The organism is Nocardioides sp. GCM10027114, from assembly GCF_042659625.1.
GTDB lineage: Bacteria > Actinomycetota > Actinomycetes > Propionibacteriales > Nocardioidaceae > Nocardioides.
The window spans coordinates 112,442-170,112 of sequence record NZ_JBHSSS010000003.1; the positions used below are offsets into that span (position 1 = coordinate 112,442).

Annotated in this window: 47 protein-coding genes and 1 tRNA gene (2 of these 48 running past the window's edge); 35 read left to right on the forward strand and 13 right to left on the reverse strand. The window is 71.6% G+C overall.

From position 1 onward, the window contains the following. Both fabG and ACFP2E_RS02775 read left to right on the forward strand, forming a co-directional pair. On the forward strand, positions 1–496 hold the 3' portion of the coding sequence (fabG, locus tag ACFP2E_RS02770; protein WP_378522336.1) for a 3-oxoacyl-ACP reductase FabG. It extends 242 nt beyond the left edge of the window; only the last 496 of its 738 coding nucleotides appear in the window; its start codon lies off the left edge, out of view; the stop codon is at positions 494–496. Between the two features lie 107 nt (positions 497–603). Further along, positions 604–1,257 carry an RDD family protein gene (locus ACFP2E_RS02775; protein WP_378522337.1) on the forward strand — a complete coding sequence of 218 codons (654 nt, stop codon included), beginning with the start codon at positions 604–606 and terminating at the stop codon, positions 1,255–1,257. Between the two features lie 83 nt (positions 1,258–1,340). Here ACFP2E_RS02775 and ACFP2E_RS02780 read toward each other — a convergent pair whose 3' ends face one another. Next, positions 1,341–2,513 carry an ROK family protein gene (locus tag ACFP2E_RS02780; RefSeq protein ID WP_378522338.1) on the reverse strand — a complete coding sequence of 391 codons (1,173 nt, stop codon included), beginning with the start codon at positions 2,511–2,513 and terminating at the stop codon, positions 1,341–1,343. Positions 2,514–2,658: 145 nt separating this feature from the next. Here ACFP2E_RS02780 and zwf point away from each other — a divergent pair, with 145 nt between their 5' ends. The 4 genes from zwf to ACFP2E_RS02800 all read left to right on the forward strand — a co-directional run bounded on the left by zwf (position 2,659) and on the right by ACFP2E_RS02800 (position 7,021). Beyond that, a complete protein-coding gene (gene zwf / locus ACFP2E_RS02785; protein ID WP_378522339.1) occupies positions 2,659–4,170 on the forward strand; it encodes a glucose-6-phosphate dehydrogenase in 1,512 nt (503 codons plus the stop codon). Beyond that, the gene (gene edd, locus ACFP2E_RS02790; RefSeq protein ID WP_378522340.1) at positions 4,167–6,071 is read left to right on the forward strand and encodes a phosphogluconate dehydratase; all 1,905 of its coding nucleotides are present in this window, start codon (positions 4,167–4,169) and stop codon (positions 6,069–6,071) included. Before zwf ends, edd begins: the two co-directional genes overlap by 4 nt. Continuing rightward, positions 6,055–6,729 carry a bifunctional 4-hydroxy-2-oxoglutarate aldolase/2-dehydro-3-deoxy-phosphogluconate aldolase gene (gene eda, locus ACFP2E_RS02795; protein WP_378522341.1) on the forward strand — a complete coding sequence of 225 codons (675 nt, stop codon included), beginning with the start codon at positions 6,055–6,057 and terminating at the stop codon, positions 6,727–6,729. The genes edd and eda overlap by 17 nt, the downstream gene beginning before the upstream one ends. Positions 6,730–6,847: 118 nt before the next feature. Then, a complete protein-coding gene (locus ACFP2E_RS02800) occupies positions 6,848–7,021 on the forward strand; it encodes a CsbD family protein (protein ID WP_378522342.1) in 174 nt (57 codons plus the stop codon). A gap of 139 nt (positions 7,022–7,160) precedes the next feature. Here the strand turns inward: ACFP2E_RS02800 and ACFP2E_RS02805 are convergent, their stop codons facing one another. Further along, a complete protein-coding gene (locus ACFP2E_RS02805; protein WP_378522343.1) occupies positions 7,161–7,403 on the reverse strand; it encodes a hypothetical protein in 243 nt (80 codons plus the stop codon). A gap of 494 nt (positions 7,404–7,897) precedes the next feature. Between ACFP2E_RS02805 and recC the strand changes: the two genes are divergently transcribed. The 8 genes from recC (at position 7,898) to ACFP2E_RS02845 (ending at position 20,259) form a co-directional block, all read left to right on the forward strand. Beyond that, positions 7,898–11,362: an exodeoxyribonuclease V subunit gamma gene (gene recC, locus ACFP2E_RS02810; protein ID WP_378522344.1), complete on the forward strand. Its 3,465-nt coding sequence runs from the start codon at positions 7,898–7,900 to the stop codon at positions 11,360–11,362. Beyond that, positions 11,359–14,808, forward strand: a complete 3,450-nt coding sequence (locus ACFP2E_RS02815; RefSeq protein WP_378522345.1) for a UvrD-helicase domain-containing protein — start codon at positions 11,359–11,361, stop codon at positions 14,806–14,808. Before recC ends, ACFP2E_RS02815 begins: the two co-directional genes overlap by 4 nt. Then, positions 14,805–16,583, forward strand: a complete 1,779-nt coding sequence (gene recD / locus ACFP2E_RS02820; RefSeq protein WP_378522346.1) for an exodeoxyribonuclease V subunit alpha — start codon at positions 14,805–14,807, stop codon at positions 16,581–16,583. Before ACFP2E_RS02815 ends, recD begins: the two co-directional genes overlap by 4 nt. Before the next feature lie 114 nt (positions 16,584–16,697). Beyond that, complete coding sequence (locus ACFP2E_RS02825) at positions 16,698–17,309, forward strand: ACT domain-containing protein (protein ID WP_378522510.1); 612 nt, start codon at positions 16,698–16,700, stop codon at positions 17,307–17,309. A 46-nt stretch (positions 17,310–17,355) separates the two neighbouring features. Then, the gene (locus ACFP2E_RS02830; RefSeq protein WP_378522347.1) at positions 17,356–18,291 is read left to right on the forward strand and encodes a 1,4-dihydroxy-2-naphthoyl-CoA synthase; all 936 of its coding nucleotides are present in this window, start codon (positions 17,356–17,358) and stop codon (positions 18,289–18,291) included. A gap of 356 nt (positions 18,292–18,647) precedes the next feature. Next, positions 18,648–19,346: an NAD-dependent deacylase gene (locus tag ACFP2E_RS02835; protein WP_378522348.1), complete on the forward strand. Its 699-nt coding sequence runs from the start codon at positions 18,648–18,650 to the stop codon at positions 19,344–19,346. A 68-nt stretch (positions 19,347–19,414) separates the two neighbouring features. Continuing rightward, the gene (locus ACFP2E_RS02840) at positions 19,415–19,723 is read left to right on the forward strand and encodes a DUF4333 domain-containing protein (protein ID WP_378522349.1); all 309 of its coding nucleotides are present in this window, start codon (positions 19,415–19,417) and stop codon (positions 19,721–19,723) included. Next, the gene (locus ACFP2E_RS02845; RefSeq protein WP_378522350.1) at positions 19,720–20,259 is read left to right on the forward strand and encodes a hypothetical protein; all 540 of its coding nucleotides are present in this window, start codon (positions 19,720–19,722) and stop codon (positions 20,257–20,259) included. Before ACFP2E_RS02840 ends, ACFP2E_RS02845 begins: the two co-directional genes overlap by 4 nt. Here ACFP2E_RS02845 and ACFP2E_RS02850 read toward each other — a convergent pair. The 4 genes from ACFP2E_RS02850 to ACFP2E_RS02865 form a co-directional block, all read right to left on the reverse strand. After that, positions 20,256–20,771 (reverse strand): hypothetical protein, encoded by a 516-nt coding sequence (locus ACFP2E_RS02850; RefSeq protein WP_378522351.1) that lies wholly within the window; start codon positions 20,769–20,771, stop codon positions 20,256–20,258. The genes ACFP2E_RS02845 and ACFP2E_RS02850 overlap by 4 nt on opposite strands. Before the next feature lie 31 nt (positions 20,772–20,802). Then, positions 20,803–22,137 carry a putative T7SS-secreted protein gene (locus tag ACFP2E_RS02855; protein ID WP_378522352.1) on the reverse strand — a complete coding sequence of 445 codons (1,335 nt, stop codon included), beginning with the start codon at positions 22,135–22,137 and terminating at the stop codon, positions 20,803–20,805. Beyond that, complete coding sequence (locus ACFP2E_RS02860) at positions 22,134–22,439, reverse strand: hypothetical protein (RefSeq protein ID WP_378522353.1); 306 nt, start codon at positions 22,437–22,439, stop codon at positions 22,134–22,136. Before ACFP2E_RS02860 ends, ACFP2E_RS02855 begins: the two co-directional genes overlap by 4 nt. A 116-nt stretch (positions 22,440–22,555) precedes the next feature. Continuing rightward, on the reverse strand, positions 22,556–23,314 hold the full coding sequence (locus ACFP2E_RS02865; protein ID WP_378522354.1) for a TetR/AcrR family transcriptional regulator: 759 nt from the start codon (positions 23,312–23,314) through the stop codon (positions 22,556–22,558). A gap of 121 nt (positions 23,315–23,435) precedes the next feature. On the opposite strand from ACFP2E_RS02865, the gene ACFP2E_RS02870 reads away from it, so the two are divergent. Together ACFP2E_RS02870 and ACFP2E_RS02875 are read left to right on the forward strand one after the other, a co-directional pair. After that, the gene (locus ACFP2E_RS02870) at positions 23,436–25,613 is read left to right on the forward strand and encodes an MMPL family transporter (RefSeq protein WP_378522355.1); all 2,178 of its coding nucleotides are present in this window, start codon (positions 23,436–23,438) and stop codon (positions 25,611–25,613) included. Between the two features lie 7 nt (positions 25,614–25,620). Next, positions 25,621–26,328 carry a hypothetical protein gene (locus ACFP2E_RS02875; protein ID WP_378522356.1) on the forward strand — a complete coding sequence of 236 codons (708 nt, stop codon included), beginning with the start codon at positions 25,621–25,623 and terminating at the stop codon, positions 26,326–26,328. Positions 26,329–26,377: 49 nt separating this feature from the next. Here ACFP2E_RS02875 and treZ read toward each other — a convergent pair whose 3' ends face one another. Genes treZ through glgX form a run of 3 tightly spaced genes read right to left on the reverse strand, consistent with a single transcriptional unit; the run spans position 26,378 to position 32,704 of the window. Next, entirely contained in the window at positions 26,378–28,123 is a 1,746-nt protein-coding gene (treZ, locus tag ACFP2E_RS02880) for a malto-oligosyltrehalose trehalohydrolase (RefSeq protein ID WP_378522357.1), read from the reverse strand. Next, positions 28,120–30,501: a malto-oligosyltrehalose synthase gene (treY, locus tag ACFP2E_RS02885; protein WP_378522358.1), complete on the reverse strand. Its 2,382-nt coding sequence runs from the start codon at positions 30,499–30,501 to the stop codon at positions 28,120–28,122. Before treY ends, treZ begins: the two co-directional genes overlap by 4 nt. A 7-nt stretch (positions 30,502–30,508) precedes the next feature. Further along, positions 30,509–32,704 (reverse strand): glycogen debranching protein GlgX, encoded by a 2,196-nt coding sequence (glgX, locus tag ACFP2E_RS02890; protein ID WP_378522359.1) that lies wholly within the window; start codon positions 32,702–32,704, stop codon positions 30,509–30,511. A gap of 375 nt (positions 32,705–33,079) precedes the next feature. Here glgX and ACFP2E_RS02895 point away from each other — a divergent pair, with 375 nt between their 5' ends. After that, positions 33,080–34,225, forward strand: coding sequence for an acyl-CoA dehydrogenase family protein (locus ACFP2E_RS02895; RefSeq protein WP_378522360.1), 1,146 nt, complete (start codon positions 33,080–33,082; stop codon positions 34,223–34,225). Between the two features lie 211 nt (positions 34,226–34,436). Further along, positions 34,437–35,177, forward strand: coding sequence for a VIT family protein (locus ACFP2E_RS02900; protein WP_378522361.1), 741 nt, complete (start codon positions 34,437–34,439; stop codon positions 35,175–35,177). A gap of 12 nt (positions 35,178–35,189) precedes the next feature. Here the strand turns inward: ACFP2E_RS02900 and ACFP2E_RS02905 are convergent, their stop codons facing one another. Next, positions 35,190–36,215, reverse strand: a complete 1,026-nt coding sequence (locus ACFP2E_RS02905) for a LacI family DNA-binding transcriptional regulator (RefSeq protein WP_378522362.1) — start codon at positions 36,213–36,215, stop codon at positions 35,190–35,192. 136 nt (positions 36,216–36,351) lie between these two features. Here ACFP2E_RS02905 and ACFP2E_RS02910 point away from each other — a divergent pair, with 136 nt between their 5' ends. From ACFP2E_RS02910 to ACFP2E_RS02940, 7 genes are all read left to right on the forward strand, one after another. Then, complete coding sequence (locus ACFP2E_RS02910) at positions 36,352–37,647, forward strand: extracellular solute-binding protein (protein ID WP_378522363.1); 1,296 nt, start codon at positions 36,352–36,354, stop codon at positions 37,645–37,647. A 71-nt stretch (positions 37,648–37,718) separates the two neighbouring features. Beyond that, positions 37,719–38,666 carry a carbohydrate ABC transporter permease gene (locus tag ACFP2E_RS02915; RefSeq protein ID WP_378522364.1) on the forward strand — a complete coding sequence of 316 codons (948 nt, stop codon included), beginning with the start codon at positions 37,719–37,721 and terminating at the stop codon, positions 38,664–38,666. Continuing rightward, a complete protein-coding gene (locus ACFP2E_RS02920) occupies positions 38,666–39,589 on the forward strand; it encodes a sugar ABC transporter permease (protein ID WP_378522365.1) in 924 nt (307 codons plus the stop codon). The genes ACFP2E_RS02915 and ACFP2E_RS02920 overlap by 1 nt, the downstream gene beginning before the upstream one ends. Before the next feature lie 49 nt (positions 39,590–39,638). Continuing rightward, on the forward strand, positions 39,639–40,211 hold the full coding sequence (gene thpR / locus ACFP2E_RS02925; RefSeq protein WP_378522366.1) for an RNA 2',3'-cyclic phosphodiesterase: 573 nt from the start codon (positions 39,639–39,641) through the stop codon (positions 40,209–40,211). A gap of 82 nt (positions 40,212–40,293) precedes the next feature. Continuing rightward, a complete protein-coding gene (locus ACFP2E_RS02930) occupies positions 40,294–41,442 on the forward strand; it encodes an NAD(P) transhydrogenase subunit alpha (RefSeq protein WP_378522367.1) in 1,149 nt (382 codons plus the stop codon). After that, on the forward strand, positions 41,435–41,767 hold the full coding sequence (locus ACFP2E_RS02935; RefSeq protein WP_378522368.1) for an NAD(P) transhydrogenase subunit alpha: 333 nt from the start codon (positions 41,435–41,437) through the stop codon (positions 41,765–41,767). The genes ACFP2E_RS02930 and ACFP2E_RS02935 overlap by 8 nt, the downstream gene beginning before the upstream one ends. After that, the gene (locus ACFP2E_RS02940; protein WP_378522369.1) at positions 41,764–43,140 is read left to right on the forward strand and encodes an NAD(P)(+) transhydrogenase (Re/Si-specific) subunit beta; all 1,377 of its coding nucleotides are present in this window, start codon (positions 41,764–41,766) and stop codon (positions 43,138–43,140) included. Before ACFP2E_RS02935 ends, ACFP2E_RS02940 begins: the two co-directional genes overlap by 4 nt. 18 nt (positions 43,141–43,158) lie before the next feature. Here ACFP2E_RS02940 and upp read toward each other — a convergent pair whose 3' ends face one another. Further along, a complete protein-coding gene (upp, locus tag ACFP2E_RS02945; RefSeq protein WP_378522370.1) occupies positions 43,159–43,803 on the reverse strand; it encodes a uracil phosphoribosyltransferase in 645 nt (214 codons plus the stop codon). A 130-nt stretch (positions 43,804–43,933) separates the two neighbouring features. On the opposite strand from upp, the gene ACFP2E_RS02950 reads away from it, so the two are divergent. From ACFP2E_RS02950 to ACFP2E_RS02960, 3 genes are all read left to right on the forward strand, one after another. After that, on the forward strand, positions 43,934–44,419 hold the full coding sequence (locus tag ACFP2E_RS02950) for a tRNA adenosine deaminase-associated protein (protein ID WP_378522371.1): 486 nt from the start codon (positions 43,934–43,936) through the stop codon (positions 44,417–44,419). 34 nt (positions 44,420–44,453) lie between these two features. Continuing rightward, positions 44,454–44,885, forward strand: a complete 432-nt coding sequence (gene tadA / locus ACFP2E_RS02955) for a tRNA adenosine(34) deaminase TadA (RefSeq protein WP_378522511.1) — start codon at positions 44,454–44,456, stop codon at positions 44,883–44,885. A gap of 83 nt (positions 44,886–44,968) precedes the next feature. Continuing rightward, positions 44,969–45,058, forward strand: a tRNA-Ser gene (locus ACFP2E_RS02960). Positions 45,059–45,293: 235 nt separating this feature from the next. Here the strand turns inward: ACFP2E_RS02960 and ACFP2E_RS02965 are convergent. Together ACFP2E_RS02965 and ACFP2E_RS02970 are read right to left on the reverse strand one after the other, a co-directional pair. Continuing rightward, positions 45,294–47,312 (reverse strand): hypothetical protein, encoded by a 2,019-nt coding sequence (locus ACFP2E_RS02965; RefSeq protein WP_378522372.1) that lies wholly within the window; start codon positions 47,310–47,312, stop codon positions 45,294–45,296. Next, positions 47,309–48,283 (reverse strand): hypothetical protein, encoded by a 975-nt coding sequence (locus ACFP2E_RS02970; RefSeq protein ID WP_378522373.1) that lies wholly within the window; start codon positions 48,281–48,283, stop codon positions 47,309–47,311. The genes ACFP2E_RS02965 and ACFP2E_RS02970 overlap by 4 nt, the downstream gene beginning before the upstream one ends. 676 nt (positions 48,284–48,959) lie before the next feature. Between ACFP2E_RS02970 and ACFP2E_RS02975 the strand changes: the two genes are divergently transcribed. From ACFP2E_RS02975 to ACFP2E_RS03005, 7 genes are all read left to right on the forward strand, one after another. Next, positions 48,960–49,289, forward strand: a complete 330-nt coding sequence (locus tag ACFP2E_RS02975) for a helix-turn-helix domain-containing protein (protein ID WP_378522374.1) — start codon at positions 48,960–48,962, stop codon at positions 49,287–49,289. After that, the gene (locus ACFP2E_RS02980) at positions 49,286–49,624 is read left to right on the forward strand and encodes a hypothetical protein (RefSeq protein WP_378522375.1); all 339 of its coding nucleotides are present in this window, start codon (positions 49,286–49,288) and stop codon (positions 49,622–49,624) included. Before ACFP2E_RS02975 ends, ACFP2E_RS02980 begins: the two co-directional genes overlap by 4 nt. Positions 49,625–49,770: 146 nt before the next feature. Further along, complete coding sequence (locus ACFP2E_RS02985) at positions 49,771–51,675, forward strand: site-specific DNA-methyltransferase (RefSeq protein WP_378522376.1); 1,905 nt, start codon at positions 49,771–49,773, stop codon at positions 51,673–51,675. 138 nt (positions 51,676–51,813) lie between these two features. Next, positions 51,814–53,637, forward strand: coding sequence for a site-specific DNA-methyltransferase (locus ACFP2E_RS02990; RefSeq protein WP_378522377.1), 1,824 nt, complete (start codon positions 51,814–51,816; stop codon positions 53,635–53,637). A gap of 2 nt (positions 53,638–53,639) precedes the next feature. Then, a complete protein-coding gene (locus ACFP2E_RS02995; protein ID WP_378522378.1) occupies positions 53,640–56,363 on the forward strand; it encodes a DEAD/DEAH box helicase family protein in 2,724 nt (907 codons plus the stop codon). A gap of 4 nt (positions 56,364–56,367) precedes the next feature. Beyond that, positions 56,368–57,213, forward strand: a complete 846-nt coding sequence (locus tag ACFP2E_RS03000) for a hypothetical protein (protein WP_378522379.1) — start codon at positions 56,368–56,370, stop codon at positions 57,211–57,213. A gap of 125 nt (positions 57,214–57,338) precedes the next feature. Further along, positions 57,339–57,671, forward strand: the 5' end (the start) of a protein-coding gene (locus ACFP2E_RS03005; RefSeq protein WP_378522380.1) for a hypothetical protein. It continues 912 nt past the right edge of the window; the window shows 333 of its 1,245 coding nt (coding positions 1–333); the start codon lies at positions 57,339–57,341; the stop codon falls past the right edge of the window.

Below are 57,671 nucleotides of genomic sequence, written 5' to 3' on the forward strand. Positions count from 1 at the left end.
CCTCCACGTCATGGTCAACAACGCCGGTGTCCTGCGCGACGCCACCATGCGGAAGATGTCGCTGGACGACTTCCGGCTGGTGCTCGACACCCACGTCCAGGGCACCTGGCTCGGCACCCGCGCCGCCGCCGCGGTGATGCGCGAGGCGGGCACCGGGTCGATCGTCAACATGTCCTCGATCTCCGGCAAGGTCGGCAACCTCGGCCAGACCAACTACAGCGCCGCCAAGGCCGGCATCGTCGGGCTCACCAAGGCCGCGGCCAAGGAGGTCGCCCATGCGGGAGTCCGGGTCAACGCGATCCAGCCCGGCCTGATCCGGACCCCGATGATCGAGGGGATGCGCGAGGAGATCCTCGAGCAGCGGCTCCGTGACATACCGATGGGCCGGTTCGGGGAGCCCGCCGAGGTGGCGGCGGTGGCGCTCTTCCTCGCGAGCGACCTGTCGTCGTACATGACCGGGACCGTCCTCGAGGTCACCGGCGGCCGCCACATGTGACAGTCGGCGATCGGCGGTACCGTGCTCCCATCGACGCACGGGGGCTGTCGACCTGTCGCGTCCTGCGCACGTTCTCCAGCGAGACCGCCGACCAGACAGGAAGACCGATGAGCGACCAGCAGCCCGGCCAGCCCCAGCACGACCCCTACGCCGCCCAGTCGGCGCCCTACGGCCAGCCGGGCTACCCGTACCCGCCGGCTGGGCCCGCCTACGGCCACCCCGGCGTCCAGACCGGCGTCCAGGGCGGCGCCCAGGTCGGGCACAGCCACGGCCTCCCCCTCGCCCACTGGGGCAAGCGGGTCGCCGGCGCCCTCCTCGACGGGCTGGTGTTCCTCCCGCTCTACATCGTGGGGCTGGTCCTGGTCTTCGCCGCGCTCGGGGAGCCGACCACCGTGTCGGGCACCGACCCGTTCACGGGTGCCGCGACCACCACCACGTCGTACGACGACGTCAACGCCGGCCTGATCCTCGCCGCCGTCGGCTTCTTCCTCGGCGCGATCGCGTTCGCGATCTGGAACCAGTGGATCCGCCAGGGCCGCACCGGCCGCTCCCTCGGCAAGCAGTGGGTCGGGATCCGGCTCGTGCGGGAGGCCACCGGCCAGGCGCCCGGGATCGGCCTCAACATCGGCCGCTCGTTCGCCCACTTCCTCGACTCGGCGGCCTTCTACCTCGGCTGGCTGTGGCCGCTGTGGGACGCGAAGCGCCAGACGTTCGCCGACAAGATCTGCAGCACCGTCGTGGTCGACGAGCCCAAGGCCTGACGAGCTGCCACCAGTTGCCGCGAAGCCAGGGCAACTGGTGGCAGCTCGGCCCCGTGCCCGGGTGAACTGCTGGCAGGTCGCGGTCAGGTGCGGAGCGAGGCGTCGACCGCGACCGGGCTGAGCACGTGGTCGAGGGCGAGGGCGCCGCAGCCGACGACGCCGGCGCGGTCGGCGTACGCCGCGGGCTGGATCCGCAGGTCGCGGGTGGCCAGCGGGCCGGAGCGGGCGTAGAGGGTCTCGCGGACGCCGGAGGCGTAGGTGTCGAACGCCGCGGCCATGTCGCCGCCGATGACGATCGCCTGCGGGTTCAGCAGGTTGACCGCGACCGCGAGCAGCTCGCCGACGTGGCGGCCGCTCTCGCGGAGCAGGCCGCGCGCCTCGGGGTCGCCCTCGAGCGCCAGTCGGACCAGGTCGCGCACGTGCGGCAGCTCGCGGCCGCCCTCGGCCAGCCGGGCGACCAGCGCCCAGCCGCCGGCCACCGTCTCCAGGCAGCCGGTCGCACCGCAGCGGCAGCGCAGGCCCTCGCCGGCGGGCACGGAGGTGTGGCCGATCTCGCCGGCGGCGCCGCGGTGGCCGCTGACGACCTGGCCGCCGGCGATCACGCCGAGGCCCAGGCCGGTCGACGCCTTCACGACGAGCGCGTCGCGCAGTGACGGGTCGGCCAGCAGCTCGGAGCGGGCGAGCACGTCCGCGTCGTTGCCCACGAAGAGCGGGGCGTCGGTGACCGCCTCGAGGTAGGGCGCGAGCTCGACGCCACCCCAGTGACCGATGACGGGGGAGTCGACGCTGAGCCCGCGCTCGGGGTCGACGGTGCCCGGCAGGCTGAGGCCCACGCCCTTGACGGGTGCCTCGATGGCGTCGAGCAGGTCGCGGAGCCGTTCGGCGATCCGCGGCATCACCGCGTCCGGCCCGGTGCCGACCTCGTGGTCCTCGGAGTCGGCGGCGAGCTCCGCGCCGTCGAGGTCGAGGACTGCGAGCTGGCTGCGGGACCGCCCGATCGCGACCGCGAGCACGACGCCCGCGGAGCGGTCGAAGACGAGGGCCCCCGGCGGCCGGCCGCCGGTGGACGCGAGCTCCTGGCCGACGTGCAGCAGGCCGGCGTCGATCAGCGCGTCGACGCGGGCCACGACCGCGGTGCGGGAGAGGCCGGTGAGCCGGCGCAGGTCGGAGCGGGTGCTGGCGCGCCCGGTGCGGATGAGGCGGAGCAGCTCGCCGGCGGTCGCCGGCGCGCCGGTCTCGCGGACGGTGCGGTCCACGGCTGCCTCCTCCTCTGCTGGGCCGGGTCTCGGAGCGGTTCGGCCCGTGCGGGGCCGTGCCCTGCATTGGACCACACCCTACTTAGATCCCAGAAATACCTAAGTCATGCTTGTATCGATCTAAAAAGAGCCTTAGCGTGCTCCTATGTCCCAGACCGCGACGGCGCCGTACGTCGTCCCCGAGCACTGCGACTTCGTCGTCTTCGGGGGCACCGGGGACCTGGCGCTCCGCAAGCTCCTCCCCGCCCTGTACCTCCGCGATCGCGAGGGCCAGCTCCCCGCCGACACCCGCATCGTCGGTGTCTCGCGTGCGGAGCTGGACCACGACGGCTACCGCGACCTCGTCCGCGAGTCGCTCGCCGCCCACGTCGCCACCGCCGACCTCGACGCCACCACCGTCGAGCGGCTGCTGGCGCGACTGCGCCACGTCCCCCTCGACGCCCACCACCCCGAGGACTGGCACCTGCTGCACGGCCTTCTCAAGGACCGGCCGCAGCCCGACGAGACCGTCCGGGTCTTCTACCTCGCCGTGGCGCCGAGCCTCTTCGGCTCCATCTGCGACCGGCTCGACGAGCTCGGCCTCGTCGACGACCTCGCCCGGGTCGTGCTCGAGAAGCCCGTCGGCCACGACCTCGAGTCCGCCCGGGCGATCAACGACGCGGTGGGCCGGGTCTTCGCCGAGGAGCAGATCTTCCGCATCGACCACTACCTCGGCAAGGAGGGCGTGCAGAACCTCCTCGTCACCCGGTTCGCCAACACGTTCCTCGAGCCGCTGTGGAACTCCCGCTGGGTCGACCACGTGCAGATCACGGTCTCCGAGCAGCTCGGCGTCGGCGACCGCGGCGGCTACTACGACCAGTCCGGTGCGCTGCGTGACATGGTGCAGAACCACCTGCTGCAGCTGCTCTGCCTCGTGGCGATGGAGCCCCCGACGTACGTCGGCCGGGAGACCGTGCGCGACGAGAAGCTCAAGGTGCTGCAGGCCCTGAAGCCGATGACGCCCGAGGACGTCGAGCGCGACACCGTGCGTGGCGTCTACACGGCCGGGCTCGTCGACGGCCAGCCGGTCCCGTCGTACGCCGACGACCTGGAGCGTTCCGGCAGTCACGCGACCGGCCGCACCGAGACCTACGTCGCCATGCGCACCGAGGTGCAGAACTGGCGCTGGGCCGGGGTGCCGTTCTACCTGCGCACCGGCAAGCGGCTCGAACGCCGCGTCTCGGAGATCGTCGTGGTCTTCAAGGACACCCCGCACCCGATGTTCCCGCACGCCGAGGGCGTCAGCGAGCCCAACCGGCTCCACATCCGGGTGCAGCCCGACGAGGGGATGCAGCTCCACCTCACCGCGAAGGAGCCCGGCCCGGGCGGCATCCGACTGCGGCCGGTCTCGCTGGACCTCTCCTACGCCACCGCCTTCGACGAGCGCTGCCCCGACGCCTACGAGCGGCTGCTCATGGACGTCGTCAAGGGCAACGCGACCCTCTTCATGCGCCGCGACGAGGTCGAGGCCGCGTGGACCTGGGTCGAGCCGATCCTCCGCCACTGGCAGCAGTCGGGCACCCGCCCGCGGCGCTACCCCGCCGGCACCAGTGGCCCCACCGCCGCCGCCACGCTCCTCGAGCGCGACGGCCGACACTGGCAGGAGCACGATCGATGAGCAGCAACCGACAGGGCCCCCGTCCGGCCGTCCACCCCGTCGTCGCCGAGGTCACCGCCCGCCTCGTCGAGCGCAGCCGGCCCGGCCGCGAGGCCTACCTCGAGAAGATCCGGGCCGCCTCCGGCCGCGGCCCCGCCCGCAAGGGCCTCGGCTGCGCCAACCTCGCCCACGGCTTCGCGGCCGAGGACGAGACCGGCAAGAGCGCGCTGCGCGGCAACATCAAGCCCAACGTGGCGATCGTGTCCGCCTACAACGACCTGCTCTCCGCGCACCAGCCCTACCGCGACGTGCCGGAGAAGCTGAAGAAGTCGGTGATCCGGGCGGGCGGCATCGCCCAGTTCGCCGGTGGCGTGCCCGCCATGTGCGACGGCATCACCCAGGGCCGCGACGGCATGGAGCTCTCGCTCTACAGCCGCGACGTGATCGCCATGTCGGCCGCGATCGCGCTCTCGCACGACATGTTCGACGGCGTGATGATGCTCGGCGTCTGCGACAAGATCGTGCCCGGGCTGCTGATCGGCGCGCTCTCCTTCGGCCACCTGCCGACCGTGTTCGTGCCCGCCGGGCCGATGCCGTCGGGCCTGCCGAACGCCGAGAAGGCCAAGGTCCGCCAGCTCCACGCCGAGGGCAAGGTCGGCCGCGAGGAGCTGCTGGCGGCCGAGTCCGCGTCGTACCACTCCGCCGGCACGTGCACCTTCTACGGCACCGCCAACTCCAACCAGCTGCTGATGGAGGTCATGGGCCTGCACCTGCCGGGCTCGTCCTTCGTCAACCCCGGTACGCCGCTGCGCGCGGCGCTCGACAGGGCAGCCGCGACCCGGGTCACCGAGATCACCCGCCAGGGCGGCGAGCCCACCCCGGTCGGCGAGCTCGTCGACGAGAAGGTGATCGTCAACGCGTGCGTCGCGCTGCTCGCCTCCGGCGGCTCGACCAACCACACGATGCACCTCGTCGCGATGGCCCGCGCCGCCGGCATCGCGCTCACCTGGGACGACTTCTCCGACCTCTCCGCGGTGGTGCCGCTGCTGGCGCGCATCTACCCCAACGGCGAGGCCGACGTGAACCACTTCCACGCCGCGGGCGGCATCGGCTTCCTCGTCCACACGCTGCTCTCCGCGGGGCTGCTCCACGAGGACGTGCAGACCATCGCCGGCCGCGGCCTGTGGCGCTACACCACCGAGCCCAAGCTCGTCGGCTCCGGCGACGAGTCCACGCTGGTGTGGGAGGAGGGCCCCAAGGCCTCCCTCGACCACGACGTGCTGCGCCCGGTGTCCGACCCGTTCGCCCCCGACGGCGGGCTGCGGATGCTCACCGGCCAGCTCGGCCGCGCCGTCATCAAGACCTCGGCAGTCAAGCCGGAGCACCGTGTCGTCAGCGCGCCGGCCATGGTCTTCGAGCACCAGGACGACTTCCTCGTCGCGTTCCGCGAGGGCCGGCTGGACGGTCGCGACCTCGTGGCCGTGGTGCGCTACCAGGGCCCGGCCGCCAACGGAATGCCCGAGCTCCACAAGCTCACCCCCGCGCTGGCGGTGCTCCAGGACCGCGGCCAGAAGGTCGCCCTCGTCACCGACGGCCGGATGTCCGGTGCCTCCGGGAAGGTGCCGGCGGCCATCCACGTGACGCCCGAGGCCGCCGTGGGAGGCCCGCTGTCGCGGATCCAGGACGGCGACCTGGTCACCGTCGACGCCGACCGCGGCGTCCTCGAGGTCGGGGTCGACCGCGAGGAGCTGTCGCGGCGCACCCCGACGGGCGGCGCCCCCGAGGGTGCCGCGTGGACCGGCACCGGACGCGAGCTGTTCGCCGCATTCCGGGCGACCGTGGGCCCGGCCGACGCCGGCGCCAGCATCTTCCCCGACCTGCACGCCCCGGCCCAGGAGGTCCGTGTTGCCCAGCCCGTCTGAGTCCCTGACCACCCCCGACGCCGGCTCCGTCCCGGGCTCCGCGCTCGACTCCGTGCTCGACCTGGCGCCGGTCGTCCCGGTCGTCGTGCTCGAGTCGGTCGACCACGCCGTGCCGGTCGCGCGGGCGCTCGTCGACGGCGGCCTGCCGGTCATCGAGCTGACTCTGCGCACCGCTGCGGCGCTCGACGCGATCCGCGCGATCGCCGACGAGGTGCCGGAGATCCTCGTCGGTGCCGGCACCGTCGTCACGCCCGGCCAGGTCTCCGCGGCGGTCGACGCGGGCGCCCAGTTCCTCGTCTCGCCGGGCACGACCCCCGGCCTGCTCGCCGAGCTCGGCGGCAGCGGCGTGCCGTTCCTGCCCGGGACCGCCACGGTCTCGGAGGTGATGCGGGTGCTGGAGGCCGGCTTCACCGAGATGAAGCTGTTCCCGGCGGTCGCGTCGGGCGGCACGGACTTCCTGAAGTCGGTGGGCGGGCCCGTGCCCGCAGCCCGGTTCTGCCCGACCGGCGGCATCACCCCCGCGACCGCGGCGTCGTACCTCGCGCTGCCCAACGTCGGCTGCGTCGGCGGCTCCTGGCTCACCCCCAGGGACGTGCTCGCGGCCGAGGACTGGGACGCCGTACGCCGACTGGCGGCCGAGGCTGCCGCCCTGCGCTGAGTCCCTGCTCCCGGGGGATGGCCCCGGACGCACCCGAATTCACCCGTTCGGGTGGCGCATGAGTCAGCGGGGTCCGGGATACGGGATGGCCGTCCCAACCACGTAGGAGGAATCTGACATGGGTATCCAGGACAAGGCCGAGAACACCGCCGAGAAGCTCAAGGGCCAGGCCAAGGAGCACGGCGGCCGAGCCACCGGCGACCGCGACCTCGAGGCCGAGGGCAAGGTCGACCAGGGCAAGTCCGACCTGAAGCAGGCGGGCGAGAAGGTCAAGGACGCGTTCAAGGGCTGATCCAGCCCGGCGAACCTTCCGGGGGACCACCGGGCCGCCGGCCGTCGTCCGTCTTCGGGGGCCGAGGCGACCTCACGCAGCGCGTCGGGGCCGCCGAGACGGACGTACGACGACCGGCGGTCCGGTGCCCGTCCGGTGATCAGGCCTGGGGCGCCGAGTGCCCGGCGTCGCGCAGCGCGTCCCGGCGCCGTTCGAGGGTGGCGACCACGGACTGCCGCTCCTCGACCTGCTCGAGGATCGAGGTCCGGTCGACCGAGTCCATCGGACCGGCGTCGACGAGCTCCGCGCGCAGGGAGTCGATCTCGCCCCGCAGCACGGTCAGCTCGGCGTCCAGCCGCTCGAGCTCGGTGGCGGGGTCTCGCTGATGCTCGCTGGTGGGCACGGCGTACCACCTCCGATTTCCGGTGTCCCGCCATGCTGGCACCGCTGGCGGCCGTGGCACCGGGCCAAGAGTCCCTCGTGCGGGGGTCGACCGTCGGAGCCGCGGCGTCGACGGCGGCGAGCCCGGTCATGAATGCCGATCGGTCTGCCGTCGATGACCCCGGCCCCGGCCAGCGAGACTTCCGGCCAGCGAGACTTCCGGCCAGCGAGACTTCCGGCCAGCGAGACGTCCTGCCAGCGAGGCGTGCTGGGAGCCCGCCGGTGGGCCGGGGAGGGGAGCTCGAGGTTCATGCGCGGTGCCCAGGCGTGCTGGTTCACCACGGGGGTCGTGGTGAACCAGCTGGGGGTCACGGCTTCACCATGGTCCCGTGGTGTGACCGCACTTCCCGAGTGCAGTACCCCGGGGGATGTGCGGGTAGAGCGACATACCGTGGTGAAGCCGCAGACCCCGCGTGCCCCGCGCCGACGTCGGTGCGGCGTCGTAGGGTCACGCCCGTGGCCGTCCACCTGCACCGCGCCCCGCGGACCGACCGGCTCGCCGAGGACCTCGGCGGGCTGCTGTCGACGCCGCTGGCGGACCCCTTCGCCGAGGAGGTGGTCGTGGTGCCGGCGCGGGGCGTGGAGCGGTGGCTGACGCAACGGCTCTCCCACCGGCTCGGTGCCGGCCCCCGCGGAGGCGACGGGGTGTGCGCCGGCGTCCGCTTCCTCCAGCCCCGGTCGCTGGTCTCGCTGCTGCTCGGCCGCGACCGCGAGGACCCGTGGGACCCCGAGCGCCTCGTCTGGCCGCTGCTCGCCACGATCGACGCCAGCCTCGACGAGCCCTGGTGCACGACGCTCGCCGCCCACCTCGGCCACGGGCTGACCGGCCCCGACGCCGACCTGCGCAGCGGCCGGCGCTACAGCGTGGCCATCCGGCTCGCCTCGCTGTTCGCCTCGTACGCCGTGCAGCGGCCGCAGCTGGTCGCGGACTGGCGGGAGGGTCGCGACACCGATGGGGCCGGCGGTCAGGTGGCGGACGACCTCGCCTGGCAGCCCGAGCTCTGGCGCCGGCTGCTCGACCGGGTCGACGCCGAGCCGCCCGACGTGCGCCACGCGCGGGTGGTCGCCGCGCTGGAGGCCGACCGTGACCCGCACGGCGACGGGCTCGACCTGCCGCCCCGGCTCTCGCTCTTCGGGCACACCCGCATCCCCGTCACGGAGGTGGCGCTGCTCCGCGCGCTCGGCCGCCACCGCGACGTCCACCTGTTCCTGCCGCAACCGTCACCGGCCCTGTGGGACGCGCTGGCCGGGCTGGACGGGCCGGCCGGTGTGGTGGCCCGCGACGACGACACGTCTGCCGACCTCGTCGGCCACCCGCTGCTGGCCTCGCTGGGCCGCGACGCGCGCGAGCTGCGGCGGACGCTCGACCCGCTGGTGGCCGATCCGGTGGTCGAGGATCCGGTGGTTGAGGTGCGAGGCGCTCCGGCGCCGAGCCTCGAAACCCCCGCACCGGAGCAGGGCGGCGACACCATCAGCACGCCTCAGACCCTCTTGGGCTGGCTCCAGGCCGACCTGCGCGCCAACCACGCCCCGACCGCCGCCGAGCGGGCGGGCCGGACCCTCGCCGACGACGACCGCAGCCTGCAGGTCCACGCCTGCCACGGGTCCGCCCGCCAGGTCGACGTGCTGCGCGAGGTCCTCGTCGGCCTGCTCGAGGACGACCCGACCCTCGAGCCGCGCGACATCCTCGTGATGTGCCCCGACATCGAGACCTACGCGCCGCTGATCTCGGCCGGGTTCGGGCTCGCGCCCGCGGCCGGCGGCTCCGCCGAGGACGTCGGGCACCCCGCCCACCTGCTCCGGGTCCGGCTCGCCGACCGGGCGCTCACCAGCACCAACCCGCTGCTGGCGATCGCCGGCTCCCTGCTCGAGCTCAGTGGCGGCCGGGTCACCGCCTCGGAGGTGCTCGACCTCGCCGCCACCGACGCCTGCCGCCGCCGCTTCGGCTTCAGCGACGACGACCTCGACCGGATCAGCCGGTGGGTCGCCGCCTCCGGGGTCCGGTGGGGGCTCGACGGCCGGTCGCGGGCGTCGTTCCGGATGGACGGCTTCGAGCACAACACCTGGCGGGCCGGCCTCGACCGGGTGCTGCTCGGCGTCGCGATGAGCGGCGACGGCCACCGCCACCTCGGCCGCGGCCTGCCGCTCGACGACGTCGGCAGCAGCGAGATCGACCTCGCCGGCCGGCTGGCCGAGCTGCTCGACCGGCTCGGGGCGTGCCTGGCCGGGCTCCAGGCGGCGACCACGGTGGAGGAGTGGACCGACCGGCTGCGGCGCGGGGTCCGCTCGCTGACCGACGTCGGCCCCGACGACGCCTGGCAGCTGCCCCAGTTCGAGCGGGAGCTGGCCCGGACCGCCGCCTCCGCGGCCGACCGCGAGGTCGCGCTGCGGCTGCCGGACGTGCGGGCCCTGGTCCAGTCGCGGCTGGCGGGCCGCCCCACCCGCGCCAACTTCCGCACCGGCACCCTCACGGTCTGCACCATGGTCCCGATGCGGTCGGTGCCCCACCGGGTGGTCTGCCTGGTCGGCCTCGACGACGGGGTCTTCCCCCGGTCGCGGGCCGTCGACGGCGACGACGTGCTGGGCCGTCGCCCGCTCACCGGTGAGCGCGACGCGCGCAGCGAGGACCGCCAGCTGCTGCTCGACGCCCTGCTCGCCGCGACCGAGCACGTCGTCATCACCTACACCGGCGCCAACGAGCACTCCGGCGCCCGGCGACCGCCCGCGGTGCCGCTGGGGGAGATCCTCGACGCCGCCGACCGCACCACCGCGGCGCCGGTGCGCGACCGGATCCACACCCGCCACCCGCTCCAGCCGTACGACGCCCGCAACCTCAAGGCGGGTGACCCGGCGGCCGACCCGGCCGAGTGGGCCGACCCCGAGCTGCGCGGCCCGCAGCAGCGGCCGTTCAGCTTCGACCGGGCCGCGCTCGCCGGCGCCCGGGCGGCTGTCGGACCACGGCACGAGCCGCCGCCCCTGCTCACCGCGCCGCTGCCGCCGCGGCCCGCCGACGACGTCTCGCTCGCCGACCTCAAGGCGTTCCTGATGCACCCCGTCCGGGCGTTCCTGCGCTCGCGGCTCGACGTCGGGACCCCCTTGGAGCCGGACGAGCTCGGCGACGCCATCCCGGTCGGCCTGGACGCGCTGGAGGTCTGGCAGATCGGCGACCAGCTGCTCCGCGAGGTCCTCGCCGGCGGCGACCCGACGGCGGTGATGACCGCCGTGCAGCTGTCCGGCAGCCTCCCGCCGGGCGGGCTGGGCCAGGCCGCCCTGCACGGTGTCGTCGAGGAGTGCCAGAAGCTGCTGAGCAGCACGGCCGAGATCCGCCGGGGCGAGCGTCGCTCGCTCGACGTCGACGTCGACCTCGGGGGCGGCCGGCGGCTCACCGGCACCGTCGCGGGCGTCCACGAGTCGCGGATCGTCTCCCTCGGCTACTCCCGGCTCAAGCCCAAGCAGCGCCTGCAGGTCTGGGTGGACCTGCTCGCACTGAGCGCATCGCGCCCCGACGACCACTGGACCGCCCACGCCGTCGGCCGGGAGCGGGCCGGCCCGAAGCGGGCGCTCAGCGGGCCGCTCGACCACCGCGCCGCCGACTGGCTGCGCGAGCTCGTCGCGCTCCGCGACCGCGGCCTCACCGAGCCGCTCCCGCTGCCGGTGCTGACCGGCGCGGCCTGGGCCGAGGCCCGGCTGCATGAGCTGATGGGCTCCGACGCGTCGCCGCTCGAGGCCGCGCGCCGCGCCTGGGAGACCGACCCCCACAACAGGTTCGGCATCGAGGGCGAGGACGCCGACGCCTCCCACCAGCGGGTCTACGGCCGCGGCGCCCCGATCGGGCGGCTGGTCGAGGCGGGGCTGCCCGACCTCGCGTGGCAGGTGTGGGAGCCGCTGCTGACGGGCGGGGAGAAGGTGGGGCCCCTATGAGCGAGGCGCGAGTGAGCGAGCTGACCCCGTTCGACATCACCGCCGACCTCCCGACCGGGACGGTGCTGCTCGAGGCGAGCGCCGGCACCGGCAAGACCTGGACCATCGGCGCCCTGGTCACCCGGTACGTCGCGGAGGGCCACGCCCGGCTCGAGGAGATGCTGGTCGTCACCTTCGGCCGCGCCGCCAGCCAGGAGCTCCGTGAGCGGGTGCGCGCCCAGCTCGTCGAGGCCGAGCGGGTGCTCGGCGACGACCCGCCCGCCGCCGGCGGCCACGAGTCCGCCCTGGTCGCGCTGCTGCGCGGCTGGGACGACGAGCAGCGCCGCCTCGGCCACCGCCGGGTCGTCGAGGCGCTGGCCGGGTTCGACGCGGCGACCATCGCCACCACCCACCAGTTCTGCTCGCTGGTCCTCGACTCGCTGGGGGTCGCCGGCGACACCGACTCCCGCGCCCGCCTCGTCGAGGACCTCGACGACCTGGTCAAGGAGACCGTCGACGACCTCTACCTGCGCGCCTTCGCCTTCGCGCCAGAGGGGGCCGCGTTCGACCACGACGAGGCGATGGCGATCGCGCGCGCCGTCGTCACCGACCCGCAGGCGCGGCTCGAGCCCGCCGACGAGGACCGCAGCACGCCCGCCGGCCGCCGGGTCGCGTTCGCCGAGGCGGTCCGCGCCGAGCTCGACCGCCGCAAGCGACGGCTCGGGATCCTCTCCTACGACGACCTGCTCAGCCAGCTCGCCGACGCGCTCGAGGACCCCGACGGCGCCGCCCGGCAGCGGATGCGGCAGCGGTGGCGGATCGTGCTCGTCGACGAGTTCCAGGACACCGACCCCGTGCAGTGGCAGGTGCTCGACCGGGCCTTCTCCGGCCACGCCACGATGGTCCTGATCGGCGACCCGAAGCAGGCCATCTACGCCTTCCGCGGCGGCGACGTCGCGACGTACCTCCAGGCGGCCGAGACCGCGGCCTCCCGCCAGACCCTCGCGGTCAACTGGCGCAGCGACGCACCGCTGCTCGACTCCTTCCAGACGCTCCTGGCCGGCGCCGCACTCGGCGACGACCGCATCGTGGTGCGCGACGTCGCCGCCCACCACGACAAGACCCGGCTCGTCGGTGCCCCGTCGCCGGCGCCGTTCCGGGTGCGGGTGCTGCGCCGCTCCGACTTCGGCCGCCGCGGCGCCGGCACGCTCACGGTCGGGCAGGTCCGGCCCCACATCGCCCGCGACCTCGCGCTCGACGTCCGGCGACTGCTCGCCTCCGGAGCCACCGTCGACGGCGAGCCGATCCGCCCCCGCGACGTCGCGGTGATCAGCTACCGCCACGCCGACCTCGCCGCCGCCCGCGAGGCGCTGCTCGAGGCCGGGGTGCCGGCCGTGATCGCCGGCGGCGGCAGCGTCTTCGCGACGCCCGCGGCCGTCGAGTGGCTCACCGTGCTCGAGGCGCTCGAGCAGCCCCACCGCAGCACCCGCGTCCGGTCCGCCGCGCTCACCTGCTTCTTCGGCCACACCGCCGAGGAGATCGACCGGCGCGGCGACGACCTCACCGACGAGGTGGCCGAGGTGCTGCGCGGCTGGCTGGAGCTGTTAACCTCCCGCGGCGTCGCGGCCGTGGTCGAGGCCGCCACCGTGCGCGGCATGACCGCGCGGGTGCTCGCCGAGGTCGGCGGCGACCGCCGCCTCACCGACCTGCGCCACATCGGGGAGGCCCTCCACGAGGTCGCGCTCACCGAGCACCTCGGCCTCGTCTCGCTGCTCACCTGGCTGCGCGAGCAGGTTGCCGAGGGGCGGGCCGGCCGCGGCGTGGAGCGCACCCGGCGGCTCGACTCCGACGCCGCCGCGGTCCAGCTCGTCACGATCCACGCCAGCAAGGGCCTCGAGTACCCCGTCGTCTACCTCCCCGCGCTCGCCGACCGGCACGTCCCGAAGCCGTCGCGGCCGCTGTTCCACGACGACGAGGGCCGGCGTTGCCTCAACGTCGGCGGAGGAGGCGCCGGCTGGGCCGACCACTGCCGCCGCTGGCAGGACGAGGAGGCGGGCGAGTGGCTGCGGCTGCTCTACGTCGCCGTCACCCGCGCCAAGTCGCAGGTCGTCTGCTGGTGGGCGCCCACCAAGAACGCCGTCGCCTCGCCGCTCCACCGGATGCTGATGCGCGAGGCGGGGGAGACGGCCGTCCCCGACGCGCCGCCGGTGCCCTCCGACGACGAGGTCGTCGCCCTGTTCGCCCGGTGGCGCGATCGCGGCGGACCCGCGCCCGAGCCCGCCGCCCACGCCGACCCCGGCGCCGACCCGTCGCTGCCGGCCCCGCCGCCGTTGGCGGCCCGTGCCTTCACCCGCGTCGTCGACACCTCCTGGCGGCGCAGCTCCTACTCCTCGCTGACGCGGGTCGAGCAGCCCGCCGGGGCCGCCGGCACGGGCGCCGGTGCAGCGATCGCGGGTGCGGTCGGCAGCGAGCCGGAGGTCACCGGCAAGGACGACGAGCCCGCCGACCCGGTGCTCGGCGTGCTCCAGGGCGACGGGGGCGCCGTGCCATCCCACCCGGCGCCCGCGACGGACCCGGCCGCCGAGGTGCCGTCGCCGATGGCGGGGCTGCCGGTGGGGGCGACGTTCGGGTCGCTGGTCCACGCCGTCCTCGAGCACGCCGACCCCGACGCCGCCGACCTCCGCGAGGAGCTGCTGGGGCACATCGACGAGCAGCTCGGCTGGTGGCCGGTCCCCGTCGACCGCGAGGAGCTGGCCGACGCGCTGGTCGCGGTCTGCGACAGCCCGCTCGGGCCGCTGGCCGGCGACACCACCCTGCGGCGGATCCCGCTCACCGACCGGCTGCGCGAGATGGAGTTCGAGCTGCCGCTGGCCGGGGGCGACCTGCCGGGCCTTGACCGGGCCCCCGACGTGCGCCTCGGCGACCTCGCGCCGCTGCTGCGCCGCCACCTGCCCGAGGGCGACCCGGTCCGGGGCTGGGCCGACGCGCTCGTGGGGGAGCTGGGCGCGCAGTCGCTGCGCGGCTACCTCACCGGCTCGGTCGACGTGGTGCTCCGGGTCCCGGGCGACCCCGACAGCCGCGGCAGGGGGGCCGAGCCGCGCTACCTCGTCGTCGACTACAAGACCAACTGGCTCGGCCCGGCGGACGTTCCGCTCACCGCGGCCAGCTACCGCCCCGACGCGCTGGACGCCGCGATGGGTCACTCCGACTATCCCCTCCAGGCGCTGCTGTACGCCGCGGTCCTCCACCGGTTCCTGCGCTGGCGGCTGCCCGGCTACGACCCCGACCGCCACCTCGGCGGGGTGCTCTACCTCTACCTGCGCGGCATGTGCGGGCCGGAGACCCCGGTGGTCGACGGCCACCCGTGCGGGGTGTTCTCGTGGCGGCCGCCGTCGGCGCTGGTCGTCGCGGTGAGCGACCTTCTCGACGGGCTCACGAACGAGAAGGCGGAGGGGGCGCGCCGATGACCGAGCTCTTCGAGCCGACGAGCGAGCACGACTGGCGGCTGGCGTCCGGCGCCACCGGGCTGCTGCAGGCCTTCAACGACGGCGGGCTGCTGCACGCCGCCGACGTCCACGTCGCCGCCCGGCTCGGCTCGCTCGGCGGCGAGGAGGACGCACGCGTGCTGCTTGCCGTCGCCCTCGCGGTCCGGGCGGTGCGCCGCGGCTCGGTCTGCCTCGACCTGGCCGCCGCCCCCGCGTCCGCACCCGAGCTGGCCTGGCCCGACCCGGCCGGCTGGGCCGAGGCCGTCCGTGCTTCGCCGCTCGCCGAGGCGGGCGCGATCCGCTGGGACCACGGGCTGCTCTACCTCGACCGCTACCACCGGCTCGAGACGCAGGTGCTCGACGACCTGCTCGCCCGCGCCGCCCAGCCGCCGCCCCCGGTCGACGACGCGCGGCTCGAGGCGGCTGTCGGACTCATCCGCGGCGGCCGGTTCAGCGCCGAGCAGGAGGCCGCCGCGGTGGCCGCCGCCCGCCGCTGGACGACGATCCTCACCGGCGGCCCCGGCACCGGCAAGACCACCACCGTGGCCCGGATGCTCGTGCTGCTCGCCGACCAGGCCGCGGCGCGTGGGGAGCGGCTCTCGGTGGCCGTGGCCGCCCCGACCGGCAAGGCCGCGACGCGGCTCCAGGAGGCGGTCGCCACCGAGCTCGCCGCGGTCGCCGGACTCTCGGAGGCCTCCCGCGAGGCGGCGGAGCGGGTCGGCGCCCCGGACGGCGTGACGCTCCACCGGCTGCTCGGCTGGCGCCCCGACAACGCCACCCGCTTCCGCCACGACCGCGGCAACCGGCTCAAGTACGACGTGGTCGTGGTCGACGAGTCCTCGATGGTCGAGCTGACCATGATGGGCCGGCTGCTCGAGGCGATGCGCCCCCAGTCCCGGCTGATCCTGGTCGGCGACCCCGAGCAGCTGACGTCCGTCGGGGCGGGCGCCGTGCTCAGCGACCTCGTGGCCGGCTTCGGTTCGGGGGGCAGCTCGCCGGTCGCCGCCCTCACCCACAACTACCGGTCCGAGGAGGACATCAAGGCGCTCGCCGAGGCGCTGCGCGGTGACGACGCCGACGAGGTGCTCGCGGTGCTGCGACGGCCCTCGGACCAGGTCGAGTTCGTCGAGGCCGCCACCGAGGACGAGCTCGAGGCGGCGCTGCGCCCCGACTCCGTCGCCGCCGCCACCGCCGTGCGCGCGGCCGCCCTCGCCGACGACCCGGAGGCGGCCTTGGCCGAGCTCGACGACTTCCGGCTGCTGTGCGCCCACCGCGAGGGGCCCTACGGCGTACGCCGGTGGAACCACCACGTCGAGCGCTGGATGGCCGAGCAGCCGGGGGTCGAGCTCCACGACCGCTGGTACGTCGGCCGCCCGCTGCTGGTGACCCGCAACGACTATGCGCTCGACGTCTACAACGGCGAGATCGGCGTCGTCGTCCGACGCGACGGCCGGCGGCGGGCGTTCGTCGCCGGCTCCGACGGGCTGCGCGAGTTCGCGCCCGGCCGGCTCGACGCCGTCGAGACGATGCATGCCATGACCATCCACAAGAGCCAGGGCAGCCAGGCTCGTCGGGTGACCGTGCTGCTCCCCGAAGAGGGGTCGCGGCTGCTCACCCGCGAGCTCTTCTACACCGCGGTGACCCGCGCCCAGCAGCACGTGCGAGTCGTCGGCACCGAGGCGGCGGTCCGGGCCGCGGTCGCGACTCGGGCGCAGCGCGCGACCGGCCTCCGGCTGCGGCTGGAGGCCACCCGCTGAGCACACGCCCGGGGCCGCGACGGCGGGTGACCGCAGGCTGAAAGTGTCATGTGCGCGAAACGCGGGCGGGCTAGGGTCGAGGGACCAGAAAGAGGAGCGTGTGAGATGCCCTTCCTGCTGCGCGTGGAGCTGCCGGACGTGCCCGGCTCGCTCGGTCGGCTCGCCGCCGCGATCGGTGAGGCGGGCGGCGACATCGAGGCCATCGAGATCGTCGAGAAGGGCCGCGACGGCGTCGCGGTCGACGACGTGCTGCTCGAGACCGCGCCGGGCGCCATGCCCGACCAGATCGTCTCGGCGTGCAACGAGCTCGACGGCGTGAACGTGCTCTGGATCAGCCGGTACGCCGCCGGCGGCAACGTCTTCCTCGACCTCGAGGCCGTCGAGGACCTGACCGAGCACCCCACCGAGGCCCTCGACCGGCTCGTCGACCTGCTGCCCGCGGTCTTCCGCTCCGACTGGGGCGCACGCATCCACCGCGACCACGGCGTCCGCCACGCCACGCAGGGCGCGCCCGACGAGATCCCGTGGGCCGCGCTCGACGTCCACGGCGGCCGGCTCGGCGCCCCCGACGACGTCAACCTGGTCTGCGGGGCCCGTGTCGACGACGACGAGATCGTGGTCATCGGCCGCCGCGGCGGCCCGGCGTTCCTCGACTCCGAGCTCGCCCGGCTCGGGCACCTCGCGGCGCTGGCAACCCGGATCGCGGGCCAGGCCGTCCCGCACTGACAGGCGGCTGGTCACCGGGGCGTCGCCCCTCGATACCTTTGCCGCCATGAGCGCGATCGACGGTGTGTCCGAGATCTTCGACGCCGAGGCCTGGGACCCGGTCCCCGGCTTCGAGGACCTGACCGACCTCACCTACCACCGGGCCCGGGCGCACGGCACGGTCCGGATCGCCTTCGACCGGCCCGACGTGCTCAACGCCTTCCGCCCCCACACCGTCGACGAGCTGCTGCGGGTGCTCGAGCACGCACGCACGTCCAGCGACGTGGGCTGCGTCCTGCTGACCGGCAACGGCCCGGGGGAGCGGCACGGCAAGTGGGCGTTCTGCACGGGCGGCGACCAGCGGATCCGCGGCCGCACGGGCTACCAGTACGAGGCCGGCACCGAGGGCGGCGTCCAGGACGCCCGCACCCCGGCCGACCAGGCGCGGCTCGGTCGGCTCCACATCCTCGAGTGCCAGCGACTGATCCGCTTCATGCCGAAGGTCGTCATCTGCCTGGTCAACGGCTGGGCGGCCGGCGGCGGCCACTCGCTCCACGTCGTCGCGGACCTGACGCTCGCCAGCCGCGAGCACGCCCGGTTCAAGCAGACCGACGCCGACGTCGGCTCGTTCGACGGCGGCTTCGGCTCGGCGTACCTCGCCCGTCAGGTGGGCCAGAAGTTCGCGCGCGAGATCTTCTTCCTCGGCGATGAGTACGACGCCGAGGCCGCGCACCGGATGGGCATGGTCAACAAGGTCGTGCCCCACGCCGAGCTCGAGGCCGAGGCACTCGAGTGGGGCCGCAAGATCAACGCCAAGTCGCCGACGGCGCAGCGGATGCTGAAGTACTCCTTCAACCTGATCGACGACGGCCTGGTCGGCCAGCAGCTGTTCGCCGGCGAGACCACTCGGCTCGCCTACATGACCGACGAGGCGGTCGAGGGCCGCGACCAGTTCCTCGAGAAGCGCGACCCCGACTGGTCGCAGTTCCCCTGGTACTACTGAGCCGCTGCGGGGCGGAGTTGGTCAGCGCGCGCGGCGCCGGCGGCGCAGGTGCAGCCAGGTGTCGCGCTGCACCTCGGACTCGCCCCAGCGGGTGACCTCCCGCCACCAGGTCAACTCCCAGCCGAGGATGCGTACGCGCCGCTCGCGGACCAGGTCTCCCGTGGCGTCGTGGGTACGGTCGGGTCGATGGGTTCTGGGTCTCCGGCGACTACGCAAGGGTGGGCATGCTCCGCTTCCCCCCCGAGATCGTGCGCACGCCGGTCGACGTACATGGTGGTGCAGCGGCACCGCCAGACTAGTCGGTACCCGGCAGGGGCCACGCGACACTCGCGGGCGCCGGCCGATAGCGTTGAACCGTGCGGGTGGTGGTCTTGACCGGAGCGGGGATCTCCGCCGAGAGCGGGGTGCCGACCTTCCGCGACGCCGACGGCCTCTGGGAGGGCCACCGCGTCGAACAGGTCGCGACGCCGCAGGCCTACGACCTGGCGCCGGGCCTGGTGCACCGGTTCTACGACGCCCGGCGGCGCTCGCTCGCGAAGGTGTCGCCCAACCCGGCCCATGTTGCGCTCGCGCGGCTCGAGGAGGCGCTCGGCGACGACCTGCTGGTGATCACGCAGAACATCGACGACCTCCACGAGCGGGCCGGCTCCCGGCGGGTGCTGCACATGCACGGCGAGCTGCTCTCCGCACTGTGCCGCGCCTGCGCCGCCCGGATGCGGTGGACCGAGGACCTGGTCGACCTGCCGCCGTGCCCCCGCTGCGGCGTCACCGAGCTGCGCCCCGACGTCGTGTGGTTCGGCGAGATGCCCTACGGGCTGGACGAGATCTTCGCCGCCCTCGACTCCGCCGACCTGTTCGTGGCGGTCGGCACCTCCGGCGCGGTCCACCCCGCCGCGGGCTTCGTGCAGATGGCGGCCGGGGCCGGTGCGCGCACCCTCGAGCTCAACCTCGCACGCAGCGAGGTGTCGGTGCTGTTCGACGAGACCCGGCAGGGGCCCGCCGGGGCACTCGTCCCCGGATGGGTCGACGAGCTGCTGGGCCCGGCCGGTTCCTGACCCCCGGCGACGACCCGAGTGCGGCAGACTGTGCCGGGCCGTTCCCGGATCGACCTAGGAGCTCTCGGATGCATGCCCGTTCCCACGCCCGGCTGGCGGTGCCCGCCCTCGTCCTCGCCCTCGCCGGCTGCAGCCAGCAGGTCACGGTCGACGAGCAGGAGGTCGAGCGGCAGGTGAGCTCGGTGCTCGAGGAGATGGCCGGGCAGGCCCCCGACGACGTCGACTGCCCCGGGGACCTCGAGGGCGAGGAGGACACCCGGATGCGGTGCGTCCTCGCGGCCGGCGAGGACCGGCTCGGCCTCACCGTGACCGTGACCGGCGTCGACGGCACCGACGTCGCGTTCGACGTCGAGGTGGACGACGAGGTGATGGAGTGAACGTCGGACCGGTGACCGCCGAGGAGCTCCGGCGCCGCGTCGAGGTGGCCGCGGAGGGCACGCCGTACGTCGTCACGCCGACCCGCAGGGGCTTCGACGTCACGCTCGACATCGTCGACGCCCAATGGTTCGGCCTGCTCAACAAGGCGGGCCTCTCCAAGGTCTACACCCACCACGTCGCGGTGCGGGAGGACGGCACCTACACGGTGACCGATGACGTCCGGACCGTGGAGTGGGTGGCCGGCGTGCCCCAGGTGAAGGGCTCGAGCGAGCGGATGTACGGCCGCGTCAAGGAGCTCGGCGTCCAGAAGGTGTGGGCGCTCGACGAGCACGGCCGGTTCGGCCAGGTGGTCGACTTCCGGTTCAGCTCGGAGGAGGGCCGCGACCTCGTGGAGGCTGTCGCGGAGCAGCTGGGGCTGCGGCTGCGGCGCGGCGCTGCCGAGACTGTCGGGCTGGTCTTCGGTGTCATCGGTGCGGTCGGAGCGCTGGCCACGATCGTGGTGCTGGTGGTGCTGTTCCTGATGGGGAAGTTCTAGCCCGACAGCCGCTCGACGCCTGGTGGCGCCACCGGCGTGGCTGCCGCCACGAACTGCTGGAACTCCCGCCCCGCCACGGGGAGCTGCTCCTCGGTGCAGGTCAGGGTGTACAGCAGGACGATCGCGCGGGAGGGCCGGCCCACGTCGACGAGGGCCGTCAGGACCTGGCCCTGGCGGAGCTGGTGGGTGCGGCCGTCAACCGTCGCCGTGGCCGCCAGCAGCTGGGTGAGGCCCGGGGCGCGGTCGCTGCCGTGTCGCGAGCGCTCGAGCAGCCGGACGTCGGAGGCCTGGGCCGCCAGCACGTCGAGTGACTCGTCACCGATGCGGTCGAGGTCCACGCCGTGCTCGTGCCAGCCGCCGCTGACCGTGAGGACGGGCGCGTAGTCCGAGTTGTCGCCGCTCTCGCGCAGGGCCAGGAAGGCCGCCGTGGGGACGCCATGGGCGTCGGGGTCACGCCGCGACCACGCCGCGGACGGCAGCCGGAGCTCCACGGGGATCGGCAGGTCCTTCACGGCCGGCCCCCCGTCGTCACCGTGCTGCTGGTCAGTCCAGCCATGAGCCGATCCCTTCCACGACGTCGCCGCCGGTCTCCCAGATCTCGGGGAAGTCCAGCGTCACCTCGCCACCTACCTTGCCGCCGAGCCCGAACGCCAGACCACCCGAGCCTCCCACGGTGAAGGCTCCGTCGTCCCAGCCGAGGTCGACGTCGCCCGCCAGGCCGAATCCCGCCCAGCCCTCGGCGGTGACGCCACCACCGACGCCGCCGACGTCACCCTCGAGGTCGACGCCGGCCCTCCCACCCGCGAAGACCTCACCACCGGCGTGCAGTCCCGTGCGGTCGGCGACGAAGTGCCCGCCGGCGGTGCCTCCGGCGAACGCGTCGCCGGCCAGCCCGACCTCGGCATGTCCCCCCTCCAGGCCGGTGCTGCCCTCGAGCCGGACGGCGGTGGCCGTGGCCTCGGCGTTGACCCGCACACCGTCCCCGTCGATGGTGGCCTCGGCCTCGCCGGACGCGGCGAGGATCGTGACCGACCCGTCTGCGTTGACCCGGACCGGCCCCCAGTAGTCCTCCCAGCTGCCCTCGGCGCGCGCGACCCACGCCTGGCCTTCGACGTGCCCCAGGCTGATCTTGAACGGGCCACCGTCGTGGCGGTCGTCGTACGAGCCGTCGCGGCCGGTCGCCGGGTCCCTGCCGAATGTGTCCTCCCAGGAGCGCCAGCTGAACGAGGGCCCCTCGGCACTCGCGTCGGCGCCGAGCACGTCGGCGTCACCCTCGGTGCGTGCGCCTTCCAGCCCTCCCAAGGCAACCAGTGCGGCCTGTCCGGCCTCCTCGAGGCCGGCCCGGGCCTGCGCCAGGACCTGACGGGCCTCCTCCCGGACGGACTCTCCGGGGTCGATGAACGGTCCGGGCGGGGCGGGTCGGAGTACGGGCACCGGCAGCCCGCCGAACGGGGAGTGGGACGGGGCGGGTGCGCAGGCCGCGGTGTTCCAGGCCTGCACGGCGGCGTTGTGCGCGGCCACCGCCCCGCGGGTGGCGCGCTCGCCCTCCTCCCAGCGGTCGATCGCCACCTGGGCCTGCGCCTGCGCGCCGCGCAGGGCGGCGGCGTACGTGGCGAGGGCCGAGGCCGCCTGTTCCAGCAGCGAGAGCATGGCCTTCCAGCGGGTGAGCTCGGCGTCGTGGGCTGCCTCGTAGGCCCAGGCCGTCAGGCCGGTCCAGCCGGGGACGGCGACCGACCGCACGAGGTCGTAGCGGTCGCCGATCCGGGTGTGCTCGCGGCGCAGGGCGGCGACGTTGGCGTCCACGTGGCCGGGGTCGCCGGGGACGAGCTGACGCGGGTCGAGGGTCTCGCCGAGCTCGCGCGAGGGCGGCGCGGTCACGGGGCCGTGCCTCCGGGCCGGAACCCGCTCGCGACACCCTGGTCGGTGGCGGTGAAGTCGTCCGCGGCGGCGGCCAGGCGACCGGCGAGGGACTCACCTCCGGCGCCGAGCGCCTGACCGGCCTTGTCGCACTGGTCGACGACCGCGAGGAACCAGGCGGCGAGCTCGACGTGTCCGAAGGAGGTCGGAGTCACGTGCTCCTCGGGGAAGTCGTAGTCGACGAGCGGCGAGGTCGCCGACCGCAGCCGGGCGGCAGCGGCGCGAAGGGCGCCCGGCTCGACCTCGATGGAGCCCATGGACATGTCAGTCACCTTCCCCCGGTGGTGTCGACGGGGTCCTACCCCCGCTGCCCGATCTCAATCCTGCGACGGACAACCTGTCCCGGGAGACGACGCCGTCCCGGCCCGAGGGTGCAGGTTCAGCGGGCGAGCTCCTCGGCGAGCAGCGCCTCGAGCCGCTCGCGGTCGTCGTCCATGCCGAGCCGGCCCATCCACTCGTGGACGAACGCGGCGAACATGGCGCCGCTCTCGATGACCCGCGGGTCGAGGTGGCCGAACACCTCGAGCGTCACCACGCCGTACAGCCCGGTCCACGCGGACATGAAGACCCACAGCAGGCCGCGGTGGTCCTCGGGCACCCGCTCGAGGTCGATCGGCAGCAACGGGTCGCGCAGCGCCTCGGCCACCGCCGGGTCGAGCTCGTCGAGGGAGGGGTGGGGGAAGCGGGTGTGCTCCCACAGGTCGAGGAGCAGACCGTTGAAGTAGTGGCCGGAGGTCGCCGCGGTGAGGAGGTCGCGACGGGCGCACGACCCGTCGGCGATCGGGTTGGCGAACACCAGCGAGAACTCGCGCGGGCTGGTCAGCGCCCAGCGCCGGAACGCCGCCGACGAGACGAGGAGCCGCCCGGCGGGGTCGTCCTCGGCGCAGCGGGCGGCGGCGTCGCGGAACCCCGCGGTCGCGGCCTTGTCGATCTCGAAGGCAACCAGGTCGACCAGGTCCTGGTAGCTGGCGACGTAGCGGTAGAGGGCGGGCGCGGTCATGCCCATGCGCCCGGCGACCGCGCGGAGCGAGAGCTCCTGCTTCTCGGCGAGCAGCTCGCGGGAGACGCGCACGATCTCGTCGAACGTCGCCTCGCGCTGCCGCTCCCGGCGGGAGCCGGCCCGGTCCACCTGCGTCACCCGGCCATCCTCTCGTCCAGACCAGTGGCGGGCCACCCTGCCCCGCCGTTGACGCCATTAGTTTACACCGTTTACCGTGAACAGTGTTCACTTTCCTGATGGGGTGTCACAAGGAGTCGTCATGATGGAGCGCTGGGGGGCCTTCGTGGCCCGGCGGGCGTGGGCCGTGCTGCTGGCCGGGGTCGCGGTGGTGCTGACCGCCGGCGTGTACGGCGCGGGGGTGTTCGACCACCTGTCGCAGGGCGGCTTCGACGACCCCGACAGCGAGTCGGCGCGGGCGTTCGTGGCCGAGCGCGAGGCGCTGGGCAACCAGGGCGTCGACGTCGTCGCGATCTACTCGAGCGACGAGCTGACCGCCCGTGACCCCGAGTTCCGCGAGGCGGTCGACGAGGTCCTCGCCGCCGTCCCGGCCGGGACTGTCGACACCGTCCGCAGCTGGTACGACACCCGCAGCCCCGACATGATCAGCGGCGACGGCCGCGCCGTCCAGGTCCACGTGTCGCTGGCCGGCGAGGGCCAGGACGCGCTGCTCGACAACTGGGACCGCCTGGAGCCGGCCCTCGAGTCCGAGGTGCTGCGCACCGACCTGGCGGGCGCCTTCGCCGTCTACGGCGACGTCAACGAGATCACCTCCGAGGACCTGCGCCGTGCCGAGGAGATCTCGCTGCCGATCGTGGTGCTGCTCGCGCTGCTGATCTTCGGAAGCCTGGTGGCGGCCGCGATGCCGGCGCTCGTCGGCGCGCTCGCCGTGGTGGGGTCGCTGGCGGTGATCCGGCTGCTCACGGAGGCCACCGAGGTCTCGGTCTTCTCCGTCAACGTGATCACCCTGCTGGGCATGGGCCTGGCCATCGACTACGCCCTCTTCGTCATCAGCCGCTTCCGCGAGGAGCTGCTGGCGCTGCCGGCCGACGACCCGGCCGCGTCGGCCACCGCGACCGAGCGCACCATGGCCACCGCCGGCCGCACCGTGCTGTTCTCCGGCCTGACCGTGGCCGCGGCCATGTCGTCGCTGCTGGTCTTCCCGCAGGGCTTCCTCCGGAGCATGGGGTACGGCGGCATGGCGGCCGTGCTGGTCGCGATGCTGGCCGCGCTGACCGTGCTGCCCGCGGTGCTGCGGCTGCTCGGGCGGCGGATCGACGCCGGCCGGATGCCGTGGCGCCGGCACCGGCCCGTCGCGGTCGGCGACGAGCACGGCCGCTGGGCTCGGCTCGCCCACGGCGTGATGCGCCGCCCCGTCGTCGTGATGGTGGTGGTCACCGGGGCGCTGCTCGCGGTCGCGTCGCCGTTCCTCAACGCCACGTTCGGCTCGGTCGACCACCGCATCCTGCCCGCCGACGCCCCGGCGCAGGTCGCCGCCGAGCGGCTCAACACCGACTTCGGCCCCGAGCGCTCCAGCGCCAACCTGCTGCTGCAGGGAACCGACGACCGCGACGTAGCGGCGTACACCCGCGAGGTCGCGGCGGTCGACGGGGTGATCGGCGTTCAGCCGGTGGCCGCGAAGGACGGGACGACGCTGCTGCGGGCGTTCTGGGAGGGCAACAGCCAGAGCGAGGCGAGCCAGGACCTGGTGCGCGAGCTGCGCGGGATCGAGCCGGCGTCCGGCGAGGTGTTGGTGGGCGGGCTGACCGCCGACACCGTCGACCTCATCGCCTCGGTCGGCGACCACCTGCCCTGGATGGGCCTGATCGTCGTCGGCGTGATGCTGGTTCTGCTGTTCCTGGCCTTCGGGTCGGTGGTGCTGCCGGTGAAGGCGGTCGTCATGAACGCCATCTCGATCACCGCGTCGTTCGGTGTGGTCACCTGGATCTTCCAGGACGGCAACCTGTCCGACCTGCTCGGCTTCGAGTCCACCGGTTTCCTCGACGCGACCAACCCGATCCTGATGCTGGCGATCCTGTTCGGCCTGTCCATGGACTACGAGGTGTTCCTGCTGTCCCGGGTGCGTGAGGAGTGGGACCGCAGCCACGACAACACCCGGGCCGTCGCGGCCGGCGTGCAGAAGACCGGCCGGATCATCACCAGTGCCGCGCTGCTGCTCGGCGTGGTCATCGGTGCCTTCGGCCTCTCGGGCATCGTCTTCATGAAGATGATCGGCATCGGCATGCTGGTCGCGCTGCTGCTCGACGCGACGGTGGTGCGCGCGCTGCTGGTGCCGGCGACGATGAAGCTGCTCGGCCGCTGGAACTGGTGGGCGCCGGCGCCGATGGCCCGCTGGTGGGAGCGGCACGGCTGGCGCGAGCCCGAGGACGCTCCCGCCCCGCTGCCCGCCTCCGAGCGGGAGTCGGTCGGTGTGGTCTGATGGCCGGGTGACCAGAGAAGCCGGAGTGCTGAACAAGAAGACCGCAATCGGGGGCGCCGCGCTGGGCCTGCTGCTGTCGGGCTGCGGCGGCGGGTTCGCCGACCAGTCCGCGCAGGAGATCACCGACGCCGCCGCCGAGGACATGAAGGCGCTGAGCTCGGTCCGCGTGCAGGGGGACATCCAGGCCGAGGGCCAGGAGATCTCGCTCGACATGCGCATCACCACCGAGGGCAGCTGCGACGGCACCATCAGCGTGATGGGCGGGACCGCCGAGATCCGCAGCACGGGCGACCAGACCTGGTTCCGCCCGGACGAGGCGTTCTGGCAGGCCACCGCCGGTGGCGCGGCCGGCCAGATCATGAGCCTCGTCGGCGACAAGTGGGTCGTCATGCCGCCCGAGCAGGCCGATGTCGCCTCCTTCTGCGACCTCGACGAGCTGCTCGACGAGGTCGAGGGCGGCGACGACAACGACGTCACCAAGGGCGAGACCGAGGAGGTCGACGGCGAGGAGGCCGTGATCGTCGAGGGTGAGACCGACGAGGGTGACCCGGTCAAGGCGTGGGTCGCCGTCGACGGCGAGCACTACATCCTCAAGATGGAGGTCGAGCAGGGCGACGAGCCCGGCACGATCACCTTCTCCGAGTTCGACGAGGAGCTCGAGGTCGAGGCGCCGCCGGAGGAAGAGGTCATCGACCTCGCCCAGCTCGCCGGCTGACCGGCCGACCTCAACCGACTCCCTGCGCCGGGCGCGCTGGTGCGGTGACCTACCGGGCCCGCACCAGCGCGCCGGCGTGGGCCGGCAGCCGCAGCACGTCCTCGGCGACGACGTCCGGCCCGGTGGCGAACAGCAGCTCGCCCAGCCCCAGGTCGGCCTCCTTGACCACGGCCTCCTGCTCGCCGAAGTTGACCGCCACGAGCAGCCCCCCGCGCCGCATCAGGAACAGCCGCGCCTCCTCGTCGACCTCGCACCGCACCGACCCGAACGACGGGTCCGTCAGCTCGGGCAGCGCGCGGCGCAGCGCGCCGAGCCGCTGGTAGGCGTCGAGCAGCCGCGCGTGCCGCCCCGAGGTGGCCTCGGCCCAGTCGAGCTTCGAGCGCCGGAAGGTCTCGGGGTCCTGCGGGTCGGGGACCACGTCGGGGTCCCAGCCCATCCGCTCGAACTCCGTGATCCGCCCCTCCGCCGTGGCCCGGCCCAGCTCGGGCTCGGGGTGGGAGGTGAAGAACTGGAAGCGGGTCGAGGCGCCCCACTCCTCGCCCTGGAAGAGCATCGGGGTGAACGGCCCGGCCAGGGTGAGCAGCGCGGCGCAGCCGAGCTGGTGCTCGTCGAGCTTCTCGGTGATCCGGTCGCCGACGGCGCGGTTGCCGATCTGGTCGTGGTTCTGGCTGCACACCACGAGCCGCCACGTCGGCATCGCGTCCGTGTCCACGGGCGTGCCGTGGTCGCGGCCGCGGAACGACGACCACGTGCCGTCGTGGAAGAAGCCCCGCTCGCACACCTTCGCCAGCGCCGACAGCGGCGCGAAGTCGGCGTAGTAGCCGTCGGTCTCGCCGGTGAGCGCGACGTGCACGGCGTGGTGGAAGTCGTCGCTCCACTGCGCGTCCAGCCCGTACCCGCGGGACTCGCGCGGGGTGACGAGGTGCGGGTCGTTGAGGTCGGACTCCGCGATCAGCGTCAACGGCCGTCGCTGGTGGGCGGAGAGTGCCGCCACCTCCACCGCCATCTCCTCGAGCAGGTGCCGGCCCGACTCGTCGGACAGCGCGTGCACGGCGTCGAGCCGCAGCCCGTCGACGTGGTAGTCCTCCAGCCACATCCGCACGTTGTCGAGGATGTAGCGCCGGACCTCGGCCGACCCGTCCCCGTCGAGGTTGACCAGGTCGCCCCAGGTGTTGCGCCCGGTCTTCAGGTAGGGCCCGAAGAGCGGCAGGTAGTTCCCGGACGGCCCGAGGTGGTTGTAGACGACGTCCTGGATGACGCCGAGCCCCGCCGCGTGGCAGCCGTCGACGAAGCGCATGTAGGCCTCGGGGCCGCCGTACGGCTCGTGGACGGCGTGCCAGAGCACGCCGTCGTACCCCCAGTTGTGGGTGCCGTTGACGGCGTTGACCGGCATCAGCTCGACGAGGTCGACGCCGAGCTCGCGCAGGTGCCCGAGCTTCTCCAGCGCCGCGTCGAGGGTGCCCTCGGGGGTGAAGGTGCCGAGGTGGAGCTCGTAGACCACCGAGCCGGCCAGCTGGCGGCCGGTCCAGGTGTGGTCGTTCCAGACGTACGTCGACGGGTCGAACGTGCGCGAGAGGTCGTGGACGCCGCGGGGCTGCCGCCGCGACCTCGGGTCGGGGCGCGGGGTGTCGTCGTCGCCGAGCAGGTAGCCGTAGTCGACCTCGCCGTCCGGCACCGCGGCTGCCGGGGTCCACCAGCCGTCCCCCGCGCGCTCCATGTCGACGACGTCGCCGTCGACCAGCAGTCGGACCCGGTCGGGCGCCGGCGCCCAGACGTCGAAGCGACCTCGGCTCACTTGTCCTCCTCGAGCAGCAGGGCGACGGGCAGGTCCGCGAGCAGGTCGGCGAGCTGCACCTCGTTCGGGCCTGCGGCACCAGGCGTCGAGCCCGTCGAGACCGCGCGGCCGCTGAGCGCGTCGCGCCACGTCCCGGCCGGCAGGGTGAGGGTGGTCCCCCCCCAGCCGCCGCGCGCGGCCAGCCCGACCGGCAGCCGGGTGGCGACGGTGACGGCGCCGCCGCGGTCGAAGGCGAGGACGTGGTCGGCCGCCTCGCCGTCCGCAGCCAGACCCCGGTACGTCGTGAACAGCCCGGGCCGGTCGCGCCGGGCCGTGAGCGCCCGGTGGGTGACCAGCAGCTTGGCGCTGCCGGGGTCGTCGAGCCGGTCGGTGAGCCCCGGGGGCGCCGCTCCGGTCGCGGACGACCGGGACAGCTCGGACAACATGTCGGCGCGGACGTCGAAGTCGACCGGCCGCCGGTTGTCGGGGTCGACGAGGCTCTGCTCCCACAGCTCGCTGCCCTGGTAGACGTCCGGGACGCCCGGCATCGTGAGGGCCACCAGCTTCGCGGCCAGTGCGTTGCTCCACCCCGGGCCGGCCAGGTCGGCGGCGAGCCCCTCGAGGACCTCGGCCACCCGCGGGTCGTCGAACGTGGCGTCGACGGCGGCGTGCACCGCCGCCTCGTAGTCCGCGTCGACCGCCGTCCAGGTCGTGTGGTCGCCGGCCTCGCGCATCGCCTTCTCGGCGTACCCGTGGAGCCGGTCGCGGCTCGCGGGCCAGGCTCCGAGCACGGCCTGCCACAGCAGCGAGCCGAAGCCCGGGTCCGGCAGCGGCGCCAGGGCCAGCAGCCGGTCCAGCGCCTCCTCCCACCGCTGCGGCACCTCGGCGAGCGCGTTGATGCGGGTCCGGACGTCCTCGCTGCGCTTGGTGTCGTGGGTGGTCAGCGTCGTCATGCCGTGGGGCCAGTCGGCCTGCCGCCGGACCATCGCGTCGTGGAAGGCCGCGACGTCGAGGGCGAACGTCGACGGGTCGCCGCCCACCTCGTTGAGCGAGGTGAGCCGGGAGTAGCGGTAGAAGGAGCAGTCCTCGACGCCCTTGGCCATCACCATGCCGCTGGTCTGCTGGAAGCGCTTGGCGGGCTCCGCGTCGGGGTCGCCGAGCACCCGTTCGAGGACCTCGAACGCCGTCGGGTCGAGGTGCTGGGCGTCGATCCGGGCCCGCTCGAGCGCCTCGTCGAAGTGGTCACGCCCCTCGGGGAGGTACGAGCGGTAGACGGGGAAGGCGGCCAGCAGGGTCGCCACGGCCTCCTCCAGGACGGGCTCCGCCACGGAGGTGTCGAGCTCGCGGACCTCGCGCACGATGCGGCGCACCTCGGCGCGCAGGGAGCCCTGCGCGACCTCGAGCTTGCGCGCGAAGACGTAGGAGGGCCAGTGGAGCTCGCCGCCCCGCAGCCGCGCCTCGAGGGCGTCGAGCGGCTTCTCGCCGGCGGGGTCGGTGAGCACCCGGTCGACCAGCGCGAGGGCGTCGTACCCGGTGGTGCCGGCGGTCGCCCAGGACCGCGGCAGCTCCTCGCCGGGCTCGAGGATCTTCTCGACGAGCACGTAGGCGCCGCCGGTCAGCCGGGCGAGGTCGTCGAGGTAGCCCTTCGGGTCGCGGACCCCGTCGGGGTGGTCGACGCGCAGGCCGTCGACCAGCCCCTCGTCGAACCAGCGCCGGATCTCCACGTGGCTTGCGTCGAAGACGGCGGGGTCCTCGACCCGGATGCCGGCCAGCGAGGTGACGGTGAAGAACCGCCTGTAGTTGAGGTCGGTGTCGCCCACGCGCCAGTTGACCAGCTCGTAGTGCTGCCGGTCGTGGACCTCGTTCGGGTCGTCGCCCTCGCTCCACGTCCCGGGTGCCAGCGGGAACCGGTTGTCGTGGTAGCGCAGCTCGCCGTCGACGACGGCGAGGTTGCCGACCGGTCCGCCCTCCGGCGAGCGGTCGTCGTCGCCGAGCACCGGGATCAGGATCCTGCCGCCGCCGGCCTCCCAGTCGACGTCGAACGCCGACGCGAACCGCGACCCGCGGCCGTGGGTGAGCAGGTCCCACCACCAGGCGTTGTGGGCGGGCGTCGCGACCCCGACGTGGTTGGGGACGATGTCGACGAGCACGCCCATGCCGAGGCGACGGGCCTCGGTGGCGAGGACGGCCAGGCCGTCCTTGCCGCCACGGGAATCGTCGACCCGGTCGTGGGCGACGACGTCGTAGCCGTGGTCGCTGCCCGGCTCCGCCGCGAGCAGCGGCGACAGGTAGACCCAGTCGACGCCCAGCGCGTGGAGGTACGGCAGCCGCCGGGCCGCCTCGTGCAGGTCGAAGTCCGCCGTCACCTGCAGGCGGTAGGTGCTGGCCGGGACGCGCATCCGGGCCTCAGCCCCGCTTGGCGTGCGCCGCCAGGGAGGCCGCCACCGAGTGGTCGGGCTCCGGGGCCTGCTCCTGGTGCTCGCGGAGCACCACGACGCTGCGGGTCTCGAGCTTGAGCGCGGCCCCCGCGGCGTAGGCGTCCTCCCGCGACAGCGCGCCGCCGGTGTCGATCACGACGTCCCACGACTCGGCGTACTCCTCGGGCGGCAGCACGACCTCGGTCGGGCCGTCGGCGTTGAAGTACAGCAGGAAGTGGTCGTCGACGATCGTCTGGCCGCGCGGGCCGAGGCCGGCGATGCCGTGGCCGTTGAGGTACATGCCGATGGCCTGCGCCGTGCCGTTGTCCCAGTCCTCCTGCTCCATCGGCCGGCCGTCGAGGTGGAGCCAGACGATGTCGTTGAGCCGGTCGCCGTCGCCGCCGTCGGGGACCCGGACCGAGGTGCCGGTGAAGAACCGCTTGCGCCGGAACGTCGGGTGGTCGTGGCGCAGCTTCACCAGGGCCGCGGTGAACTCGATGAGCGGCTCGTCGGCCTCGTCCCAGTGGACCCAGCTGATCTCGCTGTCCTGGGCGTAGGTGTTGTTGTTGCCGTGCTGGGTGCGACCCATCTCGTCGCCGTGCAGCAGCATCGGCACGCCCTGGCTGAGCAGCAGGGTGGCGAGGATGTTGCGCTGCTCGCGGGCCCGCGCCTCGAGGATCTCGGGGTCGTCGGTCGGGCCCTCGACGCCGTGGTTCCACGAGCGGTTGTGGCTCTCGCCGTCGTTGTTGTCCTCGCCGTTGGCCTCGTTGTGCTTCTCGTTGTAGGAGACGAGGTCGCGCAGCGTGAAGCCGTCGTGGGCGGTGACGAAGTTGATGCTGGCGAACGGCCGGCGGCCGGTGTGCTCGTAGAGGTCGGAGGAGCCGGCGATGCGGCTGGCGAACTCGCCCAGCGACGGCTCGCCCCGCCAGAAGTCGCGCACGGTGTCGCGGTAGGCGCCGTTCCACTCCGTCCACTGCGGCGGGAAGCCGCCCACCTGGTAGCCGCCGGGGCCGATGTCCCACGGCTCGGCGATCAGCTTCACCTGGCTGACGACCGGGTCCTGCTGCACGAGCTCGAAGAACGTCGCCAGCCGGTCGACGTCGTAGAACTCGCGGGCCAGCGTCGCGGCCAGGTCGAACCGGAACCCGTCGACGTGCATCTCGGTCACCCAGTAGCGCAGCGAGTCCATGATCAGCTGCAGCGAGTGGGGGTGCCGGACGTTGAGGGAGTTCCCGGTGCCGGTGTAGTCCATGTAGTAGCGCTTGTCGTCCTCGACGAGCCGGTAGTACGCCGGGTTGTCGATGCCCTTGAAGCTCAGCGTGGGGCCGAGGTGGTTGCCCTCCGCGGTGTGGTTGTAGACCACGTCGAGGATCACCTCGATGCCCGCGGCGTGCATCGCCTTGACCATCGACTTGAACTCCTGGACCTGCTGGCCCTCACGGCCCTTCTGCCGCGACGCGGCGGCGTACTCGGCGTGCGGGGCGAAGAAGCCCAGCGTGTTGTAGCCCCAGTAGTTGCGCAGCCCCTTCTCGAGCAGCGTGCTGTCCTGGACGAACTGGTGCACCGGCATCAGCTCGATCGCGGTGACGCCGAGCCGCTTCAGGTGCTCGGTGATCGCCGGGTGCGCCAGCCCGGCGTACGTGCCCCGCAGCTCCTCGGGCACGTCGGGGTGGAGCTGGGTGAGGCCCTTGACGTGGGCCTCGTAGATGACCGACTCGTTGTAGGGGATGAAGAGCTGGCGGTCGCCCTCCCAGTCGAAGAACGGGTTGATGACGACGCCGTACGTCATGTGCGGCGCGGAGTCCTCGTCGTTGCGGGAGTCGGGGTCGCCGAAGTTGTAGCCGAAGCAGGCCTGGTCCCAGTCGATCTCGCCGCTGGTGGCCTTGGCGTAGGGGTCGAGCAGCAGCTTGTTGGGGTTGCAGCGCAGGCCGTTCTCCGGGTCCCACGGGCCGTGCACGCGGTAGCCGTAGCGCTGGCCGGGCTGGACCGTGGGCAGGTAGCAGTGCCAGACGTGGGCGTCGACCTCCTTCAGCTCCACGCGGGTCTCGGTGACCTTGCCGCGCGGGCCGATGTCGAACAGGCACAGCTCGACGCGGTCGGCGACCTCGCTGAACAGCGCGAAGTTGGTGCCGCTGCCGTCGAACGTCGCCCCCAGCGGGTAGGCCGTCCCGGGCCAGATCTCCACGAAACCCTCCTGATGATCGGTGACCGGGTCGTACCCCACGGTTTGAACGATCAAACCATGTGGGCAGTACTGCGTCCCGGTGGTCCAGCCGACCGCTGTCGGCGGCCGGACGGGAGTGCTGGTCTCACGAGCATGCCAGCACCGGTCCCGTTCCTAGGACGGGGTCATGTCGCTACCTCCGCCGGTCCCGTGGCGGGGCAGCGGCGACGTCGCGGTTTCCCGGCCGGTCCGGATCGGCGACGCTGTGCGAGCGGAGGGGGTGCGGGTGAGTGGGGATCCTGCAATCGGCAGGGTGGCCGCGAGTTTGCACAAGCGGACGGCGGCGGGTGACCTGAGCAACAGCCGCTCTTGACTACTCGTGAGTAGGATTCAGGCATGAAGCGGACGATCTACGACGAGGACCACGAGGCCTTCCGCTCGTCGGTCAAGGAGTTTCTGGACCGCGAGGTGGTGCCCCACGTCGAGGAGCACATCCAGGAGAAGGCGCTGCCGCGGGACTTCTGGCTCGCGGCCGGCAAGCAGGGGTTCCTCGGGCTGGAGATCCCCGAGGAGTACGGCGGCTCCGAGGCGGGCGACTACCGCTTCAACGCCGTGCTCACCGAGGAGCTCGCCAAGGTGAACATGGCGCTGCCCTCCTGCGTGGGCATCCACAGCGACATCGTGGCGCCGTACCTCGTGCACCTGACCAACGACGAGCAGAAGCAGCGGTGGCTGCCCGGGTTCTGCAGCGGTGAGGTCCTCACCGCCATCGGCATGACCGAGCCGTCCGGCGGCTCTGACCTGGCCGCGCTGAAGACCACCGCCGTCAAGGACGGCGACAGCTGGGTGCTGAACGGGTCGAAGACCTTCATCACCAACGGCTACTCGGCGGACCTGGTCGTGGTCGCCGCGCGCACCAGCCCGGAGAAGAAGGCCAAGGGCATCACGCTCTTCGGCGTCGAGGCCGACATGCCTGGCTTCTCGCGCGGCCGCAAGCTCGACAAGGTCGGCCAGGACGAGTCGGACACCGCCGAGCTGTTCTTCGAGGACGTCCGCGTCCCCGACGCCAACATCATCGGTGAGCTCGACCAGGGCTTCATCCACATGATGACGTTCCTGCCGCAGGAGCGGCTGGGGTCGGCGATCACCAACCTCGCCCACGCGGCGCAGATCCTCGACGAGACGCTGCAGTACTGCAAGGACCGCAAGGCGTTCGGGCAGTCCATCGGCCAGTTCCAGCACAACAAGTTCCTGCTGGCCGAGCTCTACACGCAGGTCGAGGTCACCCAGCACTACGTCGACCAGTGCGTCATGGCGCACACCCGCGGCGAGCTGAGCCCGATCGACGCCGCCAAGGCGAAGTGGTGGACCGCGCAGGTGCAGAGCGAGGTGCTCGACCACTGCGTGCAGCTGCACGGTGGCTACGGCTTCATGAACGAGTACCGCGTGGCCCGTGCCTGGCGCGACGCCCGCGTCACGAAGATCTGGGCCGGCTCGAACGAGATCATGAAGGAGCTCATCGGCCGGGACCTGGGTCTGTAACCCTCTCCACGCCAGAGACGAGGCCGCCGGGGATCGCCCCGTGGCCTCGTCTGTCCCACCGCTCGGCCACTCGCCCCGCTTCCAGGGCACTCCAGTGGCCCAGAAGCGGGGCGATCCCCGGATATCCGGGGATCGCGACGCCCCCGCGGCCGAAGCCCAGCCCTGCCTCACCTTCCTTGTCCGGCGCGGACCGGCACACCACGATGGGTCCATGACCGGAGACCCGGGCGCGGTGCACCTGCCGGTGGGGCCGCACGACGACGAGCCGCACACGGAGAGCTTCGGTGCCCGGCTGAACTGGCTGCGGGCGGGGGTGCTCGGCGCCAACGACGGCATCGTCTCGATCGCGGGCCTCGTCATGGGCGTGGCGGGCGCGACGAGCGACCGGACCGCGATTCTGGTCGCCGGCCTGGCGGGTGTGGTGGCCGGCGCGATCAGCATGGCTGCGGGCGAGTACGTCTCGGTGAGCACCCAGCGCGACTCGGAGCGGGCGCTGCTCGACAAGGAGCGCCGCGAGCTGGCCGAGGACCCGCACGACGAGCTCGCGGAGCTCGCAGGCATGTACATGCAGAAGGGGCTCAGCGAGGAGCTGGCCCGCGAGGTGGCGGTCGAGCTCACCGAGCACGACGCGCTCGCCGCCCACGCCGACATCGAGCTCGGCATCGACCCGGGCGACCTCACGAACCCGTGGGCGGCGGCCTGGGCGTCGTTCCTGGCCTTCACGGTCGGCGCGATGCTGCCGCTCCTCACGATCACGCTGGCCTCGGCGACGCTGCGCATCCCGCTCACCGTCGTGTCGGTGGCCGTCGCGCTGGCGCTGACCGGCTGGACCAGCGCCCGGCTCGGCTACGGCCCGACGGGCCGCGCGGTGCTGCGCAACGTGACCGGCGGGCTGGTCGCGATGGGGGTCACGTACGCCGTCGGCTCGGCCGTCGGCACCCAGATCGGCTGACGGCCGGGGGAGTCAGCGCGACGCCGCGACCGGCGCGGGCGCCGTCGAGGAGCGCAGCACCAGCTCGGGCTCGAAGAGGTACTCGTGGGCCGGCACCGGCTCGCCCTCGATCGCGTCTGCCAGCGCCGCCACCGCGGCCAGGCCGATCGCGGCGACCGGCTGCCGGATCGTGGTGAGCGGCGGGTCGATGAAGCGCAGCAGCCGCGAGTCGTCGAAGCCGATGACGGAGACGTCGTCGGGTACGGAGCGGCCCGCCTCGCGGACCGCCTGGACCGCGCCCAGCGCCATCAGGTCCGACCCGCAGACGACGGCGGTGGCACCGCGCTCGACCAGCTCCCGGGTCGCGGCGGCCCCGCCCTCGACGCTGAACAGGCTCTCGCTGACCCAGTCCGCGACCTCGGCCTCCTCGAGCCCGAGGGTGCTGCGCAGTGCCGCGACGAAGCCCTCGATCTTGCGCCGCGCCGGCATGTAGCGCCGCTGGCCGATGGCCAGTCCGATGCGCGTGTGCCCGAGCTGGGTGAGATGGGTGACCGCCAGCCGCATGGCCTCGAGGTCGTCGGTGGAGAAGAAGGGGGCGGAGAGGCCGGGCGCGTAGCCGTTGACGAAGGCCACGGGCATGCCGCGCTCGATGAGCGCGTGGTAGCGCTGGTGGTCGGCGCGGGTGTCGGCGTGGCGGCCGGAGACGAAGAGGATGCCGGCGACGCCGTGGTCGAGCAGCGACTCGACGTACTCGTCCTCGGAGATGCCGCCGGGGGACTGGGTGCACAGCACCGGCGTGTAGCGGCGGCTGGCCAGGGCGTCGTCGATGACCTGGGCGAAGGCCGGGAAGATCGGGTTCTCGAGCTCGGGGACCACCAGGCCGACCAGCCCGGAGCTGCGGCGGCGCAGCCGGCTGGGGCGCTCGTAGCCGAGGACGTCGAGCGCGGCCAGCACGTTCTGGCGGGCGGCGTCGCTCACGCCGGGCTTGTCGTTGAGGACCCGGCTCACGGTGGCCTCGCTGACGCCCGCCTGGGCAGCGATGTCGGCGAGGGTGGCCATGCCGCAATCCAACCCTGCAGGTGGGTGAATGTGCAAGCACTCTGCAAGGATCCGGCAACGATGACTGCAAGGGCTTCCATTTCTTGCAATCGCGTTGCTATCTTCCGCGTGACCGTCCTCACTACAAGGAGCATTCATGCGTCGCTTGCTGCCCGCACTCGCCGGCACCGCCGCGCTCGCGCTCACCCTCGCTGCCTGCGGCAGCGACGAGCCGAGCACGCAGAACGACAACCCGGACGCCGCCGAGAGCGTCGACCCCGCCAGCCTCGAGGCCGAGCTGACCTGGTGGGACACGTCCAGCGCCGACACCGAGGCCCCGGTCTACGACGAGCTCATCGCCCAGTTCAACGAGGAGTACCCGAACGTCACGATCGACCACCAGGTCGTTCCGTTCGGTGACGCCCAGAACAAGTTCAAGACGGCCGCCCAGTCCGGCTCCGGCGCTCCCGACATCCTGCGCGCCGAGGTCGCCTGGACCCCCGAGTTCGCCTCGCTCGGCTACCTCTACGCGCTCGACGGCACCGCGCTGCTCGAGGACGCCGACTTCCAGGAGACGCCGCTGTCGAGCAACCAGTTCGACGGCAAGACGTACGGCGTCCCGCAGGTCACCGACACCCTCGGCCTGATGTACAACAAGGAGCTGCTCGAGAAGGCCGGCGTCGAGGTGCCGACCACGTGGGAGGAGCTCGCCGAGATCGCGCCGGCCATCGAGAAGGAGACAGGCGCGAAGGCGATCGCCCTGGGCAGCGGCGGCTACTACCTGTTGCCCTTCATCTACGGCGAGGGCGGCGACCTGGTCGACATCGACTCGCAGTCGATCGTCGTCGACAGCCCGGAGAACGCGAAGGGCATGCAGACCGCCCAGGACCTCGTCGAGAGCGGCGCCTCGCCCAAGCCGGTCGCCAACGACGCCGACGCCACCGTCCAGACCCTGTTCCGCGAGGGCAAGGTTGCGATGATGATCAACGGCCCGTGGACCGTCTCCGAGGTCGAGAAGGCCCCGGGCTTCGGTGGCCTCGAGAACCTCGGCGTCGCGCCGGTCCCGGCCGGCTCCGGCGAGGCCGGTGCGCCCGTGGGTGGTCACAACTACGTCATCTACTCGGGCATGGACGAGGCCAAGGCCGAGGCGGCCATCGCCTTCGTGAAGTTCATGAGCTCGGCGGAGTCGCAGGCCTACACCGCCGACAAGCTCGGCACCCTGCCGACGCGTGACTCGGCGTACGAGCTGATCTCGAACGAGAAGGTCGCCATGTGGGAGGAGGCCATGAGCGTGGCCCACGCCCGGCCGTGGATCCCCGAGGGCGGTCTCTTCTTCGCCCCCCTCGACGCCATGGGCACCGAGGTCATGGTGCAGGGTGTCGACCCGGCGAAGGCCCTCGAGAAGGCCGCGGACACCTTCAAGTCCGAGGTCGTTCCCGACTACAACGAGTGACGCGACGCCGGGCCCCGGGACCACCCGGGGCCCGGCGCTGCACAGCACGACCCCTGATCGAGTGGAGTGACATGCGCAAGAGCTTCGACAAGCACTGGTACGCCTGGGCGATGGTGCTGCCCACCGTCATCGTGCTCGGCGTGCTGGTCCTGTTCCCGCTCGTGCAGGGGGTGTGGCAGTCCTTCACGAACCTCAACGAGTCGAACCAGCGCGACGAGATCTGTACCAAGACCCTGGGCGGCGGCGAGACCTGCGAGCCCAACCCCGACGCGGCCCGGTTCGTGGGTCTCGACAACTACGTCGCGGTGCTGACCGGTGAGCGCGGCGAGTTCTGGCTGCAGTTCACCAACACCCTGGTGTGGACGGCCTCCTGCGTCGCCTTCCACTTCGGCATCGGCCTCGCACTCGCGATCATGCTGAACCGCAACATGCGCGGCCGCGCCTTCTACCGGGTGGCGCTGATCGTGCCGTGGGCGGTGCCGGCGTTCGTCGCGGCCTTCGCCTGGCGCTTCCTCTTCGACCAGCAGTTCGGTCTGTTCAACGCGCTGCTGCCGGTGATCGGGCTCGACCCGGTCGAGTGGTACGCCAACCGCTGGACCTCGCTGTTCACCGCGATCACGACCAACATCTGGCTCGGCGTGCCGTTCATGATGATCGCCCTGCTCGGCGGGCTGCAGTCCATCTCGCAGGACCTCTACGAGGCCGCCGAGATCGACGGCGCGTCCCCCTGGCAGCGGTTCGTCAACATCACCATGCCCGGGCTGCGACCGGTCAGCTCGACCGTGATCCTCCTCGGGACGATCTGGACCTTCAACATGTTCCCGGTCATCTACTTCGTCACCCGCGGCCAACCCGCGGGGCAGACGGAGATCCTCGTGACGGGCGCGTTCCGGGCGGCGTTCGAGGGCGTGCGCAACTACTCACTGGCAGCGACGTACGGCGTGCTGATCCTGTCGCTGCTCGTCGTCTATGCCGCCGTGTACAAGCGGATGCTCGCCAAGCAGGGAGAGGTGTTCTGATGGCCGAGGTGCTTCCCGCCGAGGCGGTCCGCGAGACCCAGGTCGAGACGAAGCGTCCGTCCCGCCGCCCGGAGGCACGCCGTCCCCGGCCGCGCCGTAGCCGCAGCGTGCTCGCCTCGATCGGCCTCCACGGCGGCCTGATCACCGCGACGTTCGTGGCGCTCTTTCCCGTCGCCTGGGTGGTGCTGAGCTCGTTCAAGCCCGCCTCGGAGATCCGCCGGTCCCAAATCCAGCTCATCGCCGACCCGACGCTGGAGAACTACCGCCGCGTCCTCTTCGAGACCAACTTCGGCTCCTGGTTCGTCAACTCGCTGATCGTCGCCGGCTTCACGATGGTCATCGGCATCACGATGTCGGCCACCGCGGGCTACGCCCTGAGCCGTTTCAACTTCCCCGGCAAGCGCGGGCTGATGTGGGTCTTCCTGCTCACCCAGATGTTCCCGGTCGCCATCCTGATCGTGCCGATCTACACGATCATGGCCAACCTCGGCCTCATCGACACCAAGGCCTCGCTGGTGATCGCCTACTGCACGGTGGCGGTGCCCTTCTGCGCCTGGATGCTGCGCGGCTACTTCAACACCATCCCGCGCGAGCTCGACGAGGCGGCGGCCCTGGACGGGCTCGGCCCGTTCGCGACCTTCTACCGCGTCATCCTCCCGCTGGCCCGGCCCGGCCTCGCGGTGACCGCGTTCTACACGTTCATCACCGCGTGGGGCGAGGTCGCCTACGCCATCGCCTTCATGCAGTCCGACGACAACTACACGCTCGGCGCAGGTCTCCAGCAGTTCGTGCCGCAGTTCCAGCCGCGCTGGGAGCTGCTCACCGCGGGCGCCGTCCTGATCACCATCCCGGCCGCCGTGGTCTTCTTCTTCGCGCAGCGCCACCTGGTCGCCGGGCTCACCGCGGGCAGCACCAAGGGCTGAGCGGAGCGAGCGGCGCACGACGAGGGCGCGCACCCGGCAGACTGTCCGGGTGCGCGCCTTCGTCGCTCTCAGCCCCTCCGAGGAGGCCGTCGAGCACCTCGACGAGTCCCTGTCCGTGCGCCGGGAGGCCGCCCCGTTCCGGTGGGCGCGGCCCGAGCAGTTCCACGTGACGCTCGCCTTCCTCGCCGACGTGGCCGACCGCCGGCTCGACGACCTGCGGGAGCGGCTCGAGCGCGCCGCCCGCCGGCGCACGGCGTTCCCGGTGCGGCTCGCAGGGGGCGGCGCCTTCCCGAACGCCGCCCGCGCCCGGGTGCTGTGGGCCGGCCTCGAGCTCGACGACGACGGCCGCACCGAGCTCACCCGGCTCGCCACCGGGGCCCGCGCGGCCGCGAGCAAGGCGGGGATCGAGGTCGACGGGCAGCGTTTCCGGCCGCACCTCACCCTCGCCCGCCTGGGTCGGCCGCAGGAGGTGTCGAGCTGGGTTCGGCTGCTCGACGCCTACCGCGGTCCCGCCTGGTCGGCCGACCACGTCGACCTCGTCGCGTCGTACCTCGGCGAGGGCCCCGGCGGTCGCCCGCGCTACGAGGTCGTCGACTCCTTCCCCCTCACCCCACGGGGCTGACGCGACCACCGGCTGGGGCGGCGGGCGCGCCGAGGACCGAGATCCCTGTCCCCACGGGCACTTCCGGGCTAGGTTGCGACGCGTGAGGATCGCGGTGGCCAGGGAGACCCGGGACGGCGAGGCGCGCGTGGCGCTGGTGCCGGAGCTGGTCGGCAAGCTCGTCGAGCTCGGCTACGAGGTGGCGGTGCAGCCCGGCGCGGGCGGGCACGCGCTGCTCGCCGACGAGGAGTACGCCGAGGCCGGCGCGCTGCTCGACGAGGACGCGCTGCAGGACAGCGACCTCGTCGTGTCGGTGCAGCCGCTGCCACCTGACACGGTGCGCAAGCTGGCGGCCGGCACCGCCACCATCTCGTTCCTCCCCACCAACCAGGAGCAGGCGCTGGTCGCCGACCTGCGCGACGGCGGCCTCACGTCGTTCGCGATGGAGCTGGTGCCGCGCATCTCCCGGGCCCAGTCGATGGACGCGCTGTCGTCGCAGGCGCTGGTCTCCGGTTACCGCTGCGCCATCGTCGCGGCCGGCATGCTGCGCCGGTTCTTCCCGCTCAGCATGACCGCCGCCGGCACCGTCCAGCCCGCCCAGGTCGTGGTGCTCGGCGCCGGCGTCGCCGGGCTGCAGGCCATCGCCACCGCCAAGCGGCTCGGCGCCGTCGTCAAGGCGTACGACGTCCGCGCGGCCGCGGCGGAGGAGATCCGGTCGATGGGGGCGCAGGCGATCGAGCTCGACCTCGAGACCCTCGAGGGGGCCGGCGGCTACGCCCGCGAGATGACCGAGGACCGGGCCGCGCGGCAGCGCGAGCTGCTCACGCCGTACATCGCTGCGGCCGATGCCCTGATCACCACCGCGGCCGTCCCGGGGCGTCCCGCCCCGCTGCTGGTGACCGCGGAGATGGTGGAGCAGATGGGGCCCGGCTCGGTGGTGGTCGACCTGGCCGCCGAGAGCGGCGGCAACGTCGAGGGCGCGGTCCCGGGCGAGGTGGTCCGGGTCGGCAACGCCACGGTGTGGGGCGGGCGCAACGTGCCGTCGCAGATGCCCGGCCCGGCGTCCCGGCTCTACGCCCAGAACGTCGTCAACCTCGTCACCCTGATGACCCGCCCGGCCACCGAGGAGGAGCCCGCCGCGTTCGCGCCGGACTTCGCCGACGAGATCGTGGCCGGCTGCTGCGTCACCCACGACGGCGCGATCCACCACGCCCCCACCCGCGAGGCCCTCGAGGGGAGCCAGCATGAGTGAACCGATGGTCTGGCTGACCATCTTCGTCCTCAGCGTCTTCGTCGGGGTCGAGGTGATCTCCAAGGTCTCCTCGACCCTGCACACGCCGCTGATGTCCGGCGCCAACGCCATCCACGGGATCATCCTGCTCGGCGCGATCATCGTGACCGGCCAGACCGAGAGCACCCTCGCCCTCGTCGTCGGCCTGGTCGCGATCGTGCTCGCGGCGGTGAACATGGTGGGCGGCTTCGTGGTGACCGACCGGATGCTGCAGATGTTCACGCGGAAGAAGAAGCCTGCGGCGGCCAGTGAGGGCGCCGGCGCGAAGGCCGGGGGTGCCGCGTGATCCCCACCTGGGTGCAGCTGGCCTACCTCGCCTGCGCCGTCGCGTTCATCCTCGCCCTCAAGGGACTGTCCGGGCCGCGGACCGCCCGCGCCGGCAACCTGGTCGGCGCCGTGGCCGCCGGCATCGCGGTCGTGCTGCCGTTCCTCTACCTCGACCTCGAGCACGTCGGCCTGATGGTCGGCGCCATCGCCGTCGGCAGCGTCGGCGGCGCCGTGGGTGCGCAGAAGGTCCAGATGACCCAGATGCCGCAGATGGTGGCGCTGTTCAACGGCGTCGGCGGCGGGGCGGCGGCGCTGGTCGCGCTGCTGGAGCTGGCCGAGTTCGTCGACCACGAGCCCGGCCTCTTCGCGCTCGCCGCGACGGCGTTCACGATCGTCGTCGGCTCCGGTGCGTTCTCCGGGTCGGTGGTCACCTTCGCGAAGCTGCAGGAGCTGATGACCTCGCGGCCGGTGGTCTTTCCCGGCCTGCCGATCGCGTTCGGCCTCGGCCTGCTGGCGGCGCTGACCCTGTCGGTGACCACGGTGACCTCGCCGGCCATGACGGTCGGCGTGGTGCTCGGCCTGCTGGGGCTGGCGCTCGGCGTGCTGCTGGTGCTGCCCGTCGGCGGCGCCGACGTGCCGATCGTCATCAGCCTGCTCAACGCCGGCACCGGCCTCGCCGTCGCCACCAGCGGCTACATCCTCGAGAACACCCTGCTCCTCGTCGGCGGCACCCTCGTCGGCGCGAGCGGCACCTTCCTCACCCTGCTCATGGCGCGGGCCATGGGCCGCTCGGTCGCCAACATCCTCTTCGGCGCCCTCAAGGGCGGCTCCACGCTCGGCGCCGGGGAGGCGTCCGACCGGCCGGTGCGCTCGGCCGGGCCGACCGACGTCGGCATCCTGCTGGGGTACGCCGACCGCGTGATCATCGTGCCCGGCTACGGCCTGGCCGTGGCCCAGGCGCAGCACACGCTGCGCGAGCTGGTCGACGTGATGATCGAGCGCGGCACCCGCGTCGACTACGCGATCCACCCGGTCGCCGGCCGGATGCCCGGCCACATGAACGTGCTGCTCGCCGAGGCGCAGGTGCCCTACGAGCAGCTCGTCGAGATGGACGACATCAACAGCGACTTCAAGGACGCCGACGTGGTGCTGGTGGTGGGCGCCAACGACGTGGTGAACCCGGCCGCCAAGACGACGCCGGGCGCCCCCATCTACGGCATGCCGATCCTCAACGCCGACGAGGGCAAGCAGATCGTCTTCATGAAGCGGTCGATGCGCCCCGGCTTCGCCGGCATCGAGAACGAGCTGCTCTTCGACCCGAAGACGACGCTGCTCTTCGGCGACGCCAAGGAGACGATGGGCAAGCTGCTCAACGCCGTGAAGGCGCTGTAGCGGCCAGCCCGGGCCGGATCAGCCCTGCGCGACGCCGTACAGCCGGTCGCCCGCGTCGCCGAGGCCCGGGACGATGTAGCCCTTCTCGTTGAGCTTGTCGTCCATCGCCGCGGTCACGATGGTGACGGGGACGTCGAGGCCCTCGAGGTCCTTCTCGAGCCGGGCGCAGCCCTCGGGGGCGGCGAGCAGGCAGATCGCGGTGATGTCGTCGGCGCCGCGGTCGGTGAGGAAGCGGATCGCCGCGGCGAGGGTGCCGCCGGTGGCCAGCATCGGGTCGAGCACGTAGCACTGGCGGCCGGACAGGTCGTCGGGCAGCCGCTCGGCGTACGTCGACGCCTCGAGGGTCTCCTCGTTGCGGACCATGCCGAGGAAGCCGACCTCGGCCGTCGGCAGCAGTCGCACCATGCCGTCGAGCATGCCGAGCCCGGCGCGCAGGATCGGCACGACCAGCGGGCGCGGCCGGGCCAGCTCGACGCCGGTCGTGGGAGCCACAGGGGTGCGGATCTCCTTGGGCGCCACGCGGACGTCGCGGGTGGCCTCGTAGGCCAGCAGCGTGACGAGCTCGTCGGCGAGCCGGCGGAAGGTCGGCGAGTCGGTCGTCTCGTCCCGGAGGGCGGTGAGCTTGTGGGAGACGAGCGGGTGGTCGACGACGTGGGTGCGCATGGGCCGAACCCTAGTGCAGCGCGCGCCCCGTGCCCGGATCGGCGACGGGCAAACGGTTGGCCCGGGACGGTGGCGTCTGCCACTCTGGAACCGCACCCCGGGGCCTGCCCACGCGATCGGAGGAGACGCCATGGCCGACCAGCTCGACGGCGTGGACTTCGCGCTGGCCGCCTACCGGGAGGAGGGGGTCTGGCAGGTCCAGGAGCTCGCCCACGACGTCATCGAGGACATCGAGACCCTCGCCCATGCGCTGCGGCGCTTCCCCGGCGACGGCGGCGCGCTCGGGATGGTGGCCATCGACGAGGACTTCTTCGTGCTCGTCCGGGTGGCCGGCTCCAGCACCCGCGTGCTGCTCTCCGACGTCACCGCCGCCGACGAGTGGGAGCTCGCCAGGTCGGCGGTGGAGTTCCTCGGGCTGCCGATGCCCGAGGAGGACGACGAGCAGGTGCCCGCCGGCGACCTCGACCTCCTCGGCGACCTCGGGATGCACGCCATGGACATGGGCGTGCTGCTCGACGACGTCGAGCTCTACCCCGACGAGATGCTCTCCGACGTGGCCCGCCGGCTCGGCTTCGGCCCGCTCTTCGACGAGGCCGTCGGCCTCGCCTCCGCCTGAGTCCGCCGCCATGCGACCGACGTACGACGCGTGGATGCGCGCCGCCCTCGACGAGGCGCGCGCCGCCCTGGCGACCGGTGACGTGCCGATCGGTGCGGTGGTCGTCGACGAGGCCGGCGAGGTGGTCGGGCGCGGCCGGAACGTCCGCGAGGCCGAGGCCGACCCCACCGGGCACGCCGAGGTGGTCGCGCTCCGCGAGGCCGCGAAGGCGCGCGGCGAGTGGCGGCTGACCGGCTGCACCCTGGTGGTCACCCTCGAGCCGTGCACGATGTGCGCCGGCGCCGCCGTGCTGTCGCGGGTCGACCGGGTCGTCTTCGGCGCCTTCGACGACAAGGCCGGGGCCGTGGGGTCGCTGTGGGACGTCGTCCGCGACCGTCGCCTCAACCACCGGCCGGAGGTGCTTTCGGGGGTGCTGGCCGACGAGTCGACCGCCCTGCTGGAGGAGTTCTTCCGCGGTCACCGCTGACCTCTCCGCCCGCCGTGTCGCCGGCCGGGCGCTCCCGGTCCCCGGATTTCGGCTCGCCGAGGCGCTCCGGTAACCTTCGGCGCGGTGGCGTGTCCGAGCGGCCTAAGGAGAACGCCTCGAAAGCGTTTGTGGGTGCAAGCCCACCGAGGGTTCAAATCCCTCCGCCACCGCCAGGGGGTACAGACGAAAATCTGTAACCCGAGAGACGAAAGTCCCAGCGACGCCGTCTCGTGGCCCGGAAACGGGTTCACGGGGCGGCGTTGTTGCGTTCCGGGGCATCCCGCAGCCAGCCCGACCGGCCGCTACCGGGCTGTCAGGTGGTGTGCGGGGCCGGAAACGGCGAAGACCCGCCCGAATCCGGGTAGGCCGGTTCGAGCGGGCCTGGCGGGTGTGGGTGACCGGTGCGGGTCAGGCGGTTTCTTCGGTGTCGGGGTCCGACGCGTCGTAGTCGGGGTCGCCCCGGGTGCCCTTGGTGCCGGGTGGGAGGTGACTGGTGGCGTGTTCGCCCTTGCGGCGGCGGCGGGGCACGTAGAGGTCGTCGTTGCTGTCGCGCAGCGCGTTGCGGAGGAAGACGCGGACCTTGCGGATGCCTGCGGCGGCGAGGAGGAACGCGGCGAACACGGATTGGGCGGCACGGCCCATGATGCGGCGCTTGCCGGGGGTGCCGAGCGCTTCGTAGGCGTCGTCCTTGGCGAACCCGTGCAGACCCTCCTGTGCCTGCCGGAGCGCGTTGTAGGTGTTGGTGTGTTCGGCGGTGCCGAAGATGAGGTCTTGGGTGTAGCGGGCGGCGGCGTGGCGGGACTGGTCTTCGGTGGTGGCGGTGTCGGGGTCGGTGGTGCCGAGCGGGGTGGGGTTGATGGTGACGGAGTCTTGGCGGCACGGCTTGGGCCAGATGCCGTTGGTCTGGGTGGCGGGGTCGGGGATGGCGCGGTCCTTGAGGCGGACGCCGAGGACGGGGCCGCCGATGAAGGGGTTCTGCTTCGACTTGTCCTTGTTCTCGCAGATGACGGAGGGGTGGGTGCCGGAGGCGGCGCAGGACCACCGTTGGGAGCCGGACTTGTTGGTGCCCTTGAAGCGGGCGCGGTAGGTCTCGCGGGCGGCGATGCGCTGCTGGTACTCGGCCAGGGTGATGTCCCCGGCGCGGAAGTGCTTGGTGGCGTTGATGAGTTTGTCGGGGATGCTCGGGCAGTACCAGGTGCCTTCGACCATGAGGAGACCTTCGAGGCTGGTTTGGATGCCGAGGTCGTCGTCGAGGATGGGCAGGACGAGTTGCCAGCCGATGTCGCGGGCTGGGGTGTGGAAGGCGTCGGGGTCGGCGTTGGCGTAGAGGCCGTCTCCGGCGAGGTAGCGGGGCTGGTGTCCCTTGTCGTGGAGGAAGGCCATCATGCGGCGGGCGGCGCCGGAGGGGTCGATGCCGGGCCGGTCGAGGTGCATCACGTAGGGCAGGGCGGGCAGGTACTGGTTGGGGCCGAGGTGGTCGCAGACGGCGACGATGAGGTTGATGTCGTAGGCGTAGAACGCCTTCTTGACCTTGGGGTCGTCGCCTTCGGCGTGGTCGCCGGTGCGCACGTAGTACCCGGCGTCGGGGTCGGTGGAGGCGTTGAGGTCGTCGACGCGGCGGCCCCGGGCGTGGATGCGGAGCGGGGTGGCGTCCATCCCGGCGGAGCCCCGGTACTTGCGTTTCACACTGGTCGGGAGCAGGTCGTAGGGGGTTTGCAGGACGGAGTTGCAGAACACCGACAGGGCGGCCTGCCGCTCTTCGATTTCCTCGTCGGTCAAGTGCCGGTCGAGGGTGCGCAGGTCCACCCAGGGCATGGCGCGGCCCTTGGGGTGGATGGAGGGGTCGAGCACGGACAGGAGGCGGTGGAGCGCTTGCCGGACCCGTTTCTGGACCATCCACTGCTGCCTGCGGGCCTCGGTGGCAGTCGCCGGGGCGGGGAGGGGGGTGATGTCGAGGAGCCGCATGGCGGGCGGGTTGAGCCGCCGGTAGAGGGTCTTGGCGACTTCGGAGGCGAGGCAGCCCTTGCCGTCGATGGCGGTCAGCAGCATGCCGACGATGAGCGCCCGGTAGGTCAGCGCGGTCTCGCGGCCCTTCTTCACCTTGGCGGCCTCGACCCGCTGTTCAATGAGTTCGGCCACGTCCGAGTGCCGGATGGCGTCGAAGACGGACTGGACGTCGCGGTCGTCGAACTTGGTGACGAACTCCTCGAACAGCGGGTGCGGCTGGTCGGCTCCGACGGCGTCGGGGCCGTTCATCGGGACCGATTCGGCGCGGGCGGCGCGGAGCCGCTGAGCGAGTTCGGTGAGGGTGCCGGTGGTGAACTCTTGGCGGAGCGCGCGACCGGTCTTGGCCGGGTCCACCGGTGGCTTCTTCTTGCCTCCCCGGTTCTTCTGCTTGGGCCGGTGGCCCGGCGACGTTCCGCTCATGCCCGGCCCCGCAGCGCCGCGTAGGCGTCGGCGTCGGACACGTCCGGGAGCAGGGTGAGCAGGTTGTGCAGGTGGTTGGCCTCCGCCATGTCCGCCGCCGCCATCAGCACCTTGAGCGGGGTCCCTGCGGCGAGGTGGTGACATAGCCAGGTGTTGCGCAGCCGCACGTTGTTGAAGTCCACCGGCGGGCGGGCCTTGTGGGCGCGCCGCATCGACTCATCCGCGCTCTGAGGCGACGGGCGGGTGTCACGCCAGGGTGCGAGCACGTAGTGGCCCGGCTTCATCTCGAAGACCAGCGTCGCCAGCCGCTCCTCCCAGTCCCGACGGCAGGCCACGGTCCGGGTGACCCCGGTGAGCGGGTTGGTCACCCGGGCGAGGACGCCGTCGTCGGTGACGGTCACGTCCTCCTTGGTCAGCAGGTACTTCTCGCCCCGGGTCAGGCCGAGGCCGAGGCCGGTGACAATGCTGCCCTGCATCCGCTGCCGACGAGTGAGGGGACGCAGCCCGCGCGTCCACGTCCACAGGTCGGCCTCCTGAGTCGGGGTGAGGGGCTGCACCGGGGCCTCCTGAACCTTGGTGGCGCGCGGCAGCCGCTTCACCGTCGCCCCGTTGAGGTGGTCGGCGATGAGTTCGAGCCGGACGGCGTAGATGCGCGCCGACTCCTTGGTCAGGTGACCGGCCCCGTCCACCCACCGGTACCGGGTCTCCTCACTGAACACGTGCTGCCGGGTCAACGGCTGCCCGGTGTTGTGGACCCACCGGGTGATGCCGGAAACCGCCGCCAGCGACCCGTTCACCCACGATTCGGTGACCGGTGCCGGTGCCACCACCAGGGCGTCGAGGACGGCCTGCTGGGTGAACAGCAGCGGCTCGGGCAGCAGCGGCGGGTGACCCTTGAACCGGTTCACCCGGGCGGCCGCGTGCTGCAACGCCTCGTCGGTGTCGAACGAGTACGGGATGCCCCGGGTCACCATGTCGAGCCACCAGTCAGGGAAGCCGACCGGGTGACGGCACCGCCGACCCTCGGCACAGGCCGCGTAATGGGCCAGCCAGCCGACCGAGGGCCACACGACCTCGACCCCGGTAGGCGGTTCAGGCAGCGGACGCGGAACCGGCCCCGTGTTCGCGACAGGACGGCGCGATTGACGGGCGGGCTGGTCGGACGAATCCGGGACGGCAGGCTCGGCAGAGTCCACGACCCGCAACCTGCGGCTGCGTGCCGGACCCCGCCACGTCGGGCGGTCGGACACCGGTACTCCTGGGTGACATCGGCGACCCAGAAGCGCCTCGTGTTAGGGCACAGACACCGCAGGGTCGTGGTGGAGCGGTACGCCGGAAGACCCGGCGCACCGTCTGAGCCACCACGAGGCGTCACTGCGCATGTCGACAGGAAAGCACACAAACGACCGGCACGTCGAACATTCGTTCGAACTGCGCTCGGCAGGTGTGAGGCGAGCGGGGACACCGCCATCACGGCGGCAAGAAGAAGGTTGTTCATGGGTCCGGCTTTCGACGGCCCGTCCCACCTCTTTCACCCTTGGCCACACCGAATGTGGCCAACGGCCACATGCAAGGAGCAGGCCGCGTCGCCGCCCGTCGCCACGTCCCATGTGGTCATACCGTCACCCGGTGCCCAGGCGACCAAAGGTGGAAGCGAACGTGATTCGCGGACCCCGGAAGTACCTGCGCTACCCCGAACAGTTCGGCGTAGTCGACCCACCCCAGCCAGCCCGACTGCCCCCGTCCCAGCAGTACAAGGTCAAGGCGGCACTCCTCCAACACGAAGTGGCCCGCCACGTCAGCGAACAGATGCCCCGCCTCGAAATGAGCCCCGCCGACCTGGCCGCCCGGGTGGGCGTCGGAATCGAACAACTCCGACGCCTGCTCCGAGGCGAATCCGCCATGTCCGCCGAACGCATGCACCAACTCGCCCAAGCCGTCGGCCTCACCATCACCATCACAGTCGAGGCGGAGTGACCAACACGCCCCACCGCCAGCACCACACGATGACCGTGCACCGCTCCTCCGAGCCCCTCCTGTCCCGGCACGCCACGCTCTCCTGCTGCGACGGCGCCGACACGCACCTCACCCTCGTCTGGCGCAACGCACCCTCCGCGTACCTGCCACCTGAAAGCCCCGGCGCGCTAGAACGCGTCCTCGCACATGTCACCCTCGGGCACAGCGACGCGCACACCGCCCACGTAGCGGAGACGGCCCGTGCACTTGTCGGCCTGAACGGCGACGCCCTCGACTGCCTCAACATCCTGAACGAGCAACTCGACTACCTGACCGTGGAGTACCGCGACTTCTAAGCCACGGGTCAGACCCGCGCGGTTCTCCTCAACGCCCATCCCGAACCGGCTGCCCAGCGGGACGGCACGTCCAAGAACACGCCGATACCGCAGCCATGCCCAGCCCCAGTTCGCATGAGCCTGCCCTCAACTCGGCTATCAGCAAGGTGGTCGCGACCGCCACCGATGAGCGCCGCGACGCGCTCCGCTCGCTGTTCCCAGAGGCATTCACCGACGGCGTACTCGACACCTCCGCCATCGCTCGCGCCCTCGAACCCGACGACAACGCTGGCGAGGAGCGCTACGGCCTGACATGGGCGGGCAAGGGCGCAGCGCAGAAGGCGCTGGCAGTCGGCACCACCGCGACCCTCCACCCGGACATGCAGCACTCACGCGACTTCGACTCCGCCCAGAACGTCTTCATCGAAGGCGACAACCTCGAAGTGCTCCGCCTTCTCCAGCGGGGCTACGCCGACAAGTTCAAGTTGATCTACATCGACCCGCCCTACAACACGGGCAACGACTTCGTCTACAGCGACGACTTCACGCAGGGTCTCGACGCATACCTGCGCTTCACCGGACAGGTAGCCGACGACGGCAGCCGCAAGTCCAGCAAGACGGACACCGGTGGACGTCGCCACTCCGGCTGGCTCTCAATGATGTACCCGCGCCTCGCGCTTGCCCGGAACCTCCTCACCGAGGACGGCTGCATCTTCGTGTCCATCGACGACAACGAAGCGCACAACCTTCGTCTCCTGTTGGACGAGGTCTTCGGGCCCGAAAACTTCATCGGACAGTTCGTATGGGCCGCGGGGCGCAAGAACGACGCCCGGTTCGTCTCGCAGTCCCACGAGTACATGATCGCCTACGCCCGCAACGTGTCCGCCCTTAAGGACAGCGTGGGCAAATGGCGGACCAGAAAGCCTGGACTGGAGTCCATCTACGCAACATTCGAACGCTTGAAGAGGCAGCACCAGGACGACTTCGAGGCAATCTCGTCCTCGCTGAAGACGTGGTACCGAGACCTGTCTGACGGTGACCCGGCCAAGCGTCAGTCCCACTACAACAAGGTCGATGAGCGGGGGATCTACTTCCCGGACAACATCTCGTCGGCAAGCGGGGCTTCACGCAAGTACGCGGTACTCCACCCCCGCACAGGGAAGCCGGTGGCTGTGCCCGCTCGCGGCTGGGGGTACACCGAAGAGAACATGCGCGCCCTCATCGCAGACGGACGTGTCGAGTTCGGATCCGACGAGACGAAGGTGCCTACCCTCAAGTCGTATCTGCGAGACCGCGAGTACGAGGTGCCCTACAGCGTCTTCTACCAGGACGGACGCTCTGCCACGAAGCGGCTTCGCGCCCTCCTGGGAGGTGACTACTTCGAGAACCCGAAGGACGAGACGGTGCTTCAGCGCATCGTTGAGTTCGCGACCGGGCCGGACGACCTGGTGCTGGACTTCTTCGCGGGCTCAGGGTCCTTCGGGCACGCGGTCATGGCCCAGAACAAGGTAGACGGTGGGAACCGCCGCTTCGTGCTGGTGACGCTTGACGAGGCCACGGCAGATGACTCGAACGCGCAGAAGGCAGGGCTGGAGACCATCCCCGAAATCACGCGCATGCGCTTGGACCGTGCTGGACGGCAGGTGCACGGCGAGGAGGCTCCCGGGTTGCGGTGCTTCCGCCTCGGACGAAGCAACTTCCGCACGTGGGACCCGGCGACGGTGCCCAGCGACGAGGATGGCCTCGGGGCGCACCTGTCGCTGTTCGCCGACCACCTCGACGCCGCCTCAACTCCGGAGTCGATCGTGTCTGAGGTAATGCTCAAGGAGGGTATTCCGCTGCACGCTGACTGGCGCTGGGAGGAGTTCGCGGGCGGTCAAGCGATTGTCGTCGGCGAGGGCACCGTGGTGTGCCTTCACCCATCGATCACCCCTGAGGTGATCGATGCCGTCGAGGCTCTGGGCGTGAGCCGGTGCGTGATGCTGGAGTCGTCCTTCTCGAACAACGACGAGGCCAAGAGCAACGCGTTCTACCGGCTGCGGGACGCCAAGATCGCATTCCGGACCATCTAGTTCCGACCCCGACGCGGGACACGGTTTCTCATCTCCGCATACTCGCCGTCAAGGCCAGATACCTTGGCGGCGAGTAGGGCTATTGGGGAGCGGTGAAGAGTGGAACTCGGGCGAGTCGACCTGCACGTTGACAGCGCGATGGACGAGCGGCTGCAAGCCCTCCAGAGCATCCTGCCCGAGGCGTTCGCGGACGGCAGGTTCGACCCCGTCAAGGCAGCCGAGGTCCTCGGTTCCTCCACGGACCCGTCGGTCGAGCGATACGGGCTGACGTGGGCGGGCAAGGCGGAAGCACAGTCCGCCCTGCAGGTGGGCAGCGTCGGCTCCTTGCGGCCCAGCCTCGACAAGTCGATCGACTATGGCGCGGCACGCAATCTCGTCATCGAGGGCGACAACCTGGAGGTGCTCCGGCTGCTCCAGCGCGGGTACAACGATCAGGTCAAGATGATCTACATCGACCCGCCGTACAACACCGGCAACCGCAACTGGCTCTACAACGACGACTTCACCCACGGGCTGGACAACTACCTCCAACTGACCGGACAGGTCGCCGACGACGGAACCCTCAAGTCCAGTCGCAAGGAAACCTCGGGCCGTCGTCACTCGGGCTGGCTCAGCATGATGTACCCCCGGCTGTCCCTTGCCCGGAACCTCCTCACGCAGGACGGCGTCATCTTCGTCAGCATCGACGACCACGAGGTCCACAACCTGCGTCACCTCATGGATGAGGTGTTCGGGCCCGAGAACTTCATCGCCACCGTGATCTGGCAGAAGGTCTACTCCCCTAAGAGCACCGCGCGGCACCTGTCGGAGGATCACGACTACGTGGTTATCTACGCCCGCAACGCCAACGAGTGGACCCCCAATCTGCTGCCCCGTACGGCCAAACAGGACGAGGCTTACTCCAACCCCGACAACGATCCGCGCGGCCCGTGGAAGAGCAGCGACTTGTCGGCGCGGAACTACTACAGCAAGGGCACGTACGCCCTCGCCTGCCCGAGCGGACGGGTCATTCCCGGCCCACCGTCCGGCTCCTACTGGCGCTACTCGGAGGAGAAGTTCAAGGAACTCGACGCCGACGGGCGCATCTGGTGGGGCAAGGACGGAAACAGCGTCCCCTCCATCAAGCGGTTCCTCACCGAGGTCAAGCAGGGACGCGTGCCCCAGACGCTGTGGCCCTACAGCGAGGTTGGACACAACCAGGACGCAAAGAAGGAACTCATCGAGCGCGTCACCTTCGAGTCCTCTGACAGCGTCTTCGACACACCAAAGCCGACCCGGCTCATCAAGCGGATGCTCACCCTCGCCACCGACGCGCACTCCAATGACCTGGTTCTCGACTTCTTTGCGGGATCCGGCTCCACCGCCGACGCGGTACTCCAGATGAACGCCGAGGACGGCGGTAACCGCCGCTTCATCACGGTGCAGTACCCGGAGCCGACCGGGCACGGGGACTACGAGACCGTCGCCGACATCGCCCGCACCCGGATCGCTGCAACAGTCGAGGCGACCCGCGACTCGACCACCGCAGCCGGGTGTCCCAAGGGCACCTTCGGCTTCCGCTACCTCCAACTGGCCCCCAGCAACTTCAAGGTGTGGGACCCCTCGACGGCTCCCACCGACGCTGAGGACCTCGCCGACCACCTCATGCTGTTCGCCGACAGCCTCACCTCGGACGCGACCAACGAAGGCATCGTTGCCGAAGTCCTCCTCAAGGAAGGCGTGCCGCTGGACCTGCCGCTCAGACACGTCGACGTTGCCGGAGAGCGCGTGTCCATCGCTGGCGACAACAAGATCGCGGTCTGCCTAGCCCGCACCGCCACCCCCGAACTCGCCGACGCACTCTGCGGCCTCGGAGTCCGCCGCGTCGTCATGCTCGACACCGCCTTTGCCGATAACGACGAGGCAAAGAGCAATGCGTTCTACCGACTCCAGAACGCGAACATCACGATGCGAACGGTGTGACAGTGACGAAGAGCGTGAAGCCGGTCGAGATCCAGTTCGACCCGGACCAGGAGTACCAGCAGGACGCCATTCGCGCTGTCGTTGACCTGTTCCGAGGCCAGACCATCGCACCCAGCCAGTTCGAGGTTGCCAACAGCGGAGGCGCGCTGGGCGCACTCATCTCCGAGTACGGCTACGGCAACAACATCGTGCTCGCCGAGGAACAGGTGCGCGCCAACCTCGACATCGTCCAGAAGCAGAACCGCATCCCCGACTCCTACCGAGGGCTCGCCGAGGACGCCGTGGACACGCTCGCCTCCTGGGACTTCTCGGTCGAGATGGAGACAGGCACCGGCAAGACCTACGTCTACCTGCGCACCGCCATCGAACTGAACCAGGAATACGGCTTCACGAAGTTCGTCATCGTGGTCCCCTCCGTCGCCATCCGCGAGGGAGTCGAGCAGAGCCTCCACATGCTCAAGGACCACTTCGCCAGCATCTACGACGGCGCTCCCTACGGGGTCGTCAAGTACGACTCCAAGGACCTCTCACGGCTCCGTGGCTACGCCAACGCCAACTCGATGCAGTTCCTCATCATCAACATCGACGCCTTCAACAAGACCGACACGAACAAGATCCACAACGCGCAGGACGAGATGATGGGCCACCGGCCGATCGACTTCATCCGAGGGACGAACCCCATCGTCATTCTCGACGAGCCCCAGAACATGGAGTCCGAGACCGCCAAGCAGGCCATCGCCTCGCTCAACCCTGCGGTGACGCTCCGGTACTCCGCCACCCACCGCAACCGGTACCACCAGGTCTACCGGCTCACCCCCGTCGACGCCTACGACCTGGGCCTCGTCAAGCGCATCGCCGTCTGGTCCGTCACCGAGGAACTCAACGGCAACAAGCCCTACATCCGGGTCCTCAAAATCACCCCCAAGAAGACGACCGTGACCGCGCAACTGGAGGTCGCCACCTTCACCGACACCGGCCTCAAGCGCAAGAAGATCACCGTCACCGGCGGCAACAAGCCCACCGACCTCCACGAAGCCACCGGGCTGGACAACTACGCCGGGTACGTCGTCGAGGACATCAACGCCGAGAGCGACTACGTGGAGTTCACCAACGGTGTGCTCGTGGAGACCGGAGACGTGGAAGGCGCATCCCGCGACGAGATCCAGCGCAGGCAGATCCGCACCGCCATCGAGCAGCACCTCGACCGAGAACTCGACTTCCAGCGCCGCGCCAAGGAACCCAACGTCGCGCCAACGAAGGTGCTGAGCCTGTTCTTCATCGACAAGGTCGCCAACTACGTTCCCGACGACGCCAAGTTCCGGACCTGGTTCACCGAGGAATACAACGCCGCCAAGGCCAAGCCGAAGTACCAGGACCTCGACCTGCCCGAAGCCGACCTCGTCCACGACGGCTACTTCGCCACGGACAAGAAGGGCAACGCCAAGGACACCAAGGGCACCGGCAGCGCCGAAGAGGTCACCGCCTACGAGAAGATCATGAAGAACAAGCAGTTGCTGCTCTCCACCGACGAGCCGCTGCGCTTCATCTTCTCCCACTCTGCGCTGCGCGAAGGCTGGGACAATCCGAACGTCTTCGTCATCTGCACCCTCAACGACTCCGTCTCCGAAGTGAAGAAGCGGCAGGAAATCGGACGCGGCCTCCGCCTCCCCGTCTCCGCCGACGGCACCCGATGCACCGACCCCAAGGTCGCGATCCTCACCGTCGTCGCAAACGAAGCGTACGAGGAGTTCGCCACCACCCTGCAGAAGGAAATCGAGGACGAGACCGGCGAGAAGTTCACCAAGCAGAAGGTCGAGAACGCTCGCGCTCCCCGCGAGACCGTGCGGCTTCGTAAGAACTGGGACAGCGCCCTGTTCACCGACTTGTGGAACCGCATCAAGCACCGCACCTCCTACCGCGTCAGTTACAGCACCGAGGACCTCATCGCGAAGGCCGCTGACCGACTCAAGCGGAAGCCCGACCTGGCCGGAGCCAAGATTCACACCGTCAAGGCCACCCTCGACCTCACCAACGAGGGCATCACGGCCAACCGAGTCGCGGAGAAGGGCTCCATCGCGGTCGAGTCCTCCTACCCGATCCCCGACCTGCTGGGAAACCTCACCCGGCTCGTCCCCGTCAGCCGGTCCACCATCGCCCAAATCCTCATCCAGTCCGGACGACTCGGCGAGGTACGCGTCAACCCGCAGCAGTTCATCGAGCAGGCCAAGGACTCCATCGACCAGACGCTCGCCGAACTCCTCGCCGATGGCGGTGTCCAGTACGAGAAGCGCGGCACCGGCGACGACGCGATCTACGAGATGAGCCTGTTCCTCGACGACGACGAGCGCGAAGAACTCGCCAGCCGCGTCTACCCCGTCGAGAACAGCGACAAGAGCCCCTACACCCACGTCGTCTGGGACTCCGACCTCGAAGCCAAGATCGCCAAGCGCCTCGACGACCACGAGGACGTCAAGGTCTTCCTCAAACTGCCCCGCTGGTTCACCATCGACACCCCCGTCGGCAAGTACAACCCCGACTGGGCCTTCATCAAGCAGGAGAACGACGGCGAACAGCGGCTCTACCTGGTCCGCGAATCCAAGCCCCACCAGGACACCACCAAGTTGCGACCCTCCGAGAAGTTGAAGGTCGACTTCGGGTTCGCCCACTTCGCCGCCCTCGACGACGTTGACTTCGATGTCGTCGATGACGCGGACAAGGTGGTCTGAGGCCATGACCGGACACGACACCGCGCTCCCCATCACCACACTCCTGCCCGAGACAGCGGCGGACGCCGTAGTGCTGTTCGACCAACACGCGGCCCTGCGGTTCGCCATCGTCGAACGAGACCACGCACTCCGCATCAGCGCTGAGGAGTGGGACCGCCCCGGCGTCTACATCCTCCTCGACCCACCCGCCGCCGACGGCTCGTGGGGCTGCTACGTCGGCAAGGCCCCCGCAGGCATCCGCACCCGGCTCCGGGACCACCTCCGCAACAAGGACCATTGGCGGCGAGCCGTCCTCATCCAGCGCGACACCACGTTCGGGTTCAACTCCGCACAGGTTGCGTGGCTGGAAGGGCGCCTGTACGACCTGCTCGATGCCGCCGAGGACGCCCGCCCACACAACGGCAACCGCCCCTCCGACGAGACCCTCCCGCCGTTCGAACGCGCCTCGCTGGAGAACGCTGTCGTACCCATCTCCCGCATCCTGCGGCTCATCGGCTACGACCCGGCCACCGCTGATGACACCGGCACCGTCAGCACGACCACAAAGTCGGCGCGCACCAGCCGGTTCCACGGCATCACTCTCAAGGACGTCCTCGACGCCGGGCACCTGCCCTCCGGCGCTCCGGTCGTCTCCACCAACTCCGTCTGGCCCGCCAACGGCATCGTGAACGCCGACGGCAGCATTACCGTGAACGGGACTGCGCATCCCACGCCGTCGTCCGCCGCATCAGCCGTCAAGGGTGGCGCAGCCAACGGCTGGGACTTCTGGGCCATCGAGGACGCAGGCGGCAAGACCACGCTGGCAACCCTTCGCGCGCGCTTCGTCGACGCCCGCGACACGTCATCCTGAGTCGCGAGGCCCGTCAGTTGAAGGCTTCCAAGTGGTTCAAACGATGGTCTCGTGTGCCGAAGCGTGATTCGTCTGCCCATGGAACGGTGCAGCAACGAGAAGAGGTAGACCTCCTACGGTTCTTCATGGTGCTGCCCGAGCCTGTTGCGGTTCCGGATGGGTTTCAGTTCGCCGGGACGGTCGGCGACGGCCAGCCCCACGAAAGGCGCGCTGACGACCCGTTCGTCGGCTTGACCTTCTATCAGGCTGACGTGCCTGGCGGTCGCATGGAGTCGTCACTGCGCGCCCTGATGTCTGTCACCGCACGAGCACCCGCACTGCCCAAGCACACTGGGGGCGCACACACCGCCGTCGGTGTCACCGTCCAGCACACTGTGGTCGAAGCGGTGACCACTCACCAGTCACCCGACACCATTCCTGACGAGGACGCCCACGATCCGCGGCTGTGGTCGCCTCGC

What these genes read in the sequence shown, in the direction of transcription:
- ACFP2E_RS02950 (WP_378522371.1), top strand. Translation starts at nt 43,934, where the DNA reads ATGGCCGACCAGCTCGACGGCGTGGACTTCGCGCTGGCCGCCTACCGG.
- recD (WP_378522346.1), top strand. Translation starts at nt 14,805, where the DNA reads ATGACCGAGCTCTTCGAGCCGACGAGCGAGCACGACTGGCGGCTGGCG.
- tadA (WP_378522511.1), top strand. Translation starts at nt 44,454, where the DNA reads ATGCGCGCCGCCCTCGACGAGGCGCGCGCCGCCCTGGCGACCGGTGAC.
- ACFP2E_RS02870 (WP_378522355.1), top strand. Translation starts at nt 23,436, where the DNA reads ATGATGGAGCGCTGGGGGGCCTTCGTGGCCCGGCGGGCGTGGGCCGTG.
- ACFP2E_RS02900 (WP_378522361.1), top strand. Translation starts at nt 34,437, where the DNA reads ATGACCGGAGACCCGGGCGCGGTGCACCTGCCGGTGGGGCCGCACGAC.
- ACFP2E_RS02860 (WP_378522353.1), bottom strand. Translation starts at nt 22,439, where the DNA reads ATGTCCATGGGCTCCATCGAGGTCGAGCCGGGCGCCCTTCGCGCCGCT.
- ACFP2E_RS02920 (WP_378522365.1), top strand. Translation starts at nt 38,666, where the DNA reads ATGGCCGAGGTGCTTCCCGCCGAGGCGGTCCGCGAGACCCAGGTCGAG.
- ACFP2E_RS02775 (WP_378522337.1), top strand. Translation starts at nt 604, where the DNA reads ATGAGCGACCAGCAGCCCGGCCAGCCCCAGCACGACCCCTACGCCGCC.
- ACFP2E_RS02895 (WP_378522360.1), top strand. Translation starts at nt 33,080, where the DNA reads ATGAAGCGGACGATCTACGACGAGGACCACGAGGCCTTCCGCTCGTCG.
- ACFP2E_RS02935 (WP_378522368.1), top strand. Translation starts at nt 41,435, where the DNA reads ATGAGTGAACCGATGGTCTGGCTGACCATCTTCGTCCTCAGCGTCTTC.
- ACFP2E_RS02800 (WP_378522342.1), top strand. Translation starts at nt 6,848, where the DNA reads ATGGGTATCCAGGACAAGGCCGAGAACACCGCCGAGAAGCTCAAGGGC.
- ACFP2E_RS02990 (WP_378522377.1), top strand. Translation starts at nt 51,814, where the DNA reads ATGGACGAGCGGCTGCAAGCCCTCCAGAGCATCCTGCCCGAGGCGTTC.
- zwf (WP_378522339.1), top strand. Translation starts at nt 2,659, where the DNA reads ATGTCCCAGACCGCGACGGCGCCGTACGTCGTCCCCGAGCACTGCGAC.
- treY (WP_378522358.1), bottom strand. Translation starts at nt 30,501, where the DNA reads ATGCGCGTCCCGGCCAGCACCTACCGCCTGCAGGTGACGGCGGACTTC.
- ACFP2E_RS03000 (WP_378522379.1), top strand. Translation starts at nt 56,368, where the DNA reads ATGACCGGACACGACACCGCGCTCCCCATCACCACACTCCTGCCCGAG.
- ACFP2E_RS02965 (WP_378522372.1), bottom strand. Translation starts at nt 47,312, where the DNA reads ATGAGCGGAACGTCGCCGGGCCACCGGCCCAAGCAGAAGAACCGGGGA.
- ACFP2E_RS02915 (WP_378522364.1), top strand. Translation starts at nt 37,719, where the DNA reads ATGCGCAAGAGCTTCGACAAGCACTGGTACGCCTGGGCGATGGTGCTG.
- ACFP2E_RS02905 (WP_378522362.1), bottom strand. Translation starts at nt 36,215, where the DNA reads ATGGCCACCCTCGCCGACATCGCTGCCCAGGCGGGCGTCAGCGAGGCC.
- edd (WP_378522340.1), top strand. Translation starts at nt 4,167, where the DNA reads ATGAGCAGCAACCGACAGGGCCCCCGTCCGGCCGTCCACCCCGTCGTC.
- ACFP2E_RS02815 (WP_378522345.1), top strand. Translation starts at nt 11,359, where the DNA reads ATGAGCGAGGCGCGAGTGAGCGAGCTGACCCCGTTCGACATCACCGCC.
- ACFP2E_RS02840 (WP_378522349.1), top strand. Translation starts at nt 19,415, where the DNA reads ATGCATGCCCGTTCCCACGCCCGGCTGGCGGTGCCCGCCCTCGTCCTC.
- ACFP2E_RS02910 (WP_378522363.1), top strand. Translation starts at nt 36,352, where the DNA reads ATGCGTCGCTTGCTGCCCGCACTCGCCGGCACCGCCGCGCTCGCGCTC.
- upp (WP_378522370.1), bottom strand. Translation starts at nt 43,803, where the DNA reads ATGCGCACCCACGTCGTCGACCACCCGCTCGTCTCCCACAAGCTCACC.
- ACFP2E_RS02830 (WP_378522347.1), top strand. Translation starts at nt 17,356, where the DNA reads ATGAGCGCGATCGACGGTGTGTCCGAGATCTTCGACGCCGAGGCCTGG.